The organism is Pilosibacter sp. NGB245 (assembly GCF_057397225.1).
Window position 1 is genome coordinate 1,464,981 of the sequence record NZ_CM171584.1, and the last position, 57,671, is coordinate 1,522,651.

Annotated in this window: 49 protein-coding genes and 1 other RNA gene (2 of these 50 cut by a window edge); 47 read left to right on the forward strand and 3 right to left on the reverse strand. The window is 50.6% G+C overall.

The features are described from left to right. The 13 genes from ACXMYH_RS06680 to ACXMYH_RS06740 all read left to right on the forward strand — a co-directional run. Positions 1-1,455, forward strand: the 3' portion of a protein-coding gene (locus ACXMYH_RS06680; RefSeq protein ID WP_329752044.1) for an NAD(+) synthase. The gene continues 477 nt to the left of window position 1, outside the view; the window shows 1,455 of its 1,932 coding nt (coding positions 478-1,932); the start codon falls outside the window, past its left edge; it ends in the stop codon at positions 1,453-1,455. Beyond that, the gene (locus tag ACXMYH_RS06685) at positions 1,452-2,234 is read left to right on the forward strand and encodes a TrmH family RNA methyltransferase (RefSeq protein ID WP_486555755.1); all 783 of its coding nucleotides are present in this window, start codon (positions 1,452-1,454) and stop codon (positions 2,232-2,234) included. The genes ACXMYH_RS06680 and ACXMYH_RS06685 overlap by 4 nt, the downstream gene beginning before the upstream one ends. A 12-nt stretch (positions 2,235-2,246) precedes the next feature. Then, positions 2,247-2,699, forward strand: a complete 453-nt coding sequence (locus tag ACXMYH_RS06690; RefSeq protein WP_118531828.1) for an NfeD family protein — start codon at positions 2,247-2,249, stop codon at positions 2,697-2,699. A 35-nt stretch (positions 2,700-2,734) separates the two neighbouring features. Next, a complete protein-coding gene (locus tag ACXMYH_RS06695; protein ID WP_118531826.1) occupies positions 2,735-3,670 on the forward strand; it encodes an SPFH domain-containing protein in 936 nt (311 codons plus the stop codon). Further along, positions 3,654-4,799: a patatin-like phospholipase family protein gene (locus ACXMYH_RS06700; protein WP_329752043.1), complete on the forward strand. Its 1,146-nt coding sequence runs from the start codon at positions 3,654-3,656 to the stop codon at positions 4,797-4,799. The genes ACXMYH_RS06695 and ACXMYH_RS06700 overlap by 17 nt, the downstream gene beginning before the upstream one ends. A gap of 23 nt (positions 4,800-4,822) precedes the next feature. After that, positions 4,823-5,125 (forward strand): DUF6637 family protein, encoded by a 303-nt coding sequence (locus tag ACXMYH_RS06705; RefSeq protein ID WP_486555756.1) that lies wholly within the window; start codon positions 4,823-4,825, stop codon positions 5,123-5,125. A gap of 20 nt (positions 5,126-5,145) precedes the next feature. Then, positions 5,146-6,126: a biotin--[acetyl-CoA-carboxylase] ligase gene (locus tag ACXMYH_RS06710; RefSeq protein ID WP_118531824.1), complete on the forward strand. Its 981-nt coding sequence runs from the start codon at positions 5,146-5,148 to the stop codon at positions 6,124-6,126. Continuing rightward, on the forward strand, positions 6,119-7,273 hold the full coding sequence (gene mutY, locus ACXMYH_RS06715) for an A/G-specific adenine glycosylase (protein WP_252197407.1): 1,155 nt from the start codon (positions 6,119-6,121) through the stop codon (positions 7,271-7,273). Before ACXMYH_RS06710 ends, mutY begins: the two co-directional genes overlap by 8 nt. A 21-nt stretch (positions 7,274-7,294) precedes the next feature. Continuing rightward, complete coding sequence (locus tag ACXMYH_RS06720; protein WP_346011239.1) at positions 7,295-8,224, forward strand: diacylglycerol/lipid kinase family protein; 930 nt, start codon at positions 7,295-7,297, stop codon at positions 8,222-8,224. A 144-nt stretch (positions 8,225-8,368) separates the two neighbouring features. Next, positions 8,369-9,493 (forward strand): RNA polymerase sigma factor RpoD, encoded by a 1,125-nt coding sequence (rpoD, locus tag ACXMYH_RS06725; protein WP_118297844.1) that lies wholly within the window; start codon positions 8,369-8,371, stop codon positions 9,491-9,493. Positions 9,494-9,643: 150 nt separating this feature from the next. Next, entirely contained in the window at positions 9,644-9,997 is a 354-nt protein-coding gene (locus ACXMYH_RS06730; RefSeq protein ID WP_118655571.1) for a helix-turn-helix domain-containing protein, read from the forward strand. Beyond that, positions 9,991-10,836, forward strand: a complete 846-nt coding sequence (locus ACXMYH_RS06735) for an IS3 family transposase (protein ID WP_118655573.1) — start codon at positions 9,991-9,993, stop codon at positions 10,834-10,836. Before ACXMYH_RS06730 ends, ACXMYH_RS06735 begins: the two co-directional genes overlap by 7 nt. Positions 10,837-11,021: 185 nt before the next feature. Further along, complete coding sequence (locus tag ACXMYH_RS06740) at positions 11,022-11,681, forward strand: epoxyqueuosine reductase QueH (protein WP_118531820.1); 660 nt, start codon at positions 11,022-11,024, stop codon at positions 11,679-11,681. Positions 11,682-11,684: 3 nt separating this feature from the next. On the opposite strand, the gene ACXMYH_RS06745 is transcribed toward ACXMYH_RS06740, so the two are convergent. Beyond that, entirely contained in the window at positions 11,685-12,689 is a 1,005-nt protein-coding gene (locus ACXMYH_RS06745; RefSeq protein ID WP_215702846.1) for an MBL fold metallo-hydrolase, read from the reverse strand. Between the two features lie 285 nt (positions 12,690-12,974). Here ACXMYH_RS06745 and ACXMYH_RS06750 point away from each other — a divergent pair, with 285 nt between their 5' ends. From ACXMYH_RS06750 to ACXMYH_RS06815, 14 genes are all read left to right on the forward strand, one after another. Next, positions 12,975-13,238, forward strand: coding sequence for an HPr family phosphocarrier protein (locus tag ACXMYH_RS06750; protein ID WP_118297848.1), 264 nt, complete (start codon positions 12,975-12,977; stop codon positions 13,236-13,238). Positions 13,239-13,475: 237 nt separating this feature from the next. Next, positions 13,476-14,321 (forward strand): P-loop NTPase, encoded by an 846-nt coding sequence (locus ACXMYH_RS06755; RefSeq protein ID WP_486555757.1) that lies wholly within the window; start codon positions 13,476-13,478, stop codon positions 14,319-14,321. A gap of 223 nt (positions 14,322-14,544) precedes the next feature. Continuing rightward, positions 14,545-15,579, forward strand: a complete 1,035-nt coding sequence (locus ACXMYH_RS06760; protein WP_118531814.1) for a methionine ABC transporter ATP-binding protein — start codon at positions 14,545-14,547, stop codon at positions 15,577-15,579. Then, entirely contained in the window at positions 15,572-16,252 is a 681-nt protein-coding gene (locus ACXMYH_RS06765; protein ID WP_215702845.1) for a methionine ABC transporter permease, read from the forward strand. The genes ACXMYH_RS06760 and ACXMYH_RS06765 overlap by 8 nt, the downstream gene beginning before the upstream one ends. Positions 16,253-16,392: 140 nt before the next feature. Next, complete coding sequence (locus ACXMYH_RS06770) at positions 16,393-17,283, forward strand: MetQ/NlpA family ABC transporter substrate-binding protein (RefSeq protein ID WP_118320850.1); 891 nt, start codon at positions 16,393-16,395, stop codon at positions 17,281-17,283. Between the two features lie 315 nt (positions 17,284-17,598). Further along, positions 17,599-18,966 (forward strand): MATE family efflux transporter, encoded by a 1,368-nt coding sequence (locus tag ACXMYH_RS06775; protein WP_486555758.1) that lies wholly within the window; start codon positions 17,599-17,601, stop codon positions 18,964-18,966. Between the two features lie 395 nt (positions 18,967-19,361). Further along, positions 19,362-20,084 carry a DUF554 domain-containing protein gene (locus tag ACXMYH_RS06780; protein WP_486555759.1) on the forward strand — a complete coding sequence of 241 codons (723 nt, stop codon included), beginning with the start codon at positions 19,362-19,364 and terminating at the stop codon, positions 20,082-20,084. 206 nt (positions 20,085-20,290) lie between these two features. Continuing rightward, positions 20,291-22,273 (forward strand): ribosomal protection-like ABC-F family protein, encoded by a 1,983-nt coding sequence (gene abc-f / locus ACXMYH_RS06785; RefSeq protein WP_215702843.1) that lies wholly within the window; start codon positions 20,291-20,293, stop codon positions 22,271-22,273. A 261-nt stretch (positions 22,274-22,534) separates the two neighbouring features. Next, on the forward strand, positions 22,535-23,227 hold the full coding sequence (locus ACXMYH_RS06790) for a redox-sensing transcriptional repressor Rex (RefSeq protein WP_118531806.1): 693 nt from the start codon (positions 22,535-22,537) through the stop codon (positions 23,225-23,227). 17 nt (positions 23,228-23,244) lie between these two features. Next, entirely contained in the window at positions 23,245-23,589 is a 345-nt protein-coding gene (gene acpS, locus ACXMYH_RS06795) for a holo-ACP synthase (RefSeq protein WP_486555760.1), read from the forward strand. After that, on the forward strand, positions 23,586-25,169 hold the full coding sequence (locus ACXMYH_RS06800) for an NAD(P)H-hydrate dehydratase (protein WP_486555761.1): 1,584 nt from the start codon (positions 23,586-23,588) through the stop codon (positions 25,167-25,169). Before acpS ends, ACXMYH_RS06800 begins: the two co-directional genes overlap by 4 nt. Next, the gene (gene alr, locus ACXMYH_RS06805) at positions 25,159-26,334 is read left to right on the forward strand and encodes an alanine racemase (RefSeq protein ID WP_118531800.1); all 1,176 of its coding nucleotides are present in this window, start codon (positions 25,159-25,161) and stop codon (positions 26,332-26,334) included. The genes ACXMYH_RS06800 and alr overlap by 11 nt, the downstream gene beginning before the upstream one ends. Positions 26,335-26,485: 151 nt before the next feature. Then, positions 26,486-26,836, forward strand: a complete 351-nt coding sequence (locus tag ACXMYH_RS06810; RefSeq protein WP_118531922.1) for a type II toxin-antitoxin system PemK/MazF family toxin — start codon at positions 26,486-26,488, stop codon at positions 26,834-26,836. Positions 26,837-27,049: 213 nt separating this feature from the next. Continuing rightward, entirely contained in the window at positions 27,050-28,447 is a 1,398-nt protein-coding gene (locus ACXMYH_RS06815) for a hemolysin family protein (RefSeq protein WP_215702839.1), read from the forward strand. A gap of 189 nt (positions 28,448-28,636) precedes the next feature. On the opposite strand, the gene ACXMYH_RS06820 is transcribed toward ACXMYH_RS06815, so the two are convergent. Then, a complete protein-coding gene (locus tag ACXMYH_RS06820) occupies positions 28,637-29,221 on the reverse strand; it encodes a xanthine phosphoribosyltransferase (RefSeq protein ID WP_118531796.1) in 585 nt (194 codons plus the stop codon). Positions 29,222-29,710: 489 nt separating this feature from the next. Here ACXMYH_RS06820 and recQ point away from each other — a divergent pair, with 489 nt between their 5' ends. From recQ to ACXMYH_RS06870, 10 genes are all read left to right on the forward strand, one after another. Then, complete coding sequence (gene recQ, locus ACXMYH_RS06825) at positions 29,711-31,576, forward strand: DNA helicase RecQ (RefSeq protein WP_118531794.1); 1,866 nt, start codon at positions 29,711-29,713, stop codon at positions 31,574-31,576. A gap of 403 nt (positions 31,577-31,979) precedes the next feature. Continuing rightward, positions 31,980-33,014 (forward strand): ABC transporter substrate-binding protein, encoded by a 1,035-nt coding sequence (locus ACXMYH_RS06830; RefSeq protein ID WP_118531792.1) that lies wholly within the window; start codon positions 31,980-31,982, stop codon positions 33,012-33,014. Between the two features lie 158 nt (positions 33,015-33,172). Then, positions 33,173-34,036: an ABC transporter permease gene (locus ACXMYH_RS06835; protein WP_486555854.1), complete on the forward strand. Its 864-nt coding sequence runs from the start codon at positions 33,173-33,175 to the stop codon at positions 34,034-34,036. Continuing rightward, on the forward strand, positions 34,029-34,823 hold the full coding sequence (locus ACXMYH_RS06840; protein ID WP_405580914.1) for an ABC transporter ATP-binding protein: 795 nt from the start codon (positions 34,029-34,031) through the stop codon (positions 34,821-34,823). Before ACXMYH_RS06835 ends, ACXMYH_RS06840 begins: the two co-directional genes overlap by 8 nt. Before the next feature lie 343 nt (positions 34,824-35,166). Next, positions 35,167-35,664, forward strand: coding sequence for a Cys-tRNA(Pro) deacylase (gene ybaK / locus ACXMYH_RS06845; protein ID WP_118531786.1), 498 nt, complete (start codon positions 35,167-35,169; stop codon positions 35,662-35,664). A gap of 303 nt (positions 35,665-35,967) precedes the next feature. Then, positions 35,968-36,909: a cell wall hydrolase gene (locus tag ACXMYH_RS06850; protein ID WP_142411216.1), complete on the forward strand. Its 942-nt coding sequence runs from the start codon at positions 35,968-35,970 to the stop codon at positions 36,907-36,909. 251 nt (positions 36,910-37,160) lie between these two features. Continuing rightward, positions 37,161-37,847, forward strand: a complete 687-nt coding sequence (locus ACXMYH_RS06855) for an HAD family hydrolase (protein ID WP_486555762.1) — start codon at positions 37,161-37,163, stop codon at positions 37,845-37,847. A gap of 186 nt (positions 37,848-38,033) precedes the next feature. Further along, positions 38,034-38,212, forward strand: a non-coding RNA gene (gene ssrS, locus ACXMYH_RS06860) — 6S RNA. Positions 38,213-38,408: 196 nt separating this feature from the next. Next, positions 38,409-39,698: an AI-2E family transporter gene (locus ACXMYH_RS06865; RefSeq protein ID WP_118531782.1), complete on the forward strand. Its 1,290-nt coding sequence runs from the start codon at positions 38,409-38,411 to the stop codon at positions 39,696-39,698. Positions 39,699-39,785: 87 nt separating this feature from the next. Further along, positions 39,786-42,068 (forward strand): SpoIID/LytB domain-containing protein, encoded by a 2,283-nt coding sequence (locus ACXMYH_RS06870; protein WP_486555763.1) that lies wholly within the window; start codon positions 39,786-39,788, stop codon positions 42,066-42,068. A 141-nt stretch (positions 42,069-42,209) separates the two neighbouring features. Here the strand turns inward: ACXMYH_RS06870 and ACXMYH_RS06875 are convergent, their stop codons facing one another. Then, the gene (locus ACXMYH_RS06875; protein ID WP_118296881.1) at positions 42,210-43,424 is read right to left on the reverse strand and encodes a 6-phosphofructokinase; all 1,215 of its coding nucleotides are present in this window, start codon (positions 43,422-43,424) and stop codon (positions 42,210-42,212) included. A 513-nt stretch (positions 43,425-43,937) separates the two neighbouring features. On the opposite strand from ACXMYH_RS06875, the gene ACXMYH_RS06880 reads away from it, so the two are divergent. The 10 genes from ACXMYH_RS06880 to ACXMYH_RS06925 all read left to right on the forward strand — a co-directional run. After that, the gene (locus ACXMYH_RS06880) at positions 43,938-45,911 is read left to right on the forward strand and encodes an oleate hydratase (RefSeq protein WP_142411219.1); all 1,974 of its coding nucleotides are present in this window, start codon (positions 43,938-43,940) and stop codon (positions 45,909-45,911) included. A gap of 335 nt (positions 45,912-46,246) precedes the next feature. Further along, positions 46,247-47,878, forward strand: a complete 1,632-nt coding sequence (locus ACXMYH_RS06885; RefSeq protein WP_486555764.1) for an RsiV family protein — start codon at positions 46,247-46,249, stop codon at positions 47,876-47,878. Positions 47,879-47,994: 116 nt separating this feature from the next. Further along, entirely contained in the window at positions 47,995-48,648 is a 654-nt protein-coding gene (gene fsa, locus ACXMYH_RS06890; RefSeq protein WP_118320870.1) for a fructose-6-phosphate aldolase, read from the forward strand. Between the two features lie 262 nt (positions 48,649-48,910). Next, a complete protein-coding gene (locus ACXMYH_RS06895) occupies positions 48,911-49,813 on the forward strand; it encodes a YitT family protein (RefSeq protein ID WP_486555765.1) in 903 nt (300 codons plus the stop codon). A gap of 175 nt (positions 49,814-49,988) precedes the next feature. Then, complete coding sequence (locus ACXMYH_RS06900; protein ID WP_486555766.1) at positions 49,989-51,419, forward strand: acyl-CoA carboxylase subunit beta; 1,431 nt, start codon at positions 49,989-49,991, stop codon at positions 51,417-51,419. 17 nt (positions 51,420-51,436) lie between these two features. Beyond that, entirely contained in the window at positions 51,437-52,228 is a 792-nt protein-coding gene (locus ACXMYH_RS06905) for an OadG family transporter subunit (RefSeq protein ID WP_486555767.1), read from the forward strand. A 21-nt stretch (positions 52,229-52,249) separates the two neighbouring features. After that, the gene (locus ACXMYH_RS06910) at positions 52,250-52,642 is read left to right on the forward strand and encodes a biotin/lipoyl-containing protein (protein ID WP_215702830.1); all 393 of its coding nucleotides are present in this window, start codon (positions 52,250-52,252) and stop codon (positions 52,640-52,642) included. 38 nt (positions 52,643-52,680) lie between these two features. After that, positions 52,681-53,829, forward strand: coding sequence for a sodium ion-translocating decarboxylase subunit beta (locus tag ACXMYH_RS06915; RefSeq protein WP_015554843.1), 1,149 nt, complete (start codon positions 52,681-52,683; stop codon positions 53,827-53,829). Positions 53,830-53,896: 67 nt separating this feature from the next. Then, complete coding sequence (locus tag ACXMYH_RS06920) at positions 53,897-55,309, forward strand: oxaloacetate decarboxylase subunit alpha (protein ID WP_118320878.1); 1,413 nt, start codon at positions 53,897-53,899, stop codon at positions 55,307-55,309. Positions 55,310-55,678: 369 nt separating this feature from the next. Then, a protein-coding gene (locus ACXMYH_RS06925; RefSeq protein ID WP_215702829.1) for an N-acetylglucosaminidase crosses the window boundary here: on the forward strand, positions 55,679-57,671 show its 5' portion. Its footprint extends 236 nt past the window's final position; only the first 1,993 of its 2,229 coding nucleotides appear in the window; the start codon lies at positions 55,679-55,681; its stop codon lies off the right edge, out of view.

Sequence of the window (57,671 nt, forward strand, 5' to 3'; positions counted from 1 at the left end):
ATCCCGGAACTTGTAGTTGCCGCGGAGCTCTGTGAGGATGTCTGGACGATGGATCCGCCCAGTGTATCCCACGCGAAGGCCGGAGCTACCGTGATCGCAAACTGCTCCGCCAGCGATGAGACCACAGGAAAAGCGGGATACCGTGAGACACTGATCGCCGGACAGTCTGCCCGCCTCGTATGTGCGTACATCTATGCCAATGCCGGAGAGGGCGAGTCCACCCAGGACCTCGTCTTCGGCGGACATGATATCATTGCCGAGAACGGAAATATCCTTGCGGAATCCGAGCGTTTCAAAAACGGCATGATCACGGCGGACATCGATCTTTACAGACTTAAAAACGAGAGAAGAAGAATGACCACATGTCAGCCGGGTGCGGAGACTGAGGACTATGATTACATGGACTTCACCTTAAATAAAACGGAGCTCACATTAAAACGCTATGTCGATCCGGCACCTTTCGTTCCGTCAAACGAGAAAGAGAGAACCGCACGCTGTGAGGAGATCTTAACGATCCAGGCGATGGGCTTAAAGAAACGTCTCGCCCACACCGGTGCCAAGAGCGCGGTTGTAGGAATCTCCGGCGGACTCGACTCCACCCTGGCACTTCTCATCACAGCGAGAGCCTTCGATATGCTGGGCATTTCGAGAGAAAATATCCTCTCCGTCACGATGCCGTGCTTCGGAACTACGGACAGAACCTACAACAACGCAGTCACGCTCACAAAGAAGCTGGGTGCGACATTAAGAGAGGTAAATATCAGAAAAGCAGTTTCCACCCACTTCGAGGATATCGGACATGATCCGGCGATCCATGATGTGACTTACGAGAACTCTCAGGCGAGATACCGCACATTGATCCTTATGGATCTTGCGAACAAGACAAACGGTATGGTCATCGGAACCGGAGATATGTCCGAGCTGGCTCTCGGCTGGGCTACTTACAACGGTGACCACATGTCCATGTATGGCGTGAACGCTTCTGTTCCGAAGACACTGGTCCGCCATCTTGTCCGTTACTACGCGGATACCTGCGGTGACAAGGCCCTTGCGGATGTTCTTTACGATGTTCTCGATACCCCGGTGAGCCCGGAGCTTCTGCCGCCGGAGGACGGAAAGATTTCCCAGAAGACGGAGGACCTGGTCGGACCTTACGAGCTTCACGATTTCTTCCTCTATTATATTCTCCGTTACGGTTATCATCCGGCGAAGATCTACCGCCTGGCGAAGATCGCTTTCGCGGGAGTTTACGAGGACAAGGTGATCTACAAGTGGTTAAATACCTTCTACCGCCGGTTCTTCGCACAGCAATTCAAGCGTTCCTGCCTGCCGGACGGCCCGAAGGTCGGATCTGTTGCGGTTTCTCCGAGAGGAGATTTGAGAATGCCGAGTGACGCGGCGAGACGGATCTGGATGGATGAAGTGGAGAAACTTGACCCGGAGGCAGATCGATGATCACGAGTACAAAAAATGATCAGGTAAAAGCGGTCATCGAGTTAAAGAAGAAAGCGAGAGCGAGAAACGAACAGGGACTTTTCGTTGTCGAGGGAGTGCGGATGGCCGCTGAGCTCCCGAAGGATCAGGTTAAAAGTATCTATGTTTCTGAAACCTTCGCGAAAAATCCGGAGAATGCCGCAATTCTTGCGGAGTACCCGGGATACGAACTTGTCAGCGACTCTGTGTTTGCGGTGATGTCCGACACGCAGACGCCCCAGGGTGTGCTGGCACTTGTCAGACAGTTTTCCTACGGAATGGACGAGCTCTTAAAGAGTGACCGTCCAGCTCATCTGATGGTGCTGGAAAATCTTCAGGATCCAGGAAACCTGGGAACGATCCTGAGGGCCGGAGAGGGCGCGGGGATCACGGGACTCATTATGAGCCGTGATACTGTGGATATCTACAACCCGAAGGTGATCCGTTCCACCATGGGATCCGTATTCCGTGTCCCGTTCTTCTACACGGACGATCTGGAGCAGACCGTTCTGGATCTGAAGGCGCGGGGAATCCGTGTTTTTGCGGCCCATCTTGCAGGAAAGAATAATTACGAACAGGAAGATTATACTGGTAATACAGCATTCCTGATCGGAAATGAGGGAAACGGGCTGACAGAAAAGCTTTCCAACCTGGCAGATACCTGGGTGAAGATCCCCATGGCGGGAAAGGTGGAGTCCTTAAATGCCGCCATCGCTGCATCGATCCTGATGTTCGAGACGGCGAGACAGCGGCGCGCGTAAAGGAGTGATTTTATGGATATGATCGGATGGCTGGTAGCCTTTGTAATTCTGATCGGAATCGAGGCGGCGACTATGGCGCTCACGACGATCTGGTTTGCAGGCGGCGCGTTGTTTGCGTTTTTCGTTGCAATCTTTGGCTTTTCTGTCAAAATGCAGCTTGTAGTATTTCTGGTCGTATCGTTTCTCATGCTGCTCTTTACGAGACCGCTCGCAGCACGGTTCATCAACCGGGAAACCGTGAAGACGAATGTGGACGGACTGATCGGAAGAAAGGCGAAAGTGATCACAAAGATCGACAACAATGAGCCGTCCGGAGTTGCAGTCGTCAATGGGCAGGAGTGGACGGCGAGATCTGCGGATGACGCAGTGACGATCCCTGTGGGGACCCATGTGCTCATAAAGGAAGTCCGGGGCGTGAAGCTTATTGTGGAACCGGTTTCCGAAACCTCTGAAAGCCAGAAATAAAATTTTTCCCAAAACTCATAAAGGAGGATTTAAATATGCCAGCAATTTTAGTATTAGTACTGATCTTTATCATTCTGCTGATCCTTGTTTCCTGCATCCGTATCGTGCCTCAGGCACAGGCGATGGTCGTGGAGAGGCTTGGCGCATACCTGGAAACCTGGAACGTGGGAATCCACTTTAAGGTTCCGTTTATCGACCGTGTTGCAAAGCGCGTTCTCTTAAAAGAACAGGTCGTTGACTTCGCCCCGCAGCCGGTGATCACAAAGGATAACGTAACCATGAAGATCGATACGGTCGTGTTCTTCCAGATCACGGACCCGAAGCTCTACGCATACGGCGTTGAGAATCCGATTATGGCGATCGAGAACCTGACAGCAACCACACTCCGGAACATCATCGGTGACCTGGAACTCGATCAGACCCTGACTTCCCGTGAGACGATCAACACAAAGATGCGTTCGGCACTGGACGTTGCGACGGACCCGTGGGGCATCAAGGTCAACCGTGTGGAGTTAAAGAACATTATCCCTCCGGCAGCGATCCAGGATGCGATGGAGAAACAGATGAAGGCGGAGCGTGAGCGCCGTGAGGCGATCCTCCGTGCGGAAGGTGAGAAGAAGTCCACGATCCTCGTTGCGGAAGGTAAGAAACAGTCCGCGATCCTCGATGCGGAGGCGGATAAGCAGGCAGCGATCCTTCACGCGGAGGCGGAGAAGGAGAAGCGGATCCGCGAGGCGGAAGGACAGGCTGAAGCGATCTTAAAGATCCAGCAGGCAAATGCTGATGGTATCCGGATGATCAAGGAGGCAGGTGCTGATCAGGCAGTTTTACAGTTAAAGAGTCTTGAGGCATTCGCGAAGGCGGCAGACGGTAAGGCAACAAAGATCATCATTCCGTCTGAGATCCAGTCTCTCGCAGGTCTTGTGACAAGCGTAACGGAGATTGCAAAGAAGAGTGAAACTGAGAATTGATCTTGAAAAAGAATATGGGATCGTTTTAGAGGGTGGAGGAGCCCGGGGTGCATATCAGATCGGTGTCTGGAAAGCACTCCGGGAAGCCGGAGTGAAGATCCGGGGAGTTGCCGGAACGTCCGTAGGGGCGTTGAACGGCGCACTGATCTGTATGGATGACCTGGAAAAAGCGGAGGAGATCTGGGGGACTATGACCTACTCCACGGTATTCCGGGTGGATGATCCCATGATCGCAAAACTAAAGAAATTCGGCGTTCGATCCATGAAAATGACCGACGCGGCGGCAGAATTCAAACGGCTGTTTTCAGACAGGGGGCTTGATATCGCCCCACTCAAAAAACTTCTGGAAGAGACGGTGGATGAGGAGCGGATCAGGCGCTCACCACGTGATTTCTGTGCCGCGTCATTTTCAGTCACGGACCGGAAGGAAGAGGACTTTGATGTGAAGGAAGCGCCGCCGGGAACCATGAAGGACATGATGATGGCCAGCGCTTACTTTCCGGGCTTTAAGCAGGAAAAAATCGGTGGAAAGACGTATCTGGACGGCGGCAGCGTCAACAATGTCCCGGTCGATCTTCTGACGGACCGGGGATATAAAGATATCATCGTGATCCGCCTTTACGGGATCGGCGTGGACCGGAGAAAGTTTATGGAGATTCCGGCGGACGTGACGATCCATGAGATCGCACCGGGGAGAAATCTTGGCGGGATCCTGGAGTTTGACAGCGCAAGGACGAAGAAAAACATGAAGCTCGGCTATTTCGACGGGCTGAGATTTCTTTACGGACTCTGTGGGCGGAAATATTATCTTGACATGCCATATTCCGAGGCGTATTATTTTGGCAGGATCATGTCGGAGCTTGACCTCTTTAAGATCTGGCTGAAACCGTATGTGAAAGAGGACGAATTCGCGAAGCTCACGGGTTACCGTGTCTACACGGAAAAGATCTTTCCGTTTCTCGCAAAGAAGCTGAGGCTTTGCAGCGAGTGGGACTACAGGGATCTTTACGGTGCGGTCCTTGAGCTGTTTGCAAAAAAGATGCAGTTGGAAGTCTACCGTGTATACACGCCGGATGAGATCGTTGGGAAGATCCATGAACTGCTTTCGGATAAGCTGACGGTAGGATAGAGATATGAGGAGAACGCTGAAATATGGCGGAAAACAATAAAAGAAGAAAGGTCAGGAGCGAATCCATGGCGCTTGATGCCATGCATATCATCATCGGGATCGCCGTGGTGGTCATGTCCGTCATTTCGTTTCTTGACACGGAGAGGTACATGTTCCTCTTTCCGGTGATCTTTTTCCTGGCGGCGGTTTTAAATCTCGCCACAGGAAAATACTGGCTCTCCCGGACAAAGCGGGAGCGGCGGAGAAGAACTGCGGCGGTGTTCCAGATGGGATTCGGAACGGTCCTGCTGATCTTCATGATCTTAAGCGCGGTTAGCATTTGGTAGGAACTGTTGGAGGTAATGAGATGAAGGGAGAAATCCTGAAATTATTAAAAGAGACAGACGGCTATATTTCCGGACAGGAGCTCTGTGAGAAGTTCGGTGTATCGAGGACAGCAATCTGGAAGGTGATCAATCAGCTGAAAGAAGAGGGCTATGAGATCGAAGCGGTCCGGAATAAAGGATATATTCTGAAAGGATCTGCGGATGTGCTCTCGAAGGAAGAGTTGGAAAGTACGATCCATACGAAGTGGGCAGGAGAGAATGTCGTATTCTTTGAGGAGACAGTCTCCACAAACAACGAGATCCGGAGCCTTGCGGAACAGGGCGCGCCCCACGGGACTCTGGCAGTTGCGGAACAGCAGCTTGGAGGAAAGGGAAGACGGGGCCGTGTCTGGACATCCCCTGCGGGAGTCGGGATCTGGATGAGCATGCTGTTGAGACCTCAGATCGATCCGCTGGCTGCGTCGATGCTGACGCTGGTCATGGCTCTTGCGGCGAAAAAGGGAATTGAAATATCGACGGGACTGAAATCGGAGATCAAATGGCCGAACGATCTTGTATTGAATAAGAAGAAGATCTGCGGGATCCTGACGGAGATGAGCACGGAACTCATGGAGATCCAGTATGTGATCCCGGGAATCGGCATTAACGTAAACCAGAAGGATTTCCCGGACGACATTAAGGCTACCGCAACTTCCCTCTACATAGAGAGCGGAAAGATCCAGAAGAGAAGCGAGATCATCGCAGCGATCATGGAGGCCTTTGAGGGATACTATGACACGTTTATCAAGACTCAGGATATGTCGGGACTCATCGAGGAGTACAATGCGAATCTCGTAAATCTCGGCAATGAGGTGTGTGTCCTGGACCCGGCGGGCGAGTTCCGCGGCGTTTCCGAGGGGATCAACAAGGAAGGCGCATTGCTTGTACGTCTCGCTGACGGCACGTTAAAGGAGATTATCTCCGGGGAAGTTTCAGTCCGCGGAGTCTATGGATATGTATAAGGAAGAAATGAATGTTTCGGGGGCGGATCTCTATTCCGGCCTCCAGAAAATCTTTCCGGATGAGAAGAACCTCACCCTGACGGAGCGTCTGGATGCCGCGAGAGGACCGCTCCTTTCGTGGTATCGGGAAAACAGGAGAGATCTCCCGTGGCGTGAGAACCGGGATGCCTACCGGATCTGGATCTCGGAGATTATGCTGCAGCAGACGAGAGTCGAGGCAGTAAAACCGTACTTTGCCCGCTTCATGGAACACTTTCCGACCGTGCAGGCGCTGGCGGATTGTGAGGAAGAGGAACTTTTCAAGTGCTGGGAAGGTCTTGGCTATTACAGCAGAGCGAGAAATCTGAAAAAAGCGGCAGAGATCATCGTCTCCGAATACGGAGGAGCGCTTCCGGCAGACCACGCGGCGCTTCTCTTACTTCCCGGGATCGGAAGTTACACGGCGGGAGCGATCGGCTCCATCGCGTTTGGTCTTCCTGTCCCTGCAGTTGACGGAAATGTTATGCGGGTCCTGTCAAGAGTGGCGGGAAGTTATGAGGATATCTTAAAGCAGGCAGTGAAAAAGAAGATGGAACTGGCGGTGGAGGAGACCCTGAAAACTTTAAAAGAAGGAGAAGCCGGGGACTTCAACCAGGCTCTCATCGAGACGGGAGCGATCGTCTGTGTGCCGAACGGAGCGCCGCTCTGCGGAGCACCGTGCCCGTTCTATACCGTCTGTGAGGCGAGAAAAAAGGCTCTGACCGCAGAGATCCCGGTGAAAACACCGAAAAAGAAAAGGAAAATAGAGGAAAAGACCGTATTATTAGTGGAATACGGGGATAAAATAGCCATTAGAAAGCGGGATGACACAGGGCTTCTGGCATCCCTCTATGAGTTCCCGAACCTGGAGGGAAAACTTTCCGGGAAAGAAGTGCTGGAACAGATGAAATGCAGAGCTGTGATCGAGAAAGAACTCCCGACGGCAAAGCATATTTTCAGCCATGTGGAATGGCATATGAGCGGATATCTGATCCGTGTAACAGAAGAAATTCCGGGACTGCTGTTTGCAGATCGGGAAGAGCTGAAGGAAAAGTATCCGATCCCGAATGCGTTTGCGGCTTATAGAAAGATTGCAGCTGCGCAGACAATGGACAGCTGCGAGAGCTAGTTGAAAGTATGGAGCGTGATCATGATGAAAAAAATGATATTTCTTTTTAATCCCCGTTCAGGGAAGGAAGCCATTAAAAATCAGTTATCCGATATCCTCGGGATCTTCTGCAGGGCAGGTTATCTGCCGTCCGTCTATGTGACCCAGGAGCCGGGAGATGCGGCAAAGATCGCTGAGGAGTATGGCAGTGAGGTAGAGCTTTTTGTCTGCAGCGGCGGGGACGGCACATTAAACAGCGTGATCTCCGGCATCATGAAGTTAAAAAAACGACCGGAGATCGGGTATCTTCCGTCCGGTTCCACGAACGATTTTGCAAGAAGTTTAAAGATCCCTGCAAACCTCACGGAGGCAGCGCGGGATGTGGTGAGCGGTAAATCCTACGGTGTCGATATCGGAAAATTCGGGGATCAGAGGTATTTTGTGTATATCGCAGCGTTCGGAGCGTTTACAGAGGTTTCCTACAGTACGCCGCAGGATGTCAAAAATGTTCTCGGACATCAGGCGTATATCCTGGAATCAATCAAGGCGCTGGGAAAGCTGAAGTCTTATAAAATGCATATTGCATGGGATGACGGCGAGGCAGACGGGGAATTTATCTTCGGAATGGTGACAAATACCACGAGTGTCGGCGGATTCAGCGGACTGGCTCCGAAGGATGTTTCGTTCCATGACGGTCTGTTTGAGGGCTTGTTTATCCGGACACCGAAATCACCGGTGGACCTTCCAAACATCTTAAGCGGACTCCTCCTGTTCCCGGAACAGGAAAATAAGGATATGATCCGGTTCAAGTCATCAAAATTCACGGTGACTGCAGATGAGGATGTCCCGTGGGTCCTCGACGGTGAGTTCGGCGGGGCGGTAAAAGAGGCGAAGATCGAGAATGTAAAGGAAGCAGTTACTCTGAGCTGCAGCCCGGAACCGGAAAAAAAGGAAGAGAAGACGGAAAACTGATCGCAAAGCGGCATGAGATATTTCGAATATGCTAAAAATCAGTGAAAAATTCAAGGAAAAAAGTTGAAAAATGTCGCTGGATGGTATATAATGAACTATCGTGGAGCAGTTTGAGCAAGCCCCAACCTGAAAGGACGTTATTCAGTGGAAAAAGAAGTATTTTTAGACAAACTTAAGAAACTTGTCGCACTCGGCAAGTCAAAACAGAATGCCCTTGACGCGACGGAGATCAACGACTTTTTTGCCGGAGATAACCTCGGACCGGAGCAGATGGACGAAATTTATAATTACCTGGAGCATAACAATATTGATGTTGTGCCGGTAATCGATGACGCAATGCTTGCGGATGATTCCATGCTTCTGGACGATCTGGATGATGACTACCGTGAAGACAAGGACGGAGAGGACATTGACTTAGACGCCATCGACCTTCTGGAAGGTATCGGAACAGAAGATCCGGTCCGCATGTATTTAAAGGAGATCGGTACTGTGCCGCTTCTTTCCGCGGATGAGGAGCTTCGTCTCGCGAAGAGAAAGGCAGAGGGAGATGAGTCTGCGAAAGAGCGCCTGATCGAGGCAAACCTGCGTCTTGTTGTAAGTATCGCAAAGCGTTATACAGGACGTGGAATGAGTTTCCTGGATCTTGTTCAGGAAGGAAACCTTGGTCTTATTAAGGGCGTTGAGAAGTTCGACTATACAAAAGGATATAAGTTAAGTACATATGCAACCTGGTGGATCCGTCAGTCCGTGACGAGAGCGCTTGCAGATCAGGCGAGAACGATCCGTGTTCCGGTTCATATGGTAGAGACGATCAACAAGATGTCAAAGATGCAGAGAAAGCTGACCCTGGAACTTGGCTATGAGCCGTCCGTGACAGAGCTTGCGGAAGCGCTTGATATGTCAGAGGACAAGGTCATGGAGATCATGCAGATCGCAAGAGAACCTGCATCCTTGGAGACTCCGATCGGTGAGGAGGATGACTCCAACCTGGGCGATTTTGTTGCGGACAGTAACGCGGTTACCCCGGAGGGAAATGTAGAGTCTGTAATGCTGAGAGAGCACATCGATGCATTATTAGGCGATCTCAAAGAGAGAGAGCGTCAGGTCATCGTGCTTCGATTTGGTCTTGAGGACGGACATCCGAGAACACTTGAAGAGGTAGGAAAAGAGTTCAACGTAACGAGAGAACGTATTCGCCAGATCGAGGCGAAGGCGCTCCGGAAACTCAGAAATCCGGTCCGCAGCAAACGGATCAGGGATTTCCTGTAGAAACTCGTTTCAAAAAAGATGAAAGCGGATCGCAGGTGCGGATGTGTCTGGTGGATCCGAAAAAGAGATACAGGCAGCAGGAGAAGATCTGAACTGCACCCCATTTGTTAGACAGTATGGTATACTATCTAACAAGTGGGGTGTTTTGTTATGCCAAAAGGAGTACCAAACAAACGATATACGCCGGAATTCAAAAAACTGGTGATTGAAACTATGCAGGAAGAGAAATTAAGTTACAGCGAAACCTGTCGTAGATTTGAGGTAAACAGCAGAGATCGAATCAAATCATGGGAGCGAATCTATCTGGAGGAAGGGCCGGAAGGCTTTGCCGTCGAACGGCGTGGCCGCAGCAGTAAGGGTCGTCCGCCAAAGCAGCTGCCGAAGCAGGTAGAAGAAGATCTGCTGGCCGAAGTGCAGCGACTGCGTGCGGAGAACGATTACCTAAAAAATTTGCAAGCCTTGGTTTTGGAAGACGAGCGACACCAGCACAAAAAACGCTGGTAGTTCAGAAGCTAAGGCAAAAACACGCACTCAGTATTCTGCTCTCAATCGCTCAACTGCCCCGTGCAACTTTCTACTATCATTTGAAGCAGATGCAGAAAGAAGACAAATATGCATCTGTTAAGGAAGAAATCACAACGATTTACCATGAAAACAGGGGTCGATACGGCTATCGCCGGATCACGGCAGAACTTCGCAAGCGTACATTCTCTGTGAACCACAAGACTGTCCAGCGGCTTATGAAAGAGTTGGGCTTAGTTTGCCGTGTCAGGATGAAGAAGTATCGCTCTTATAAGGGAGAAGTGGGCAAAATCGCACCAAATCTGCTAAATCGGGATTTCCATGCCGAAAAGCCGAATCAGAAATGGGTCACGGATGTGACGGAGTTCAGCCTGTTTGGAGAGAAGCTCTACCTGTCCCCGATTCTCGATCTGCACAGCAGCGATCTGGTCAGTTACACCATATCGGATCATCCTGTACTCAGCATGGTAACCACCATGCTGGACGAGGCGTTTGCAAAGATCCCGGCCGGAACACGCCTGATTCTCCACTCTGATCAGGGTTGGCAATATCAACACAAGCAGTACCAGCGGATGCTTCGCGAGAAGGGGATCCGACAGAGCATGAGCCGCAAGGGAAACTGTCTGGACAATGCTGTGATAGAAAATTTCTTCGGACTGCTCAAAAGTGAACTGTTATATCTGCAAGAATTTCAATCCATGGAACACTTCAAACAGGAACTGATCGAATATCTGGATTACTACAACAACCGCAGGATCAAGGCAAAGCTAAAGGGCTTGCCGCCTGCAATTCACAGACAGCAAGCCCTTTCGGCTGCTTGAACAATTTTTACTTCAAAATATTGTCTAACTTTTGGGGGTCACTTCAATCCGGCTGCCTTTTTTCTCTTCCTTTATTTACGCGAACAACGAGCCAAAGTCTGCGCTTGCGCAAGACTTTGGCGACTGTCACGATAACAAGGGGAAACTCGCGAAGCGTGTTTTCGATTGTTATCATTGGAGAATTTATGAATAAACGAAATTATCAGAAAGAATTAGAAAAAAAACTGGAGGAACTTCAGAGCGGGGGAGGGGTGCCGACGCTGTTTCTCCATAGCTGCTGTGCACCTTGCAGCAGTTATGTCCTGGAATACCTCTCCCGGTATTTTGAGATCACGGTCTTTTATTATAATCCGAATATCTATCCTCCTTCTGAGTACGAGGAACGGACTTCGGAGCAGGAGCGCCTGATCCGGGAATTCAACGGAGAGTGGGAAAACGAGGCGAACCGCCATCCGATCCATTTCGTGGCGGGAACGTATGTGCCGGACGATTTCTACACGGCGGCAAAAGGCCTGGAACAGGAGCCGGAAGGCGGCGCACGGTGTACGGAATGCTTTAAACTCCGCCTTTCCGAGGCTGCGAGGGAGGCAAAAGCCGGCGGGTTCGATTTCTTTACAACGACCCTCACGATCAGCCCGTTAAAAGATGCGGAGCGGCTGAACCGGATCGGGGAAGAGATGGGAAAAGAGTACGGCATCGAATTTCTGCCGTCGGATTTCAAGAAGAAAAACGGATATAAGCGATCCACGGAGCTCTCCAGAGAACACGCGCTGTACCGGCAGAATTACTGCGGGTGCGTGTTCTCGAAGAGAGAGGCGGAGGAGAGGACCGGGCGCAGCGAATAGGCGTCACCGGAGAGACCAGTACAAAACTCCGTCCTTTTCCGTGCGGTCGATCACACCGGTCTCGAAAAGCCAGTCGAGGCAGGAAAAGAGCTTTGGCCAGGTGTGGAGATAGGAGAACAGGAAGGAGTAGCGGTAAGTCTGCATGCGCTGGATGTAGAGCGCCTGGTCGAGTTCCAGGAGAGTCATCGGGCGATTACTTTCTGCCAGTACCTGACGGAGCTGTGTGCAGCGCTCCCCATATCCGGCGATGATCCGGTCGGTCTCTTCTTTGATCTCTGTGAATTCACCGTAGTGCCCCGGGAGAAAACGGTATCCGCTGTAATCAGATGCGAGTTCCCTGAGGGAAGCGAAGTATTCGGTGAGGAGATGCTGATCCTTTCCTGAGGTGATGACAATGGGAACAAGGCCGAGGATCACCTGGTCGGCGCAGAAGAATAACTTTGCATTTCGTTCAACAAGTCCGCACTGACCGGAGGTGTGTCCGGCAAGGGAGACGACTTCGAAGTCGTAACCGCCGTAAGAAAGACGGTCTCCGGGGGCGATGGGCGTGAATGGAAAGTCGAAATTCACGTTGTTATCCCTGGCGAGCTGGTCGGCGCCTGCCTTGATCTCCTGCCATGCGTCCGGAGTCCGTTCTTTTGTGACTCCGACTTCACTTGTGTAGGAGCGGCGCATATCATTGTCCTCATAAAAACGATGGTAGCGGTCGGAAGAGGCTGCGATCTCTACCGGATTCATGAACGCCCGGGCGCCGCGGTCGGTGAAAAAGGAGACATAGCCGCTGTGGTCTACATGATTGTGGGTCACGAAGATGTCGAGATTCCTGCAGTCGATGGAGAGCTCGTTCAGGGCTTGTTCCATCTCCGACAGACACTCCGGCACGTTCCAGGAGGTGTCGATCATGAGGCTTCGTTCGCTGCCTTTTATAATATAGAGGTTTCTGGATGAAGTCCTCATGTTTTTGTTCGTCAGGATGATCTTATATAAGTTTGGGGCAAGTATTTTCATTGGGGAAAACTCCTCGTTGGATATTTGGACGTGCCGGCATTCCAGTCGGGACAGGATCGTGAAGGCTGGCCGGACACGTTGCTTGTGCACGATATTGTTTTGATTGTAGCCCGGTGAGGGGAAAATGTCAAACGATTCCGGGGGATGCTCCGTTGACATTAGGGGAATTGTAGTATACAATGAAACTGCCTGGTCATGAATAAAAACGTCGTAAATGAGGAATGGTCATTTGGGGCGGTTTTTACTTGTTTATGAACTTACAATCAGAATAGGAGGAATTAGGTAATGGTAGAAAGAAAAGTTACAGTCGTAAACCCGACCGGTCTTCATCTTCGCCCGGCGGGACTGCTCTGCCAGACATCCATGAAGTTCGATTCTAAAGTGATGATTTTTTATAAAGAAAAGGAAATCAACGCGAAGAGCGTATTAAACGTAATGGCATCCGGGATCCGCTGCGGCGATGAGATCACCGTCCACTGTGACGGACCGGACGAGAAAGAGGCCATTGAAGCAGTCTGCAATCTGATCGAGACAGGACTCAAGGAATAAGATCCGGAGAGCAGTACAGGACGATCAGGTTATGCTCTGTACATAAAATGCAAGGCAGAATGTATGCTTGAATGTAACTATTCAGTAGGTCTGCGCACTTGCTGCGCTGACCGTAATAAAGCACAGGTCTGGAGGCAAAAATCCCATCGGCGAAGCCGATCTGGAATGGATTTTTGCTCGTAACTGTGAGGGTACTGAACAGTTACGCCTGAATAACAGTTAGAAAGTGAGATAGTAATGAGCGAAACAGCAGAAAATTGTACCCATAACTGCGGAACCTGCTCCGCAAACTGCGGAAGCAGAACGAGCGAGCCGCAGAGCTTCCTTGAGAAGTTAAATCCGGCGAGTTCCGTAAAGAAAGTGATCGGCGTAGTCAGCGGTAAAGGCGGCGTCGGAAAGTCTTTAGTTACATCCTTAATGGCATGCCGGATGCGCGCGACAGGTGCGAAAGTCGGAATCCTTGATGCCGATATCACAGGACCGTCGATCCCGAATGCATTTGGGATCCATGACGGCGTGACCGTGACACCGGACGGAAAACTCCTTGTTCCGGCGACATCCTCCACCGGGATCGATGTGATCTCCTCCAACATGCTTCTGGAGAACGAGACAGATCCGGTGATCTGGCGTGGTCCGGTGATCGCCGGTGCGGTAAAACAGTTCTGGAGTGAGACACTCTGGCAGGATATCGACTACATGTTCGTTGATATGCCTCCGGGAACCGGCGATGTGCCGCTGACCGTATTCCAGTCTCTTCCGGTCAACGGGATCATCATCGTGACATCCCCGCAGGAGCTTGTCTCCATGATCGTTGAGAAGGCCGTCAACATGGCGAAAAAGATGAACGTTCCGATCCTCGGACTTGTTGAAAATATGAGCTATCTCGAATGTCCGGACTGCGGAAAGAAGATCGCAGTATTCGGAGAGAGCCGTATCGAGGAAGTTGCGAAAGAATACGGAATTCCGGTTCTCGCGCAGATCCCGATCCGTCCGGAGATCGCAAAGTCTGTTGATGAGGGAACGGTCGAGTATGTGAAGGCGGATTTCCTTGATCAGGCTGTGAAGGCTGTGGAAGAAGCGTAAGAAAAGAGAAATAGATCAGAACACGAAGTACAGGGCGGCGAACATGGTTGCTGCCCCGTACTTTTTTGCGTGGCGGGAATTGATAAAAAACGCTTTGCTATAGAAAAAACCTATAATAACTTATTTCTTATCTATATTGGACGAATAGGTTAAAACGTGGTATCTTATTAGCACACACAGATATTAGAAAATGTACGGCTGACACGTACATGGGAGGATAAAATTGATTCAGTTAGACCATATTACAAAGACGTTTGATACCGGTGCGGAAAAAGTCCATGCGGTCTCTGATGTCACACTTCATATCAGGAGTGGTGAGATCTTCGGTATCATCGGATTCTCCGGTGCCGGAAAATCCACACTGGTGCGATGTATCAACTTACTGGAACGACCGACGAGCGGAACCGTCACGGTTGACGGAAAAGTTCTCACGGATCTTCCGGCGAAAGAACTCAGGGAAGCGAGAAAGAAGATCGGAATGATCTTCCAGCATTTCAACCTGATGAGATCCAGAACAGTCGGAGAGAATGTCGCTTACCCGTTAAAGGGAAGCGGACTTTCCAAAGCACAGATCAAGGCGAAAGTGCGGGAGCTTTTAGAGCTTGTCGATATCGCAGAAAAAGAGAATGCGTATCCGAGTCAGCTTTCCGGCGGACAGAAACAGAGAGTTGCGATCGCGAGAGCGCTTGCGAATGATCCGAAAGTTCTCCTCTGCGATGAGGCGACGAGCGCCCTGGATCCGCAGACGACGGGGGCGATCTTACAGCTCTTAAAACACTTAAATGAAAAGCTCGGCATTACCATCGTGATCATCACCCATGAGATGGCGGTCGTCAAAGAGATCTGTGACCGTGTAGCCGTCATGGAACACGGTAATGTCGTGGAGGAAGGCGATGTCTACTCGATCTTCGCAGCACCGAAGGCGGGGATCACGAGAGACTTCATCCGCACGACATCCAACCTTCAGAAGATCGAAAAGCTGGTCGAGGAGAAGTCACCGCTTGTCGCATTAAAGCCGGGTGAAAAGATCCTGCGGCTGAATTACATTAAGAAGAATACGTCGGAGGCACTGATCTCCGAAGCTTCCAGAAGATTCAGCGTGGATCTGAATATCATCTTTGCAGATATTGAGATCGTTCAGGACGCCCCGATCGGCGGAACTGTGGCGATCGCAAGCGGAACGAAGGAGAATATCGAAGCCGCGATCGAATATCTGAAGGAGAAGAATGTTGGAGTGGAGGTGATCGAGAATGCTTGATTTCTTAAATGCGATTATCCCGAATGTCATGTCAAAGCCGGATGAGCTTTTCGAAAGCTTCGGTCAGACGATCTACATGGTCATCGTGTCAGGTGCGATCTCCATGGTGTTCGGTCTTTTCTTTGGGATCATCCTCACTGCGACAGCTCCGAAGGGTGTCCTGAAAAACAAGGTGATCTTCAATATTTTAGATAAGCTGGTCAACATTTTCCGTTCGATCCCGTTCGTAATCCTTCTGACAGCGCTGATCCCGCTGACCCGTATGGTCGTCGGAACAGCGATCGGTACAAAGGGTGCGATCTTACCGCTTATTTTCGGAACGGTCCCGTTCTTTACGAGACAGATCGAGAGTGCGCTCGCTGAAGTTGACTACGGTCTGATCGAAGCTGCGGAGAGCATGGGAAACAGCCCGTGGGAGATCATCCTCCGCGTATACTTAAAGGAGAGTGTCCCGGGGATCGTCCGTGCAATGCAGATCACATTTATCAGCCTGGTCGGTCTTACCGCGATGGCCGGTGCGGTCGGCGGCGGCGGACTCGGCGATTTCGCGATCCGTTATGGTCACTCCAGAGGGCAGACCGATGTCACCTATGTAACCGTCATCATCATTCTGATCATGGTAAGCCTGATCCAGAGTACCGGTTCCTATGTGATCAAAAAGACGACTCACTAGAACGGTGGTTTCAGATTAAAATTGCTTGAAACGGAGAGGAACTATTTCCGGGCCGTATCAATAAAAGGAACTGTCCGGTCCGCACAGCGAATGCGAATGAAAACGGGCAGTGACAAAGAAAGTTCAGGAGGAGAAAAATTATGAAGAAAAGAGTTTTAGCACTTGGCGCAGCAGCAGTTTTAGCATTATCCTTAACCGCATGCGGCAGCAGCCAGAAGACAGAGACAACAGCGGCAGCAGCCGATACAACCGCAGCCGGTTCTGAGGCAGCAGCTGATACAACCGCAGCCTCCGGCGAGAAGACAGTCATCAAACTCGGTGTTGTAGGTGAGAACAACGAGCAGTGGCAGCCGGTCATCGACAAGCTTGCTGAGGAGAACATCGACCTTGAGCTTGTAAAATTTGCAGATTATCCGCTTCCGAACCGTGCATTAAATGACGGTGAGATCGATCTGAACTCTTTCCAGCACATCGCTTACTTTGAGGATGACTGCAAGAACAACGGTTATGATCTTTCTATCATCGGTGAGACCATCATGGCTCCGTTAGGCCTCTACTCCAACAAGATCAAGGATGTATCCGAGATCAAGGACGGTGATATCATCGCGATCCCGAATGACGCTACAAACGGCGGCCGTGCATTAAAACTTCTTGAGTCCGCAGGTCTGATCAAGGTTGATCCGGCAGCAGGCTACACACCGACAAAGAAAGACATCACAGAGAACCCGTTAAACCTTGACATCAAAGAGGTTGAGGCAGCAAATACAGCAAGCCTTCTTCCGGACGTTGCAGCAGCAGTCATCAACGGCGGTCACGCAGTTGACAACGGTTTAAACCCGAAGGAAGATGCGATCTTCCTTGAGAGCGTGGAAGAGGGATCTGACAACCCGTACGTCAACATCATCGTTGCAAGAACAGCTGATAAGGACAACGAGCTTTACAAGAAAGTAGTCGATTATTTCCGTACACCGGAAGTTGCAAAAGTGATCGAGGACACTTACAAGGGAGCTTACATCCCGACATGGGAGTAACTCCTGAAATCACGGCCATAAAATAAAAAGATGGGAAAGACAGGACAGGGCACCGAAAAGGGATCCTGTCCTTTTCTTGTGAACGAGAGAGAAAAAGCCGGAGAAAGCTTCTGAAGGCGAAAAGAATGCCCGGGCAGACCAGAAGAACGGGGTACAAAAAAATCATGTGCCGGATACAAAAATTTCCTGTGGGATCAACAAAAGAGAACCGCTTGCTTTTTAACGGAAAATCCCGTATGATTTACATAGATATTACAGAATGACGGCAGATTTTACATATTTCGTACACATGCGATCGCAGAAAGGGACAAAAGAATGTCAAAAATTACATCCGGCAGAAAAGGCAATATCGATATGACACAGGGCGTGATCTGGAAACAGCTGGTTCTTTTTGCAATCCCGCTGATCATGGGAAATATCTTCCAGCAGCTCTACAACACAGTGGACAGCATTGTCGTGGGAAACTATCTCGGAACATCGGCGCTGGCTGCGGTCGGCGCGACGACGGCGATCTGCAATACGCTGGTAAACTTCTTTAATGGGATCTCGATCGGTGCCGGAGTTGTGATCAGCACGTGTTTCGGTTCCCGGAATCATGAAAAGCTCCACGAGGCGGTCGAGACGACGATCCTGTTTGCAGTGATCGTCGGATGCTTTGTCTCTCTGATCTCGGTCTGGGTTGTCCCGCTGATGTTAAAATGGATGTCAACGCCGGATGATGTGATCGGACCGGCGGGAGAGTATTTAAAGATCTATTTTGCCGGAGTTCCGGTCCTCTTTCTTTACAATATGAGCAGTGCGATCTTAAGGGCTGTGGGCGACACGAAGCGCCCGTTAAATTTCCTGATCATCAGCAGCTGTTTAAATATCGCTCTGGATATTCTCTTTGTTGCGAAATTTGGCTGGGGGATCAGCGGTGTCGCGATCGCTACGGTGATCGCCGAGGCAGTTTCCGCTGCTCTTGCGTGCTCGACTCTTATGAGGACGAAGGAAGCACATCACCTTGTTCTTCGGGACCTTCACATCAATAAATCCTGCCTCGGCGAGATCTTCCGGATCGGTCTTCCGGCGGGAGTCCAGCAGGGACTCACTGCGTTTTCCAACGCGCTTGTGCAGTCGTATGTAAATGGACTTGGCTCTTCTGTCATCATGGCGGGCTGGAGCTGCCACTCAAAGATCGACCAGTTCGCAATCCTGCCTGCCCAGAGTATGGGACAGGCCGCGACAACGTTCGTGGGACAGAATCTCGGAGCAAAGAATGTGAAGCGTGCGAGAGACGGCGTCAAACAGGCAGTGTTCATGGGTGTGGGCGTGCTGATCTGCATCTCCGGCGCGATGGCAATTTCCGCAAGATCCCTGGTATCCCTTTTCAACCAGGATCCGGATGTGCTGCACTATGGAACCTTATTTATCCTGATGACGGTCCCGTTCCGCTTCTGCAGTTCCTTCAACCAGATCCTTGCGGGTTCCTTGAGAGGATCCGGGGATGCAAAGGGACCGATGTGCATCATGCTCTTCAGCTTCGTTGTCTGCAGACAGATCTATCTCTTCTTCGTGACAAAGATCGCATTCAACGAGTATACGGTCGGAATGGGATATCCGGTCGGCTGGATCGTATGCGCGATCCTTTCCTTCCTGTATTACAGAAGGAGCAGATGGGAAGAAAAGGTAAAAGAAGATTAAAAAATCAGTACAAACGCAGAAAACGACCTCTGTGTCAGGATCCTGATGAAAATCATAAGGGCTTGACCTGAGGTCGTTTTAAATAATGGGTGGAATTTCCAGTTGTTTTGCTATGAACAGGCAGGGAAAGTGGGACGAATCGCCTTTCCATTGCCGGTGTCATTCGTCTGGCAGAATGTCGGGGAATGCCGAGACCGGAAAACTTGGAGATAGACGAAAATATGATTTTGTGCTATACTTCAATTTGCATGTATACAGGCGATCACGAGCGCAGGAGAGGGAAAAAGCCTGCAGATTGCCGGAAAACAGCAAATGCAGATTACGATCACCGGATAAGCAGCCAAAAGTGTGAAAACTTCGGATCGTGATATCATGACAGAAGAAAAGAGACAACTATGTTCGGACTTGGAACGATCATCAACGTCACTGCGATCGTCGCGGGCGGCGTGATGGGGTTATTATTTGGAAAGAAACTGACGGAGCGTTATCAGAGCAACCTGATGATGGCGTCGGCGCTCTGCGTATTGTTTATCGGAGTCTCCGGCTGTATGGAGCAGATGTTAAAACTGACGGAAAACGGGCTTTCTTCATCGGGATCCATGATGATGATCGCCTGTTTTGCTGTCGGGGCTCTTCTCGGCGAGTGGATCGATCTCGACACGAAGATGGAACGGTTCGGGGAATGGCTGAAGGAGAAGACGAAAAGTGACGGCGACAATGCGTTCGTGGATGCATTTGTGACGGCTTCCCTGACCGTCTGTATCGGAGCGATGGCGGTCGTCGGATCGATCCGGGACGGAATTTACGGCGACTATTCGATTCTCACGGCAAAAGCTGTTCTCGACATGATCATCGTCGCGATCATGACGGCGTCCATGGGAAAAGGCTGTATTTTCTCGGCGATCCCGGTCGGGATGTTCCAGGGGGCGATGACGCTCCTTGCGAAGGTGATCGAGCCGTTCCTGACGGATGAGGGACTGGCGGACATGTCCCTGACAGGATCGGTCCTGATCTTCTGCGTCGGAGTGAACCTGATCTGGGGAAAAAAGATCAAGGTGGCGAACCTGCTGCCGGTCATGTTTCTTGCGGCGGTGTGGCCGTATTTCCCGTGGGCGTAACGCAGAAGTTGAGAAAAGGCAGAAATTCTGTGAAAAAGAGTAATCCTTTTTTCAGGACAACAATGAAAAGATTAACGACGGATTTTTATGCATGACGGTGCAGGAACGGAACCGTTGTGCGAGGAAGAAAAACGTCGTCTGGAAAAATACAGAAGCCGTATGAACGAAGGAAATAGCGGCTGTACAACAAGAAACAGGAGGATTTTATGATATTATCCTGCAGCAATATCTGCAAATCGTTCGGAAGCGACGATATTATCAAGAACGCTTCCTTTCATATTGAAGATCATGAAAAAGCGGCGATCGTCGGCATCAACGGCGCCGGAAAATCAACATTGTTAAAGATCATCGTGGGTGAGCTGGCACCGGATTCCGGCGAGGTCGTGCTGGGAAGCGGAAAGACACTTGGATATCTCGCACAGAATCAGGATCTTTTAAGCCACCGGACGATCTATGAGGAGATGCTCGATGCGAAAAAGTCGGTCATCGAGATGGAAAACCGGCTGAGAGATCTGGAAAATTCGATGAAAACGGCCTCCGGGGAAGCGCTGGAGACCATGATGAACCAGTACAGCCGCTTGAGCCACGAATTTGAGCTCATCAACGGCTATGCCTGGAAGAGTGAGATCGTCGGAGTCTTAAAGGGACTCGGATTTACGGAGGAAGAGTTTTCCAAACAGATCTCCACACTGTCCGGCGGACAGAAGACAAGAGTTTCTCTGGGTAAACTTCTTCTCACAAATCCGGACATCATTCTCCTCGATGAGCCGACGAACCACCTGGATATGTCCTCCATCGCATGGCTGGAGACATATCTCTTAAATTACCGCGGTGCGGTCCTGATCGTTGCCCATGACCGGTATTTCCTCGATAAGATCGTAACAAAGGTCATCGAGCTGGACAACGGACATGCGATCGTGTACTCCGGAAACTATACGGCCTACAGTGAGAAGCGGGCGCAGATGCGCGCGATCCAGATGAAGGCGTACTTAAACCAGCAGCAGGAGATCAAACATCAGGAAGCGGTCATCGAGAAATTGAAGTCCTTCAATCGGGAAAAGTCCATCAAGCGGGCGGAGAGCCGCGAAAAGATGCTCGATAAGATCGAGGTCCTGGAAAAGCCGTCGGAGGTCAACGATGCAATGGACATCCGCCTGGAGCCGAATATCCTGAGCGGAAATGATGTACTGACGGTCAACGGACTTGCGAAGTCCTTTGGCTCCCAGACCTTGTTTACGGACCTCAGCTTTGATGTCAAGCGCGGCGAGCGCGTGGCGATTATCGGGGATAACGGAACGGGAAAGACGACGATCTTAAAGATTATCAATGGTCTTGTCGAGCCGGATGCCGGTGAGATCATTCTGGGTTCCAGAGTCCACATCGGCTATTATGATCAGGATCATCAGGTCCTGCACATGGAAAAGACGCTGTTTGAGGAGATCTCCGACGCATATCCGGGAATGTCCAACACACAGATCAGAAGTACGCTGGCGGCGTTCCTGTTCACCGGGGATGACGTGTTTAAACGGATCGGGGATCTGAGCGGCGGTGAGAGAGGACGTGTGTCGCTTGCAAAGCTCATGCTCTCCGAGGCGAACTTCCTGATCCTCGATGAGCCGACAAACCATCTGGATATCACATCGAAGGAGATTCTGGAGAACGCGCTGAGCCACTACGGCGGAACTGTGCTCTATGTCTCCCATGACCGTTATTTTATCAACAAGACCGCGACGAGGATCCTGGATCTCACCGGAAAGCGGATGATGAATTATATCGGAAATTACGATTATTATCTGGAAAAACATGACGCGATGATGACGGCCCATTTCGGAAACGAGGCGCCGGAGAGTGCCGGCGGGATCGTCGGATTCGGCGCGTCGAAGACAGGAGCGGCGGCGGAGACTGCCGGAAAGGCTGTGGAGAATCCGGCAGCGGATGCCGGCGGAAAGCTCGACTGGAAGGCTCAGAAGGAAGAACAGGCCCGCCAGAGAAAACGCCAGAACGATTTAAAGAAGGTCGAGGATGAGATCCACAAGCTGGAGACAAGAGACGGGGAGATCGACGGCCTCCTCTGCGATGAGAGCGTATTCTCCGACGTTGCGAAACTCATGGAGTTAAACAAGGAAAAAGAGGAGATCGCAGGAAAACTGGAAGTTCTCTATGAAAAGTGGGAAGAACTTGCAGAATGATCATGACTGTCTAACAGCCCGCGCTGCAAAAGGGGCAGGCTTTTATACAGAGTGAGCTCTCGGCCCTGTGGGAATGCAGGATTGAATGCTTACGAATACAGACATACTCAAAGGAAAATGCTTCGTCCGGTCTGGGGAGATTTCGGGCGGGGCATTTTTCCGTCTGGGCAGTTTGCGCATTTTACTGACAAAGATTTGACAAATAATATAGATATAGGTATAATAAAAGACAGCGTTATACTGAGAAGGTGGAACTAGAAAATGACAGACGAGAGACAGATCTCAAAGGCGGTAATCTCAAGACTTCCGCGTTATTACAGATATCTGGGCGAACTGATGGAGGAGGGGATCGAGAGGATCTCTTCCAACGAACTGAGTGCCAGAATGAAGGTGACAGCGTCCCAGATCCGTCAGGATCTTAACAATTTCGGCGGCTTTGGACAGCAGGGATACGGATACAATGTGAAATATCTCTACACCGAGATCGCGAGGATCCTGGGGATCGACAGACAGCACAACCTCATTATCATCGGTGCCGGAAACTTAGGTCAGGCGATCGCCAACTATACAAATTTTGAGAAGCGCGGCTTTATGATCAAGGGAATGTTCGATATCAACCCGCGCCTGATCGGTCTTGTGGTCCGCGGAGTCGAGATCCGCGGGATCGATGACCTGGAGCAGTTTATTGTCGACAATGAAGTACAGATCGCGGCTCTCACGATCCCGAAGTCCAAAGCACCGGAGATCGCGGAGCGCCTGGTAAAAGCCGGGATCAAGGCGATCTGGAATTTTGCCCATACAGACTTAAATGTGCCGGATGATGTAGTCGTTGAGAATGTACATCTTTCCGAGAGCCTAATGCGTCTTTCCTACCGTGTCTGCAGCATGCAGGATGAGCGGGAGCGGAAAGCAAAGGAAAAAGCAGAACAGACGGGAACCAATGAGACATGTTGATTGGAGTTGGCTGTGATTTGATCGAAATTGAGCGTGTGAAAAAAGCCTGTGAAAAAGAGGCTTTTTTGACGCGTATCTATACCGAGCGCGAGCGCCGGCAGGCAAAGGGTGATCCCCGGGTCCTTGCCGGCACTTTTGCGGTTAAAGAAGCAGTAGCGAAGGTGTTTGGAACGGGATTCCGGGACTTTATGCCGGTCCATGTGGAGGTCTTAAGGGACCCGCTTGGAAAGCCGTATGTCGAACTTCATGCGGGAGCAGAGATGAAGGCGGAGGAGCTCGGGATCAGGACGATTCAAGTGTCGATCTCTGACACGAAGGACCATGCGATGGCGTTTGCCGTCGGAGAGGGGGATGCCGGATGAAAGCAGTTCTGAGCGGAAAAGAAATGAAAGCGTTTGACACCAGGTCCATCAGGGGGTACGGGATCCCGTCCCTGGTGCTGATGGAGCGGGCGGCTCTTGCCGTTGCGGAGAAAGCGGAAGAGATCCTTAAGAGAGAACAGGCAGAGACAGTCTGGTCCGTCTGCGGTTTTGGAAATAACGGGGCAGACGGAGTGGCCGCCGCCAGGATGCTGTTCTTAAAGGGATATGATGTGAAGATCCTGTTCCCGGGACGGGACGGAAAAGGGAGCGAAGAGCTGGAAGCCCAGTTAAATATCGTGAAAAGGCTGGGGATCCCGGTGATGACGGCGGAAGAACTGCCGGATGCAGAAGAAAAACGATCCCCGGCGCATCCGTTTGCAAAGACGGTGACAAAGGCGAACGCATGCCGCGGCGTGATCCTCGATGCGGTCTTCGGGATCGGTCTTTCGAGAAATGTGGAAGGTGCATACAAAAAGCTCATTGACTGGATCAACCGCAATGAGGATATGAAGACGATCGCTGTGGACATTCCCTCCGGCATCAGCTCCGACACAGGAGAAGTCATGGGGGACGCGGTCCGCGCGGATGTGACGGTCACTTTCGGAATGAAAAAGCTCGGACAGGTTCTGTTCCCGGGAAGAGAATACTGCGGAGAGCTTCTGGTCAGGGACGTCGGTTTTGTGCCGGAGAGCAGCGCGGAGCAGGAAAAACACGTGCAGATGCTGGATCGGGAAGATCTTTTGAGGATCCCGGAAAGGACGCCGGATTCCAACAAGGGAACATACGGAAAAGTCCTCGTGATGGCGGGGGCAAAGAACATGGCGGGAGCAGCCTGCCTCTCCGCGAGAGCGGCATACCGGATGGGAGCCGGACTCGTGAAGATCTTTACACCGGAGGAAAACAGGATCATCGTCCAGGAAAAACTCCCGGAGGCGATCCTTTCCAGTTACGATGCGAGAGAAGCCGGAAAAGATCCGGAGAGCTTTGCGAGAAAGATCGCAAGGGAGACGGAATGGGCGGATGTGATCGTTCTGGGGCCGGGGATCGGCATGGAGGATCATGCGCGGCTCATGGTGGAAAACGTCTTAAAGGACGCGTATGTGCCGATCATTCTTGACGCGGACGCGCTGAATCTCGCCGCGGAGTACCGGGAACTCACCGGTTATTTTACAGAAAATATCATCGTGACGCCGCATATGAAGGAAATGTCGCGGCTCACAGGAATTCAGATAGAGGAGATCAAGGAAAATCCGATCCGTGCAGCGAGAGAGTTTGCAGATCAGTACGGAGTGGTCTGCGTCTTAAAGGACGCGGCGACCGTGATCGCGGGAAGAGACGGAAAGACCTTTGTCAATGGAAGTGGGACGTCCGCTATGGCAAAGGGAGGTTCCGGGGATGTTCTGACCGGTGTGATTGCGGGACTGATCGCGCTGGGGCTTGAGGAGAGCGATGCGGCTTCCCTCGGAGTCTATGTGCACGGTCTGGCAGGGGAAAAGGCGGCGAAGCGCTTCGGCGTTCACGCAGTCCTTGCCGGGGAGATCGCGGATTGCCTTTCGGAGGATAGAGAAAATGAAATTTGACAGAATTTATACAGAGATCGATCTGGGTCATATAGAGGAAAACATGGAGGCGATGGAGAAAAATCTCCGCCCGGGGACAAAGATGTACGGAGTCGTGAAAACGGATGCTTACGGACACGGCGCCGTTCCGGTCGCGAAGACGATTGACCGCTTTGTATGCGGATATGCGGTCGCGACCGTTGAGGAAGGTGTGCAGCTGCGGAAACACGGGATCACGAAGGAGATCCTGATCCTCGGTCCGGTCGCTGCTCCGAGATACGAGGAGTGCATCCGGCAGGAGCTCTGCATGCCGGTCTTTGAACTGGATAAGGCAGAGGGAATGTCAGAAGCTGCAGAAAAGCTGGAAAAGACAGCCCACGTCCATATCGCGGTGGATACCGGAATGAGCCGGATCGGACTCAGACCGGACACGGCGTCCGTGGAGATGGTAAAAAAGATCGCGGCGCTTCCGGGAGTGAAGATCGACGGCATGTTCACGCATTTTGCGAGAGCGGATGAGGCGGATAAGACTGGTGCGAGACAGCAGTATGATCGGTTTAAGAACTTCTGCGATGCTGTGAAGGCAGCAGGCGTGGAGGTTCCGGTCTGCCATTGCTCCAACAGCGCCGGGATCGTGGAGATGCAGGAGATGAACATGGATGCAGTCCGCGCCGGGATCACGATCTACGGTCTGTACCCGTCGGATGAGGTGAGAAAGGATATCCTCACGATGAAGCCGGCGATGGCACTGAAGAGCTTTATCACGTATATCAAGGAGATCGGGCCTGGAACTGAAGTCAGCTACGGAGGAACGTTCAAGGCAGACCGGACGATGCGGATTGCGACAGTCTCCGCCGGTTACGGGGACGGATATCCGAGAAACCTGTCCGGCCGCGGGGAAGTGCTGATCCACGGAAAGCGCGCGAAGATCCTCGGCCGCGTCTGCATGGACCAGTTCATGGTGGATCTTACCGGGATTCCGGAGGCCAAAGAGGGAGATCTTGTGACCCTGATCGGAAGAGACGGGGAGGAAGAGATCACGATGGAGGAGATCGCAGAGGTTTCCGGCGGCTTCCATTACGAGATCCCGTGTCTGATCGGAAAGCGGGTTCCGCGTGTGTATGTGAAGAACGGAAAGGTCCTCGGGATCATGAACTGCCCGGATGAGGAGTATGTCGGATTCTGACCGGCACGCCGCCGCGATTTCTGAATAAAATATCATAAGTGGGGAACAATCTGAATACGGAAATGTCAGGGAAGCTGTCAAAAAAGATATCGTTATGGCTTTGACAGCAGCCCCGGACTCTCCGCAGAAATTCAGACGGAGCGTGAGACTTGTGATCATCAGACGGGGCGATATTTATTATGCGGATCTAAGACCGGTGGTAGGTTCTGAGCAGGGAGGTGTGCGCCCTGTGCTCATCATCCAGAACGATGTGGGAAACAAACACAGTCCGACTGTGATCTGTGCGGCGATCACATCGAGGATGAATAAGGCGAAACTTCCAACTCATGTGGAGTTATCCGCGAGGGACTGCGACATGATGAAGGATTCGGTGATCCTCCTGGAACAGTTGAGGACCATCGACAAGCAGCGATTAAGGGAAAAGATCTGCCATCTTGACGGGGACCTGCTGGACCAGGTAAATGACGCATTGAAGGTCAGTCTGGAACTTGGCGGTTTTTGAGGACCGTGCGGGGAGAAAAAACTGCTACATAATCGCAGTTTGGCGCTGCAGTGCGCGGGCATGGAGGACCCGTGTACTGTAACGTGAAAAGTGATACGGCGGAATGATTCCTTGACGGGCATGGAAATAGATGTTATAGTGGACGAAATACGGAAAAAAGTAACTGAAAAAATAGGATAGTTATGGAAAGATAAAGGAGTGTTGGAAAATCTCATGGACGATGGCAATTCATGGATAGGAATTGTTCTGTTTGCCGCATCAGTGATCCTGTTTGCGGTGATGTACGGATTCGGTGCGGCCGTTCAGGCCCTGAACACCAGTGCGCTGGAGGATGAGCGCGACGAAGGAAACAAGCGGGCGGAAAAACTTTTAAAGATACAAGAAGACCCGTATCTCTTCATCCGCACGAACCAGCTCGCGACGAGTATCCTGACGCTTGCGATGGGCGCGTCCTCGCTGGCGTTTGTGGTAAAAAAACTCACGGCTTTAATCGGGACGCATACACAGATCCCGCATCCGGCAGCGGTGGGGATCGCCTACATTGCGGGACTCGTCGGGATCGCATTTCTGCTCACGGGGCTCGGGATCGTGATCCCGAAGCGCATCGCGGCAAAGAGCCCGATCCGCTTCTGTTATAAAGTTCTGCCGCTCGTGGAACTTGTGACAAAATGTCTCTTTCCGTTTGCGTGGCTGATGGACCAGTTTGCCTATATTTCCTTAAAGACGGTTGGGATCGATATCCGCGAGAAGGATGACAACGTGACTGAGGAAGATATCATGTACATGGTCAATGAAGGCCATGAACAGGGCGTTCTGGAGGCCAGCGAGGCGGAGATGATCACGAACATCTTTGAGTTTGACGATAAGGTGGCGGCGGATATCATGACACACAGGACCGCGGTCATCGCACTCGACGGGGAGATGACTCTGAAGGAAGCGCTCGATTTCGTTGTGAAGGAAGCAAATTATTCGAGATTTCCTGTTTATTCCGAAGATATCGACAATATCATCGGCATCCTTCACATGCGCGACATGCTCCACTATACGGATTCCAAGGACCATCTGAACACGCCGATCGCAAAGATCAAGGGCCTTTTGAGAAGTCCTCATTTCATCCCGGAGACGAAAAATATCAACGCTCTTTTTAAGGAGATGCAGTCCCAGAAGATCCACATCGAACTTGTGGTGGATGAGTATGGTCAGCTTGCCGGCATCGTCACGATGGAGGACATTCTCGAGGAGATCGTCGGAAATATCCTCGACGAGTACGATAAGGAAGAGCCGGATATCGTATCCCGGAAAAACGGTACATATGAGCTCACGGGTCTCACCCTTCTGGACGACGTGGAAGAGACGCTCGGAGTGGAATTTGATAAGGAAGATAAGGACAATTTTGATACCCTGAACGGTTTTATGGTATCGAGGATCGGACATATCCCGAAGGTTGGAGAGAAGGGAAGTGTCAGGATCGGGGATTACCTCTTAAAGATCATGAAGGTGGAGAACAAGGTGATCCAGACCGTTCTCGCGATCCCGCTTCCGAAGGAGAAGAGCGGAACAGAAGCGAAAAACGGGAACGAGATGAATGAGAAAACTGACAGGAAAAAATAAAAAAACATCCTGCGGCCGGTACATTGGGTACTGACTGCAGGATGTTCTTTTTTATTCAACAGGAAATTCCGATGGAACTTCCTGTTAAATAAAAAGGCACTGCGTGCCTAAGATGCGCACTCGCGCGAAGATGATGGTTGTCGCAAGCGACCGCGCTCGGCGCGAGAATGTGCCGAGGCACATTCTTTTCTATTCCTGGCTTCGGAAGTTAACGGTTCCGGTGGCCGGATCCATGGAATCTACGATCGCCAGGGACTCTAAGTGGTAGCCGAGATTTCGGATGACCTGTCCGCCGATCTGGAATCCTTTCTCGATCGCGATGCCGATTCCCTCAACGGTAGCGCCTGCGTCATGGACGATCGAGATCAGTCCCTGAAGCGCGTAGCCGTTCGCAAGGAAGTCGTCGATGATCAGAACGTGATCGTCCGGGGAAAGGAACTTTTTGGAGACGATAACCTGGTTCTTGCATTTATGGGTGAAGGATTCAACTTCCGCCACATACATTTCGCCGTCGAGGTTGATGCTCTGGGATTTCTTTGCAAATACGACCGGCACATGGAAGTGCATTGCCACGATACAGGCGATACCGATACCGGATGCCTCGATCGTCAGGATCTTGTTGATATTTTCATTGGCAAAACGGCGCTTGAATTCCGCACCCATCTCGTCAAAAAGCTCGATATCCATCTGATGGTTTAAAAAGCTGTCAACCTTTAATACGTTTCCTTCTTTTACCACACCGTCTTTTGCGATGCGCTCTTCTAAAAAGTTCATGTTTTCTCCTCCGTCAATCACTCTTTTTGAGTATCTTTGTATTGTATCCAATTATAGCAATATCGGGGAGAGATTACAAGATAAAAAGCGCGGGCCGTGGATGAGATAAAAAGTTATTTTTCGCAGGCAGGAATTTTCTGAATTGAAAATGCTGTATCATACAGTAGTGGTTGTCGGTTACTTTTCACGGGTAGGAATTTTCTGAACTGAAAATTCCGTATGATACAGTTGTGGTCGCAGATTTTGCCGATTCGGAATGCGGAGCATCGGCAAAATCCTGTTACAGTGCGCGGGCATAGAGTGCCCGTGTACTGTAACGGTTGCCGATTTGTTTATGAAATTTTAATGGCGGTCATACTTGCGGGGGCGGCGGGAGAGTGATATCATGGACAGACAACTGGAAAGCGGTTCACCAGCTGCAGCCAACAGATCAACGATAAAAAGGTTCCCGGCAGCAATTGGCGGGTGTGGAAAGGGATCATTACTTTTATGGATAAATATGAGGTTCTCAAACAATATTTCGGTTATGACACGTTCCGGGACGGGCAGGAGAAGATGATCGATGCGATCACTTCCGGCAGGGATGTGCTGGGGATCATGCCGACGGGCGCAGGAAAGTCCCTGTGTTATCAGATCCCGGCTCTGATGGCGGGGGCAAACGGGGGGATCACGCTGGTGATCTCGCCCCTGATCTCACTTATGAAAGACCAGGTCAGCGCCCTGAACCAGGCGGGCGTTCATGCTGCGTACCTGAACAGTTCCCTGACGGCGGGACAGTATTATAAGGCGCTCGGATATGCGAGAGAGGGACGGTATCCGATCATCTACGTCGCTCCTGAGCGGCTTCTGACTCCGGAATTTCTTGATTTTGCCGTCCATGCGAAGATCGCCATGGTGGCGGTCGATGAGGCGCACTGCGTCTCCCAGTGGGGCCAGGATTTCCGGCCAGGATACTTAAAGATCGAGGAATTCCTGCGGGCACTTCCGGAGCGCCCGGTCGTCAGCGCCTTTACGGCGACCGCGACTGCGGAAGTCCGGGATGACATTATCGATCTCTTAAAGCTGCAGGATCCGGTCGTGACGACGACGGGATTTGACCGCCCGAATCTCTACTTTGAGGTTCAGAGCCCGAAAGATAAATATGCGGCAGTAAAAACATATATCGAAGAACATGCAGGACAGTGCGGCATCGTCTACTGCCTGACGAGAAAACTCGTGGAGGAAGTGACGGAGAAGCTGATGAAGGACGGATTCTCCGTGACGAGATACCATGCGGGACTTTCCGACAGCGAGAGAAAGCAGAATCAGGAAGATTTTATCTTCGACCGCGCCCAGATCATGGTGGCGACAAACGCGTTTGGAATGGGGATCGACAAATCGAATGTCCGCTTTGTGATCCACTACAACATGCCGAAAAATATGGAGAGTTACTATCAGGAAGCCGGGCGCGCAGGGCGTGACGGGGAACCGGCGGACTGTCTGCTCCTGTACGGCGGGCGGGATGTCGTGACGAACCAGATGTTTATCGACAACAACCGTGACAACGAAGAGCTCGACGATGTGACAAGGCAGATCGTTGCGGAGCGCGACCGGGAACGGTTAAAAAAGATGACATTCTACTGCTTTACGAATGACTGCCTCAGGGAATATATTCTCCGGTATTTCGGGGAGTACGGAAGCGGATACTGCGGAAACTGTTCTAATTGTAAGACACAGTTTGAGGAGACGGATGTGACGGAGATCGCGAGAGCCATCGTCGGCTGCGTCGCGGAGTGCCGCGGGCGGTACGGGACAACGGTGATCCTCGACACGGTGCACGGAGCTTCGACGGCGAAGATCAGGAATTATCACATGGATGAAAATTCCTTTTACGGAAAGCTGGCAAAAGTCCCGGTCTACAGGTTAAGACAGGTTTTAAATTTTCTGCAGATAAAAGAATATCTGGTGGTGACCTCTGACGAGTACGCGATCGTGAAGCCGGGAAAGAATGCGGAAGCGCTTTTAAACGACGGTGAAACGGTCATGATGAAGCTTCCGAAGGAGCAGGAGAGAGTGAAGACGGGGAAGATCTCCGGCACGAAGAAGCCGAAGATGGCAGCCGGTACCGAGTCGTTTACGGAGGTGGAGACGACACTGTTTGACCGGTTAAAAGAACTGCGCCGTGAGATCGCGCGGGAGGAGAAGGTTCCACCGTATATCGTATTTTCCGATAAGACTCTGGTGCATATGTGTCTGATCAGACCGAAGAATAAGGAAGAAATGCTGACGGTCTCCGGAGTCGGGGAATTTAAGTATGCGAAGTATGGGGAGAGATTCCTGAAAGTTTTTGCGGATAAAACGGATTCCGTTTCCTGACAAAAATCGTCTGACAAATTGTGGAAAACCTACAATTATTGTGGGATATTGAGAAAAGGTTACTTTTCACGGATAGGAATTTTCTGAACTGAAAATTCCGTATGATAACGTTGTGGTCGTGGATTTTGCCGATTCGGAATGCGAAGCATCGGCAAAATCCTGCTACAGTGCGCGGGCATAGAGTGCCCGTGTACTGTAACAAGAAAAGGTAAAAACAGGAAAATCAAGCTTGACGAATCCGGCGTATAGGTGTATGATAAGGACAGTTTCACTTACATGCGTTAAAGCGTAACGCAACAACGCATTTGAGAATGTGAGATCCCGTCTGAAGGGGAGGATCTATAGATCCTGAAAATGACAGCGGGATGTTACAAAAAAGAAAAACTGAGGGGAGATCGATATTATGAAAAAAGTAACAGCACTTGCAATGGCGGCCGTTGTAGCGGCTTCCGCATTAACCGGATGTGGATCCAGTTCCACAGCAGAGACAACAGCAGCTGCAGCAGAGACAACGACAGCAGCAGCGGCCGATTCCACAGAAGCAGCAAAAGAAGACGGAAAGACCTACAATGTGGGAATCTGCCAGTTAGTACAGCACCCGGCACTTGATGCGGCGACAGAAGGCTTCGAGGCTGCATTAAAAGATAAACTCGGTGACAATGTTAAATTTGATCTTCAGAACGCATCCGGCGATTCCGCTACCTGCGCAACGATCATCAACCAGTTCGTTTCCAACGATGTGGACCTGATCCTTGCAAATGCGACTGCAGCACTTCAGGCAGCGGCAGCAGGAACCAGCGAGATTCCGATTCTCGGAACTTCCATCACAGATTACGCGACAGCGCTTGATATCGACAACTGGACAGGTACGACAGGTCTCAACATCTCTGGTACCTCCGACCTTGCTCCGCTCGACCAGCAGGCAGCAATGTTAAATGAGCTGTTCCCGGATGCAAAGAATGTCGGCTTATTATACTGCTCCGCAGAGCCGAACTCCAAATACCAGGCAACAACCGTAAAAGGATATCTTGAGGATCTCGGATATACCTGTAAGGAATACACCTTCGCAGACTCCAACGATATCGCTTCCGTAACAACAACAGCAGCAGGCGAGAACGATGTTCTCTATGTTCCGACTGACAATACAGCTGCTTCCAATGCAGAGATCATAAACAATATCTGCCTTCCGGCGAAAGTTCCGGTAATTGCAGGTGAAGAAGGAATCTGCTCCGGATGCGGCGTTGCAACTCTTTCCATCGACTACTACGATATCGGATACAAAGCCGGTGAGATGGGCGCAGAGATCCTGATGGACGGCAAAGATGTAAAGGAAATGCCGATCGAGTTTGCACCGGAGGTAACAAAGAAATACAATAAGGCAAACTGTGAGGCACTTGGAATCACGGTTCCGGATGACTACGTTGTGATCGAAGAATAATAACGACTTGAAATTATGAGGACATCAGGGTGGCAAACAGCAAAAACTTTTGTCACCCTGTTTGTTATCATTAGCCATAGGAGGAAAGAAACGTGAATTTTGCAACATTGTTTAATGCATTGCCGGGTGCCTGTGCACAGGGACTCATCTGGGGCATCATGGCGATCGGCGTTTATATTACATATAAGATCCTCGATCTTGCAGACCTTACCGTGGACGGAACCATGTGTACGGGAGGTGCTGTCTGCATCATTTTCATGTTAAACGGACATTCTGTGGGAGTGTCCCTGTTTGCGGCGTTTATCGCGGGAATGATCGCGGGCCTTGTGACCGGAATCTTTCACACGGCGATGGGGATCCCGGCGATCCTTGCGGGAATCCTGACCCAGCTTGGTCTCTACTCCATCAACCTCCGCATTATGGGCGGTAAGGCAAATCAGGCCATCAGTGTGGATAAGTATGATCTTTTAGTGTCTCTCCGTTATGTAAAGGGAGTCGCATTTTACAGGAACACGATCTTCGTGACGGCATTGATCATTGTGATCTTGATCGCGGTCCTCTACTGGTTCTTCGGAACAGAGATCGGATGCTCCATCCGTGCCACAGGTTCCAATCAGAACATGTCACGTGCCCAGGGCATCAATACCGATTTCACAAAGATCTTAGGTCTTATGATCTCTAACGGGATCGTTGCCTTTGCGAGCGGCTTATATGCCCAGTATCAGGGCTTTGCGGATGTCAACGCAGGCCGTGGCGCCATCGTGATCGGTCTCGCAGCCGTTATCATCGGTGAGGTCGTATTCGGAAAGATCAGCCAGAACTTCGGTTTCAAGTTGTTCTCCGTTGCCTTCGGCGCAATCATTTATTATCTGGTCCTTCAGGTCGTACTCTGGATGGGATTAAATTCCAACGATTTAAAACTCCTGTCTGCCCTTGTCGTTGCGGTATTCCTTGCGATCCCGTACATGAAAGGCAAATATTTCTCTAAACCGGTAAAAAGAGGAGGTGCACCTCGTGCTTGATCTTCACAGTATTTATAAAACCTTCAACGCGGGAACCGTCAATGAAAAGACTGCGTTAAACGGATTAAATCTTCATTTAAACGAAGGCGATTTTGTCACCGTCATCGGTGGAAACGGAGCCGGAAAATCTACCATGTTAAATGCAGTTGCAGGAACGTGGTTTGTGGATGAGGGAAAGATCACCATCGATGATATCGACGTGACAAAGCTCCCGGAGCATAAGCGTGCAAAGTATCTCGGACGTGTATTCCAGGATCCGATGACAGGAACGGCTGCCACCATGCAGATCGAGGAGAACATGGCCCTGGCGGCGAGAAGAGGAATGACGCGCTCCCTGAGACCGGGGATCACCGCGAAAGAGAGAGAATTCTACAGAGAACAGTTAAAGATTCTGGGACTTGGCCTGGAGGACCGCCTTACATCGAAGGTCGGTCTTCTCTCCGGCGGACAGAGACAGGCGCTGACACTTCTCATGGCAACCTTAAAAAAGCCGAGACTTCTTCTCTTAGATGAGCACACGGCGGCCCTCGACCCGAAGACGGCGGCGAAAGTCCTCGAGACGACGGATAAGATCGTAAACAGTGAACATCTGACCACTCTGATGATCACTCACAACATGCGTGACGCCATCGCACATGGAAACCGCCTGATCATGATGAACGCGGGCCATGTGATCTACGATGTGGCAGGTGAGGAGAAGAAGCACCTGACGGTTCAGGATCTTCTCGCGAAGTTTGAGGAAGCCGCGGGCGGCGCGCTCGCGAACGACCGGATGATCCTCTCATAGGCTTTTGAGATGCGGAATCAGAAGCGATATATTATATAGAAGAAACAGATCAGAAGATGGAAAGAGGCAGTCGATTTTGCGAAAATGCGGGACCGGCTGTCTTTTTTTATGCGGCAGTAAATGCAGCGAAAAATGGTAACTGTTCAGCAGGTCTGCACACTTGCTGCGTTGACTGTAATAAAATACAGGCTTAAAGGTACAAATATGTGGGCATACATTCTTTTATAGAAAAGACTGGATTTTTTTACAAAGACGTTGTATAAAGAAGATGCGGTCGAGAGGATGTGCAGCCGGCTGCAGTCAAAGGTGGCAGAGAGAATGTCGCTTTCAGGAGGAAAAATTTATGAGCAAATCTGCAAAAAATGATAAAACAAAGACAAATGTGATGCGGCTTTTAGATGCCGCAAAGATCTCGTATGAGTCAAAGGAGTACCCGGTGGATGAACATGACCTCTCCGGGAGCCATGCGGCTGACATGCTGGGAGTGGACCACGGGAGTGTGTTTAAGACTCTCGTGCTGAAAGGAGAGCGCACAGGTTTTCTCGTCTGCTGTATCCCGGTGGATGGCGAGGTGGACTTAAAAAAGGCAGCAAAAGCGGCAGGAGATAAGAAGGTGGAGATGCTTCCGATGAAGGATCTTTTGGCCACAACAGGCTATATCCGCGGCGGCTGTTCCCCGATCGGCATGAAGAAAAAGTTCCCGACATTTATCGATGAAGCGGCTTTAAATTATGAAACGATCGCGGTCAGCGCCGGCCAGAGAGGCTTTCAGGTCCTGCTTTCCCCGCAGGCTCTTGCGGACTATGTCGGGGCAAAACTTCTGGATCTTCAGCAAAATTAGTTGACATAACTGAAAACGTTATGGGAAACCACTCAAAAATGGGAGCTCAATATTTAACAAAATTGTAATATTTGCAATATTTTATACTTGCCAATACTACCAAAAATCCAGATTTTGTGCGGATTATATTTGGAAAAACTATTAAAAAAATGTAACAATCTTTAAAAAACAGGCTGTAAAATGTAACAAAGTTGTGCAGGACTTATTGACATTCGCCCCCTCATTCTCCTATAATCACAGACACCGGCCGGAAAACGGTCGGAATGAACAACCGGCGACAGGACGGAGAAAGAGGGTATTCAAATGAATCCATGGAACTCATTTCTTCAGACAGTCTTTCAGTTTGTGAAATCACTCTTCGGCGGTGTGACAAAGAAGATGCACCGGAATGCGGCAGTCCTCACGATGGGCGCAACACTGATCGCAGTGATTCCATTTACAGCGGTGGACTTCCAGGGCGGAGGCAAAAACGCGATCGTCGCGTATGCCGAGACGCAGGGAGGTTCGGATGAAGACAGTCTGGAGGAGACAGAAGATACTGCTCTTCCGGAAACAGACGGAAATGTTTTAGAGGATGAGACGACAGCGGATGAAGCATCATCCGCAGAGACGGAAGCAGATATCAGGACAGAAACAGAAAATACAGAGACGAAAGAGGAGAGCATCACAGAGCCTGCTGCAGGATCGGAAAATGCGGACACGGATCATGGTCCGGAAGAAGCTGTAGAAACAGAAACTGCGGCTGCGGCGGATGAAGTGAGCGGGATCACGCAGGCAGAGCCGGAAACAGAGGTGTCCGGGGAAGCCAGGGTACAGGCGGCAGCAGAAGAGACCGTCGTGGCAGAGGAACCTGCAAGAGAAGCGTTCACGGGGTATTCCGAAAGCGACTACAATGTTCTTCTCCGGATCGTTCAGGCGGAAGCCGGAAACTGCGACATCGAAGGACGTGTCATGGTGGCAAACGTGATCTTAAACCGTGTGGAGGACGATGCATTCCCGAACACGATCACGAAAGTCGTTTACCAGAAGCACCAGTTTTCCCCTGTGGGAAACGGATCCATCAAGCGTTGCAAGGTCACGGCCGAGACCGTAGAGGCAGTCGAGAGGGCACTTTCGGGTGAAGATCTGACAGACGGCGCCCTGTATTTCATGAACCGGCGGGCATCCTCCAGGAAGAACGCGAGCTGGTTTGACAGACATCTGGAATTCCTGTTTAAACATGGAAATCACGAGTTTTTCCGGTAAAAACTCCGGGTCAGATAAAAGGATTAGAATAAAAAAGGATAAGGGAAAAGCGGCATGCGACAGGCGGTGAAGATCGTTTTGGGGCATGCCGCTTTTTACAATTGACATTTATACTCCGCCATGGGATAATAAGACACTGGTATCGCAGAAATACCTGTGAAATTGAAATATGGAAAAACGGTTTCGCCGTGAGCAGGAGAAAATATATGCGGCGGAACGATGATATTGGAATACATGAAAGAGGAAACAGAATGAAGTTAAAAAAAGTTTTTTTCGACCTTGACGGGACACTGACGGATTCCATGCCGGGGATCACGAAAGGCGTTCAGTATGCATTGAAGCATTATGGGATCCAGGTGGATGACCTGAATGTTTTAAAACCGTTTGTCGGTCCACCGCTCTCCGACAGTTTTAAGGAGTATTACAATTTCTCCGAGAAGGACGCGGAGGATGCGATCTACGTGTTCCGGGAATATTACGATGTGGAAGGATGGAAGGACAACGCACCGTTTGCCGGAGTTGAGGAGATGTTAAAGTCCTTAAAGGACGCAGGACTCGAACTCTATGTGGCAACTTCCAAGCCGGAGGTGACCGCAAAGCGCGTGCTGGAATATTTTCATCTGACAAACTACTTTAAATTCATCGGCGGCGCGTCCCTGGATGAAAAGCGCGTGAACAAGGATGACGTGATCCGGTATGTGCTGGAAGAAAACGGGATCGGCGAGGAAGAAAAGAAATCCGTGATCATGGTGGGCGACCGGAAACATGACGTGGAAGGCGCGAAGAAGACGGGACTTTCCGTGGTAGGCGTGCTTTACGGATACGGCAGCAGGGAAGAGCTTCAGGATGCCGGGGCAGATTATCTCTGTGAAACTTCAAGAGAGGTTGCAGAGCTGTTAAGATCGCTGGCTTTTGCAGATGGAAATTCCCTGAACTGAAAATTCTGTATGATACCGTTAAGGCCGCGGATTTTGCCGATCTGGAATGCGAAGCATCGGCAAAATCCTGTTACAGTGCGCGGGCATGGAGTGCCCGTGTACTGTAACAAAATTGTACGGTACCATGAAATGGAACTTGAAAAATGATCGATGATGCGCTATAATAGTTGTCAGTGAAAGGGAATGTGATTCCTGGGATGTTCGACACTCCTGTCTATTTTGAACCTACATTTTGACATACGGGATTCCTACATCCTTGAACGGATGCCAGGCCTCCATCGAGTGGAAGGCAGATGTTTAAGTGCGGATGCCCACCTAGCACTGCTAGGCGTCAATTATTCAGGAAACGGCATTTTGGGATTGCGAAAGATAAAAAAGCAGCGAGAGATCGCTGCTTCTTTTCGTTTAACAGGAAATTTGCCGATGCTCTGCATTCGTTCAGATTTTGCTAAGGCTCTTTTCTAAATATGAGAAGTATGGTATGATGATGCCATGGTCGACGGTACAAAATGGTTTCGATAGACGGAAAAAGAGAAGTAACTGCAAAGGAGAAACTTTTATATGAAAAATGAACGGTTTGAACGGTACATTTATACAGGTGTGACGGCGATCCTGGTATTGATCGCGGCGGTGTTCGTCGTGTTTCTGTTTCTGGAAAGGTCGGCGGTGTTTGCCTTTCTGGGAAAGGTTCGTTTTGTGCTTGCACCAGTGATCTATGGAGCGGTTCTGGCATTTTTAATGTCCCCGGTCTACAACTGGTGCTACCGGCTGACTGTGTATACAGGAAAGTCCGGGGAGCCAAAGGCAAGATTTAAAAATGAAAAACTGGGTGCTTTTTTCGGAAGAAGCGTGGGAACAGCTGTCAGCCTTGTATTTCTTTTGGCGGTGATCGTCAGTCTTTCCAGTATGATCATTCCGCAGCTGTATTCCAGTATCGTAGGGATCATCAATATGATGCCGGAATATTTCCAGAATGTGTATGACTGGCTGACGGATTTCTTCGTGAACAATCCTCCGGTGGAGCAGGCGATCTTAAATATTTATGAGCAGTCAGCCCAGTATTTCCAGAACTGGATGGAGACAGACCTGATGTCGAATCTCTCGAACTTCCAGAATTTCCAGAATATCGAGAAGATCCTCGGCGGTGTTTCCAGCGGTGTCATGAATCTGATCACCCTGACAAAAAATCTGCTGATCGGGCTGATCGTCATGATCTACCTGTTAAACATCAAGGAATCGCTCTCGGCTCAGGGAAAGAAATTTATCTATTCGATCCTGCCTTTGAAGGCGGCGAACATTGTAGTCGGAGAGTTCCGTTTTATCAAAAAAGCGTTTTCCGGCTTTATCATCGGAAAGCTGATCGATTCCCTGATCATCGGAATCCTCTGCTTTATCCTGATGAACCTGTTCAAACTCCCGTATGAGCTGCTGATCAGCGTGATCATCGGAGTGACGAACATTATCCCGTTTTTTGGACCTTTTATCGGGGCTGTACCGTGTGCGATCCTCGTATTCCTCATCAGTCCGAAACAGTGCCTTTACTTTATCGGTCTGATCCTGGTACTCCAGCAGTTTGACGGAAATATTTTAGGACCGAAGATCCTCGGAAACTCCACAGGCGTTTCCAGCTTCGGAGTCCTGTTCTCGATCCTGCTGTTTGGCGGACTGTTCGGATTTGTGGGAATGATCATTGCAGTTCCGCTGATGGCGGTCATCATCCACGTTTACAGACAGATCCAGGATCATTTTCTTGCGAAAAAGAATCTGAGTCAGGAAGAAAACGACTATGTAAAACTGGACCGCATTGACGAGAAGAGCGGTGAGTATATCAGGCGCACGGACAAACAGTAAGTCCGGATGTTTTCACGCGGGAAGAACCCGTGTACAGTGACCGGGCCGGGTTTGCCCGGGAAAGGAATTATGAACGAGAGTAGGAAAATGATAAACTGGATGGCAGGGGTCACGACATTTGTCGTGGCACTGCTCATCGTGATCGTACTTCTGGACACGGAACAGGATGGAGTTTCTCTGGCGGCAGCGTCCAGAACGGTCGCTCTGACGCTGGAGTCGGAGAGCGGGATCCTGGAAAATGCGCCGGAGACATCGAACTTTGACGAAAAACTTTCTGATCAGTGGTATGTAAAATATATGGATTACCTGTATGGGCAGGGATATCTTGACAGCGGGGTGATCCAGGCGGATGAGAGGAGCGCGACATCCGCAGTTACATACGCAGTCCTTTCGGACTGGGCGAAAAAGGCATCAGAGGAGGGAAACGGGGAAACCGATGCACTCCTTTCCTATGTGGATGCCGGGGACCGCGCAAAAAAAGCAGTTTCCAGCGAAAATTTCTGGAAATTTTATGATGCGTTCCGTGCAGCCGCAGATCCGGAAAGGGCGGTTGCCGAGGTCGAGACGGATCTTTACGGGACTCCGGACAATGTGGACGGAGCTCCGGCATGGACGGCATACACAAGGGACGGGACCTTCCAGTTTGAGGGACTTTATCTGGATAACTATATTGACCGGAAGATCCGGTTCCTGGCGAGAGACGATGAGATCTTAAAGGTGGAGACGATGGTCTCTGACGAGATCGTCTACGAGAACGCCTGGATCTCTGGATTTTCCGGGCGGACTGTGACCGTCTTTATCGGAAATATCCAGAGGGAATTTCCGGTAAAGGGAGTATTAAAGGATGAGAGTGAGATCTCTGGCCAGATCGGGGATCTGTATTTAAAGGGCGGTCAGCCAAAGCGGCTGGTGCTGAAAAAAGAAAAGATCACCGGAACCGTTCTTGCGGTCCGAGATACGGAGATCGAGATCGATGGCTACGGCAGTGTGCCGCTGGCGGATCAGTTTAAGATCTACCGCACATACGGGGTCCTGAGGGAGCAGCAGAAAAAGGACATTCTTGTCGGTTACCACATGCAGGAGTTTGTGGTCGCAGACGGGGAGATCTGTGCGGCACTCACGACGGAGAAACCGGATATCGACGCGATCCGTGTCCTGATCATGACAAATGGTTTTAAGTCTCTGTTCCACGACTCGATCACGCTTTCCTGTGATTCGATGGCGGTCCTGGAATACGGGGATGAGAAGGATGCGAAGACAGAATCCATCGCGGCAGGAGAGACGGTGACGATCAAGCCGGGCGACTCCAGACTGGCAAGCGGACGTCTTACCTTCAAATCTGCCAACGATGGCGGGATGATCACGGTGCACAGCTTAGAGCGTGCCCAGGGAACTCCGGTCTATCCGGGACATATGGAGATCACGGAGGAGCGCGACGGACTGCTGCTCTTAAACGAGGTGGATCTCGAGGAATACTTAAAACGGGTAACGCCGAGCGAGATGCCGCCGACTTATGAGCTGGAGGCACTGAAGGCTCAGGCGATCTGTGCGAGAACTTACGCATGGCGCCAGATCCAGGGCAACGCCTATTCCACTTACGGCGCCCATGTGGATGACAGCACGAATTTCCAGGTATACAACAATACATTGACGTATGATTCCACGGATGCTGCTGTGAATGAGACGTTCGGGCAGCTTCTGGAATACAACGGGGACCCGATCGAGGCGTTCTATTACTCCACATCCGACGGACATGGAACCGACGGAAGTGTGTGGGGAGCGGATGCGTCCAACACGCCGTATCTCAGAGCAGTGACGATCAACGACAAGGCGAAAAAGCTGGATCTGACTTCGAATGAAGCGTTTGAGAACTTTATCAAAGATGAGAATACAGATGCTTACGATTCCGATTTCCCGATGTTCCGCTGGAACACAAAGACGACCAGCACGATCCTGGATGAGAAGATCGGCGGTGTCGGCCGGATCACAGGACTTACGATCACGTCGAGAGGGGCCGGCGGATACGCGAAGACCCTGAAGGTCGTGGGAACGGAAGGTTCCAAGACATTCTCCGGACAGAGCAAGATCCGCAGCGTTCTTGGAAATTCATCGCTTGTATACAACAGAAAAGACGGATCAACATCCACGGGATGGGATACACTTCCGAGCGGCTTTATTTACATCGAGAATAACGGCACCGATGAAAACCAGGTGACGACGTTTACGATCTATGGAGGCGGTTTCGGGCATGGCGTCGGCATGAGCCAGAATGGCGCCCAGGGCATGGCAAAGCAGGGAAAGACCTGCCAGGAGATCCTGAAGTTCTTCTATGATGGATGCGGGCTGATGGATATCAGTGAAGTGAATTGATCGAATTGAATATCGAAAAAAGGTCCATGAAAAGTAACGAATGATCACTTTCATGGACCTTTTTTGTCTGACAGGAAATTCAGATGGAACTTCCTGCTAAACAAACTTTTTTTATTAACAAAGAAGAATGGTGCTGTAAAACTATTTCCGGTACAGATATTTCGGCACGCCGTTTTCCATCACGCGCTTCGGCTCGCCCTGGATCAGCGGGAGAGCGTAAGCGAGGAAATCATCGGTGATATCGTTTCCTGCTGCGGAGATCCATTCCTTCGGGAATTTTTTCTCCTGGTTGCAGATCAGGCTCACATCCTCCGCTGCACAGTGCATTGTGTACGGAACATCGGAGTCACGCTTGAAGGCGATCATCTTTTTTGTCTCTCCGGCGAGGACAGCCTTCACACCGGCAGCACCGGCCATGGCAGCTTCCTCGATATCAGTCTCGGATACCATCATTCCGCTGCAGCGCTGGTTGACGTTCAGCTCGATCGAGCGGACTTTGACGCCGAATTTGTCACGCACAAAGCTCTCTAAGACTTCGCCGCATCCGGTGAGCATCTTGTGACCGAAGGAGTCGAGTTTTGCGGCGTCGGAGTATTCACAGATGAATGTGCCGCCCTCATCGGCGATTCCCTCAGAGACGCATACGACGAGGTTCGGAGACTTTTTGAACGCTTCCTCCAGGTCTTTATAGAACTGCTCTAAGGAGAACGGAGCCTCCGGAAGGTAGATCAGATATGGATTGTCGCCTTCGTATTTTCTTGCCAGTCTGGAAGCCGCGGTGAGCCAGCCTGCGTGGCGTCCCATGATCTCGACGATCGTGACGGATTTCTGCTGGTAGACAGAGGCGTCGAGGACGATCTCGCGGACCGTGGAAGCGACATATTTTGCAGCACTTCCGAATCCCGGTGTATGGTCGGTGAGGACCAGATCGTTGTCGATCGTCTTCGGAATTCCGATGAATTTCACGTCACTGCCGATCTTCTCCGCGTAGCGGGAGAGCTTGTCGACGGTATCCATGGAGTCGTTTCCGCCGACATAGAGGAAGTAACCGATGTTCATCTCACGGAAATTGTCAAAGATCGCCGGATAGACTTCACTCTCGAGGTCTGCCGGAAGCTTATAGCGGCAGGAGCCGAGGTATGCGGCCGGAGTCAGCTTTAAGAGCTCCAGTTCTTCATCGGAAAGATCTGTGGAAAGATCCATCACATGGTCTGCGAGGAAACCTTCGATCCCGTTGATCATTCCAAGTACATGTCCGTCCGTACCGGATTCCTTAAATGCTTTGACTGCTCCGTAAAGACTTGCATTGATGACGGCGGTCGGTCCGCCGGACTGTCCGATTACAAGGTTTTTCATAAGATTCTCCAATCTGAGTAAATTTGCAGCGATCCGTCTGAGAACTGACCGGTCTCGCAGCAGATGAACTTCCTCCCGGATCTTTCGGGATGGAAGTTCAGGATTCGTTTCTGTATTTATTATAGAAAAAGGTGAATGGAAAATCAATCATCTTTTGAGCTGGTTCGATAAAGTTCGTATGATACAACTGCGGTCGCAGATTTTGCTGCGGAGAAATTTTTTTAGAGGTGTATAAAACAGGAAAAACAGGCAATCCTATGATCAGTACCAAAGAAAAAGATTAATACTTATCCTCCCCTTTTTAATACCTTGCCCGTTTGCCTGGTGCAGCGGGTGAGGTATTTTTTGAAAAATGAGGAGGAATACAACGTAAAAAGTTATATTCAAAATATTTGAATGGAAAAGCTTGACAAAGCATATACAAAGGATTACTATCAGAATTAATAATATGGTTATAAAAACTACATCATATAGGATATAAAACAAAATCAATGGGAAAGGAATGCAAAAACGATGAGCAAAAAAGGATGGAAAGCCGGCGCAGTCCTGGCAGCGGGAGCAGGGATCACAGCGGTACTTGCGGCGAAGAAACGGGGAAACAGAAATGCAGAAAAGACAGACAGGTCTTTTGCGGGAAGCAGGTCTGACTACCGCAACACGGAACTCGGAAAGCATGATAAGAACAGCAAGGGGATCTACTACACAAACGGAAACTATGAGGCATTCGCCCGCCCGGAAAAACCGGCGGGGATCGAGGAGAAGTCGGCGTACCTTGTGGGAAGCGGCCTTGCGTCCCTGGCGGCGGCCTGCTTCCTTGTCCGTGATGCGCAGATGCCGGGAAAGAACATCCACATTTTAGAGGCGATGGACATTGCCGGCGGTGCCTGCGACGGGATCGACGATCCGACGAGAGGATATGTCATGCGCGGCGGCCGTGAGATGGAAGACCATTTCGAGTGCCTCTGGGATCTGTTCCACAGTATCCCGTCCCTGGAGATCCCGGGTGCGTCCGTTCTCGACGAATATTACTGGTTAAATAAACATGATCCGAACTATTCCCTCTGCCGGGCGACGGAACACCGCGGGGAAGATGCCCACACAGACGGGAAATTCCGGCTGAGCCAGAAAGGCAGCATGGAGATCATGAAGCTCTTCTTCACAAAGGATGAGGATCTCTACGACAAGACGATCGAAGACGTGTTTGACGATGAGGTGTTCCGTTCCGATTTCTGGCTTTACTGGCGGACCATGTTTGCCTTTGAAAACTGGCACAGCGCCCTGGAGATGAAGCGGTACTTCCAGAGATTCATCCATCATATCGGAGGACTCCCGGACTTCTCCGCACTGAAATTCACCCGATACAACCAGTATGAATCCCTGATCCTGCCGATGCAGAAATATCTGGAGGCAGCAGGCGTGGAATTCCGGTTCGGCACGGAAGTCACAAACGTCCGCTTTGAGATCAAAGACGGAAAGAAGACGGCCCGTGCCATCGAGTGCCGCACAAAGAACGGGGAGATGGAGATCCCGCTGACGGAGAAAGACCTGGTATTCATCACAAACGGAAGCTGCACGGAAGGAACGATCTACGGGGATCAGGATCATGCACCGTTAGGAGATGCGGAAGTCCGCAGCAGCGGCTGCTGGAGCCTCTGGAAAAAGATCGCGGCCCAGGATCCGGCTTTTGGACATCCGGAAAAATTCTGCTCCGATATCGAGAAGACAAACTGGGAGTCCGCGACTGTCACAACCTCGAATGAGGAGATCATCGACCAGATCAAAAAGATCTGCAGACGTGATCCGAGAACAGGAAAGGTCGTCACCGGAGGCATCGTGAGCTGCCGGGATTCCAGCTGGCTCTTAAGCTGGACGATCAACCGTCAGGGACAGTTTAAAAACCAGAAAAAGGATGAGGTTTGCGTCTGGGTATACAGCCTGTTCACCGATGTTCCGGGAGATCATGTGAAGAAACCGATGAAAGAGTGCACCGGTAAGGAGATCACAGCTGAGTGGCTGTACCATCTCGGAATCCCGGTGGAGGACATCGACCGGCTTGCCGGGGAAGCATGCAACTGCACACCGACGATGATGCCGTATATCACAGCATTCTTCATGCCGAGAAGAGCCGGCGACCGCCCGGATGTGATTCCGGACGGATCTGTGAACGCGGCCTTCCTTGGACAGTTCGCAGAGACACCGAGAGATACGATCTTCACGACCGAATATTCTGTCCGCACGGCCATGGAAGCTGTTTACGGACTTTGCGGCGTGGACCGCGGTGTGCCGGAGGTCTGGGGCAGCGTTTACGATGTGAGAGAACTTCTGGACAGCACCGTGAAGCTGATGGACGGAAAGTCTCCGCTCGAGATGAAACTTCCGATGCCGTTTGAGATGATGAAGAAACCACTTCTTAAGAAAATCGACAGGACGATCGTAGGAAAGCTTCTGAGAGATCATGATGTTCTGAAGGACTGGATGTTAAAATAAGAAAAACACGGGCAGCGCACGGACTGGAGAAGTCCGTGCGCTGCTGTACGCAGTAGGAATTTTCTAAACTGAAAATTCCGTACAATACAGTTGTGGCAGCAGATTTTGTCGATTCGGAATGCGAAGCATCGGCAAAATCCTGTTACAGTACGCGGGCATGGAGTGCCCGTGTACTGTGCGCTGTTTTTAAGAATTCGTAAGGGAAAATGAATGGATTCCGGGGAAGATCTGCGGTAGGATATAGAAAACGGAACGATCCGGAAAACGCGGATCCCGATCTGCGTCGGCGTTCCGGCGGATAACGACGAATAAAACAGGATTTGGAGAAGAAAAGTATGAGAAAGTATGGATTATATCTTTTGATCGCGGTTGGTCTTCTTGCGGGCTGCCAGAAAAAATATACGGCGATGGATACGACGACTGCACAGACTTCTGCGGAAGAGACAAAGACAACAGAAAGTGCAAAAGTGACGGTATCGGAAGAATCAAAAACATCCGGTGAGACAGATGCAAAGGAGCCGGAAAGCACAGGAAAGCTGGATCCGATCCCGATCGCGGTGACAGGCGAGTACGATGGGGAGTGGGACGACAGCCAGACTCCGATCATCACGTCCCGGTGTGACAGGGTCTTTGTCCAGGGAGACGGATATGAGGCGTTAAAGAGTGCACTCTCGGCAAAAAATGATGAGATGGCGGCTGCGCACAAAAAGGAATACGAGGAGTATAAAGTGGAAGCGATAGACATGCGGAAAGAGTTTACAGACGCAAAGTTCACGTATGCCTGCAATTATGAATTCCAGCCGATCCGTTTTGACGGGGCGGTTGCCAGCATGTCCTGGCTGAAGTATTATGATATGGGCGGTGCGCATCCGACCGCCTACAACGATTATTACAATTTTGATACACAGACCGGAAAACAGCTGGAGCTTTCTGATATGGTGAAAGATATGGACGGATTCCGGAGCTATGTAAAGGAAGAACTTGCGGGACGCGCGGCGGACGGAGAGCTGTTCGATGGCTATGAAGATACGGTGGACACGCTGTTTGATGGAACGAACGCAGATTCCAGCCTGGAGTGGGCCATCACGGAAAATGGGGTGAGCGTTTACTTTGCTCCATACGAGATCGGACCGTATGCGGCGGGCGAGATCGAGATCGCTGTCCCGTTTAAGGACCATGAGTTGATGTTTGAGGAAGCCTACATGGGTGCTTCCACGGATGGATGGGCAAAAAAAGTGGATCCGTGGGATACCGTGACTTATCGTTCAGGGGATGTGGACGCAAGCGTCTGCTATACATATGAAGAGCCGGAGACGGAAGATGACTTTACAAGAAAACTCACGATCGAGCGGGAACAGAACGGGAAAAAGGATACGTTTACCGAAGATGTTTACGGAAAGATCGGGGATACCTGGCTTGTCATGACGGATGACGGACGTTCCTATCTCTACATGGAGCTTTCCAGTGAAAATGACTGGAAGACCATGGAGGTGTATGATCTGAACGGTGAGAAGGTGGCGAAAGCCGGCAGTTCCACAGACAGCGTAAACGGCGCGCCGATCCAGACTCCGGATGCTTTTTATCTCACAAGACGGATCGATGCGCTCGGAACATACAGTGCGTACCGGAAATTCCATGTGGGAGCGGACGGTATGCCGGAGGCGGACGGAAATGTGTATACAAAGATCCGCACTGCCGATTCCCATGAAGACGAAATGCCGCTCGTATCGACGAGAGCGCTGCCGGTAACACTTTTCAGAGCTGACGGAAGCGAGACGGAGGCAACTATGCCGGTCGGGACTAAATTCTATGTGAGAGCGACGGATGAAGAGACGTTTGTGGACATGGAACTGGAAGACGGAAGAAAATGCCGGATCGCGGTCAGACAGTCCGGCGATGGCTGGGGATTCCTGATCGATGGTGTCTCCGAGGAGGAGTGCTTCGAGTTTGTTCCGTATGCGGGATGATGATTTGCTTGACAAACCATATCCTCATGCTAAAATGGACTTATACAGAGTTGGCGCCCGCATGCGCGGAGACGGCAGCAGAACATGATTATGAGAGATAACAGGAGGGGGAACCAATGAAATTTTTCATTGACACAGCCAATGTGGAGGAGATCCGCAAAGCAAACGATATGGGAGTGATCTGCGGAGTTACGACAAATCCGTCCCTGATCGCAAAAGAGGGAAAAGATTATGTTGAGACCCTGAAAGAGATCGCGTCGATCGTAGACGGACCGATCAGCGGCGAGGTAAAGGCAACGACAACGGACGCGGAAGGAATGATCGCAGAGGGACGTGAGATCGCGAAGATCCATCCGAATATGGTCGTAAAGATCCCGATGACCGTTGAGGGATTAAAAGCAACAAAGGTCCTTGCATCGGAAGGAATCAAAGTAAATGTTACCCTGATCTTTTCTGCAAACCAGGCACTTCTCGCAGCGAGAGCAGGTGCAGCTTATGTATCTCCGTTCGTAGGCCGTCTTGATGATATCTCCCAGCCGGGTATCGACCTCATCGAAACTGTTGCCGAGATCTTCGCACTTCATGATATCGAGACAGAGATCATCGCAGCAAGTGTCCGCCACACGATGCATGTGACAGAGTGTGCACTCGCAGGTGCTGATATCGCAACGGTTCCGTACAAAGTGATCGAGCAGATGACACATCATCCGCTGACAGATCAGGGAATCGAGAAATTCCGCAAAGACTATGAAGCAGTTTTCGGCAAATAAGAAAAATTCATGAGGACGCCTCCGGGCGTCCTTTTTTTGCGCGCTTTTTTGTGATAAAGAGGTAGAGGGAAGAACAGTAAAGACACAGAAAAGCAGATTTTGAATGATAAGAGAGAGCAGGACATTGGGAGATGTGCACTGTGTTAACCGGTAAAAGCTTTACCGGATCATAAAACAGATCAGAATAGTTTATAAAAACAAAAAAAGAACAAAGAATACATATAATATAGACAATTCAAAAAGAAAGGTGACAAAGAAAAACATGGAAACACCAGAAACAAAGAAAAATAAGGCGGCATCCGCCGTCATCCAGACCGCGATCATCCTGTTCTGCCTCACGGTCTATGCCGCAGGAGTCGTTCTCTTCATCCTTCCGTCGGACATGATCGCGGCGGGGGCCACGGGCCTGGGACTTTTTGCGGAACACTACTTCGGGATCCCGCTCTCCGGCTTTGTGGCGATCTTTAATATCGCCATGTTCGGACTCGGATGGCTGGAACTCGGAAAGAAATTTGCGGCGACAACACTGGTCGCGACTTTTTATTATCCATTTATCCTGAACAGGTTAAGCGCGCTGGCGGGAAACTTCGTTTTCACAAAAGATCCCATGCTCTGCGCGATCTTTGCAGGAGTGATGATCGGATTTTCGCTGGGGATCGTGATCCGCTCCGGAGCGTCCACCGGCGGCATGGATATTCCGCCGCTCGTGCTCCAGAAGCGGCTTAAGATCCCGGTTTCCGTGTCCATGTACGTGTTCGACGTGGCGATCTTACTGTCCCAGCTTCTTTTCCGTGACCGGGAAAAGATCCTTTACGGGATCATCATGGTCATGATCTACACGGTGATCCTGGACAAGATGCTCATGATGGGCAAAAAGCAGGTGCAGGCGAAGATCATCAGTGAAAAATATGAGGCGATCAACCTTGCAGTACAGCAGCAGCTTGACCGCGGGACGACCCTGTTCAAGGTCGAGGGCGGTCATCTGAGAAAGCCGTCCATGGCTGTTGTCACCGTTGTTTCCGGACGGGAGCTCCAGAAACTGAACCGGATCGTCATGGATATCGATCAGGAAGCATTCATGGTGGTCCATCAGGTCGGAGAAGTCCGTGGGCGGGGCTTTACGGAGATGAAACGCCATCTGGAAGCAGGAGGTTTAAAAAATTAACTGCATCACGAGACAGGCATTAGAAAAAAAGTTTCTTAAATTTTTCTGACGAAAAGGGATAAAAATGTTGCTAAAGCGGGGAAAAACTCCTTGAATTTTGCATCAAATCCGTTTATTATTACACTAGGCAGAAATTTGATTTTCGTCAATTTAAGGAATAATGGAGGAAAGCAAAATGACAAAAACGTCGGCAATCAACAGAATTCATGATTTGCTTGATGACAACAGCTTTGTTGAAGTTGGTGCTTATATTACTGCCAGAAGCACTGATTACAACATGCAGTCTCAGGAAACCCCTGCAGATGGTGTTGTTACCGGTTATGGCACGATCAATGGCGCTCTCGTCTATGTGTACAGCCAGGACGCGTCTGTTATGGGCGGATCCATCGGTGAAATGCACGCAAAAAAGATCGAGCAGCTCTATCATATGGCCATGAAAATGGGTGCTCCCATTATCGGGCTTGTTGACTGTGCAGGTTTAAGACTCCAGGAGAGCATGGATGCCCTGGACGGCTTCGGCAAACTTTATGTCTGCCAGGCAATGGCATCCGGTGTGATCCCGCAGATCCAGGCTGTGTTTGGAAACTGCGGCGGCGGAATGGCTGTGGCATCTGAAATGGCTGATTTTACATTTATGGAACAGGAAGCAAAAATGTTTGTGAATGCTCCGTTTGTAATCGCTGAGAACGATGCTGATAATTCCAGCGCTGAGTACCAGGCAAAAGAGACAGGAAACGTATGCGCGACTGGCTCCGAGAAAGAAATTTTCACCGAGATCAGAAACCTTGTTTCCATCCTTCCGGCTAATAACGAGGATGACATGTCTTACAGCGAATGTGAGGATGACTTAAACAGAATCTGCACAGATATAGAGAACTGCGCAGGCGATACATCTATCGCACTGTCCATGATCTCCGATGATAGCTTCTACATGGAAATGAAGAAGGACTACGCACCGGAGATGGTAACGGCATTTATCCGCTTAAACGGAGCTACCGTTGGCTGTGTTGCAAATCGCAGCGAAGTTTATACAGACGGCGAGAAGACTGCTACTTATGACGCAGCCCTTACCGCAGCAGGATGTGAGAAAGCAGCAGCATTTGTAAACTTCTGCAACGCTTTCGAGATCCCGGTACTTACACTCGTCAATGTAGATGGTTACAAGAACTGCAAATGCAACGAGAAGAAGATCGCGAAGGCGGCAGCACGCCTGACCTACGCGTTCGCAAACGCTGACGTTCCGAAGGTAACTGTCGTTGTCGGCAAGGCAAACGGAACAGCAGGTCTTACCATGAACAGCAAGTCCATCGGTTCTGACATTGTATACGCATGGAAGAACGCGAAGATCGGCGTTATGGAAGCAGCACCGGCTGTGAAGATCATGTATGCTGACGAGATCGCAAAGGCTGACAATGCGGCAGCCCTGATCAATGAAAAAGCAGCACAGTATAATGAGATGCAGGCAAGTGCACTTGCGGCAGCAAAGAGAGGATATGTAGACGATATCATCGAGGCTTCCGAGACAAGACAGCGTGTAGTTGCTGCATTTGAGATGCTGTTCACAAAAAGAGAGGATCGTCCGTCCAAAAAGCACGGAACGATCTAATATGAGGTGGCTGAAATATGAAACAGAGAATTAGAAGAATCTGGCTTGCACTCTGCATGGCAGTTTGCCTCTTCGCGCTTGCAGGATGCTCTGCAGCTGCTGACACCGCTGAAACAATCGATCCGCAGATCGAAATGGCGATGCAGTCCGGCTCCCAGCAGTACCTGGATCTGTTCAACCAGATGGATGATGCTTCCATCGAACAGGCCCTTGCAACAAGCGTAAAGAACAAAGATACTGTTATGGAGAATGCGTTAAAATCCTGGGATTCCATTAAGGATGACCTTGGCGCGTTCGTTTCCAGCGAGACAGCAGTCGTTACAAAAGGTGATGACGGCTATATCGCAAGAATGAACACCGTTTACGAGAAGAGAGCGATGGAATTCACTCTGATCGCGGACGAAGATCTCAGCAAAGTTGAGACAATTTCCTTCTCCCCGGTTTACACAACAGGCGAGAAGATGGCGAAAGCCGGAATGAATACCTTAATGGGTATGGGCGTTGTATTCGTAGTCCTGATCTTCATCAGCTGGCTGATCAGCATGTTCAAATACATCAGCGTATTTGAGGCAAAGATGAAAGCAAAGAAGAATGCGGCAGCGCCAGCACCGGCTCCGGCGGCAGCACCGGCTCCGGCGGCAGCACCGGCTCCGACAGCAGCACCGGCTGAGGAGGAGAACCTTACCGATGATACAGAACTCGTTTCCGTAATCACAGCAGCAATCGCAGCTTACGAGGGAAAAGAGACTGTTGACAACGGACTTGTAGTCCGCTCCATCAAACGTGTTTCTAACAGAAACTGGAATTAATATTATCAGGAGGAAATCACAATGAAAAATTATACAATCACAGTAAACGGTAATGTATATGAAGTAACAGTAGAAGAGGGCTTCACAGGCGCAGCTTCCGCACCGAAGGCAGCTCCGGCTCCGAAGGCAGCACCGGCAGCAGCACCGAAGGCAGCTCCGGCACCGGCAGCAGCTCCGGCAGCTCCGGCTGGCGCAGCAGGCGCAGTAGCAGTTACAGCTCCGATGCCGGGTAAGATCCTTGGCGTTAAGGCATCTGCAGGTCAGGCTGTTAAGAGAGGTCAGGTTCTCCTGATCCTTGAAGCTATGAAGATGGAGAACGAGATCGTTGCTCCGCAGGACGGCACTGTTGCAACAATCAACGTTGCTGTTGGTGATTCCGTAGAGCCGGGTGCTACACTCGCTACATTAAACTAATTTTCTGCTGACTGCAGATTCCACATGGAGGGATTAACATGGAATACATTCAAAATACACTTTTGAATCTTCTTCAGCAGACAGCATTCCTGAATTTAAGCGTAGGAAACCTGATCATGATCTTAGTTGCGTGTATCTTCCTTTACCTTGCGATCGGAAAAGGATTTGAGCCGCTTCTTCTTGTACCGATTTCCTTTGGTATGCTGCTTGTAAATATCTACCCGGATATTATGCTGAGCATTGAAGATTCTTCTAACGGCGTTGGAGGACTTCTTCACTACTTCTATTTACTGGATGAGTGGAGTATTCTTCCGTCCCTGATCTTCATGGGTGTAGGCGCGATGACAGACTTCGGTCCGCTGATCGCTAACCCGAAGAGCTTCCTTTTAGGCGCTGCCGCACAGTTCGGTATCTACGCCGCTTACTTTATGGCTATTTTCATGGGCTTCAACGACAAGGCAGCCGCAGCGATCTCCATCATCGGTGGTGCTGATGGCCCGACATCCATCTTCCTTGCAGGTAAGCTTGGACAGACAGAGTTCATGGGACCGATCGCCGTAGCAGCTTACTCCTACATGGCCCTCGTTCCGATCATTCAGCCGCCGATCATGAAACTCTTAACAACGGAAGAAGAGAGAAAGATCAAGATGGAACAGCTTCGTCCGGTATCCAAACTTGAGAAGATCCTCTTCCCGGTTATCGTTACGATCGTTGTTTGTATGATCCTTCCGACAACAGCTCCGCTCGTTGGTATGCTTATGGTTGGTAACCTCTTCCGTGAGTCCGGCGTTGTTAAACAGTTACAGGAGACAGCTTCCAACGCTCTTATGTACATCGTTGTAATCGTTCTCGGTCTTTCCGTTGGCGCTACAACAAGTGCTGAGAGATTCTTAAAAGTTACAACCATCAAGATCGTTATCCTTGGACTTATCGCGTTCGCGTTCGGTACAGCAGCCGGCGTTATCTTTGGTAAGCTCATGTGCAAGGTAACTGGTGGTAAGGTTAATCCGTTAATCGGTTCTGCCGGAGTATCCGCAGTTCCGATGGCAGCCCGTGTATCCCAGAAGGTTGGTTCTGAGGCAGATCCGACAAACTTCCTTCTGATGCATGCAATGGGTCCGAACGTAGCAGGTGTTATCGGTACAGCAGTTGCTGCCGGTACCTTCATGGCTATCTTCGGAGTTTAATTGAAACCGAAACTTTTGATATAGGGGAGGTCTGCTCAGGCAGATCTCCCGGTAGGAGGATAATAAAATGGCAGAAGTTCAGAAAAAGCCGGTTAAGATCGTTGAGACCGTTCTTCGTGATGCGCATCAGTCTCTCCTTGCAACAAGAATGACGACTGAGCAGATGCTTCCGATCGTTGACAAAATGGATAAAGTTGGCTACCACGCAGTAGAATGCTGGGGCGGCGCTACTTTTGATGCCTGCCTGCGTTTCCTGAAAGAAGATCCGTGGGAGAGACTCAGAAAGCTGAGAGCCGGTTTTAAGAACACAAAGCTCCAGATGCTGTTTCGTGGTCAGAACATCCTTGGATACAATCATTACGCGGACGATGTGGTTGAGTACTTCGTACAGAAATCCATCGCAAACGGAATTGATATTATCCGTATTTTCGACTGCCTGAATGATATCAGAAACCTTGAGACTGCCGTTAAGGCGACAAAGAAGGAAGGCGGACATGCCCAGATCGCCCTTTGCTACACATTAGGCGATGCGTATACACTTGATTACTGGAAGAATATCGCTTCCGAGATCGAGAGCATGGGCGCTGACTCCCTCTGCATCAAGGATATGGCTGGTCTTTTAACTCCGTATGCGGCTTCCGAGCTCGTTACGGCATTAAAGCAGGGCACTAAACTGCCGATCGACCTGCACACGCACTATACCTCCGGTGTTGCTTCCATGACATACTTAAAGGCTGTGGAAGCAGGCTGTGATATCATTGACTGTGCAATGTCTCCGCTGGCTCTCGGTACATCCCAGCCGGCAACAGAAGTTATGGTCGAGACATTCCGCGGAACCAAGTATGATACTGGTTACGACCAGAATCTGCTTGCAGAGATCACCGATTACTTCACTCCGATCCGTGAGGAAGCTTTAAAGAGCGGACTCCTGAATCCGAAGGTTCTCGGTGTCAACATCAAGACTCTCCAGTACCAGGTACCGGGCGGAATGCTTTCCAACCTTGTTTCCCAGTTAAAGGAAGCAGGACAGGAAGACAAGTACCGCGCAGTGCTTGAGGAAATCCCGAGAGTAAGAAAAGATTTCGGCGAACCGCCGCTTGTAACTCCGTCCTCCCAGATCGTTGGTACACAGGCTGTTATGAACGTTCTTTCCGGCGAGAGATACAAAATGGTTCCGAAGGAATCCAAGAAGATCATGATGGGCGAATTTGGTAAGACGGTGAAACCGTTCAACAAAGAAGTCCAGAAGAAGATCATCGGTGACGCGACTCCGATCACCTGTCGTCCAGCAGATCTGATCCCGCCGCAGTTACCGAAATTCGAGAAGGAGTGCGCACAGTGGAAGCAGCAGGATGAGGATGTTTTATCCTACGCTCTGTTCCCGGCTGTAGCGAAAGACTTCTTCGAGTACCGCGAAGCACAGCAGACGAAGGTTGACCAGAAGACTGCTGACAAAGCGAATAAAGCTTATCCGGTATAATTTTGCAGTAAATCTGAATATCAATTGACGAAAAAAGTGAGTCCGGCATTTCCGAGAGGAGGTGCCGGATTTTTTTAACAGGAAATTCCGATGGAACTTCCTGTTAAAAAAAGGCACTGCGTGCCTAAGATGCACACTCGCGCGAAGATGAAGATTGTCGCAAGCGACCGCGTGAGGCGCACGAATGTGCCGAGGCACATTCTATTTAACCAAACTTTTACAAAACCCTTAAGAAAATGCGGCAATATTTGGAATTTGTGTGAAGTTTTCCCTGCGCGGTTGACAGAAAAGTGCCTTTGTCATTATAATGGGTATGATGTCGGTTTTATGCAAAAAATCACGAAACCGGCAGTGGGAGAGAAGAAAAACATGACAAAAAAACAAAAAAGAATTCTGGCGCTGATGCTGGGAGCGGTCCTTTTGGGGGACTGCGCGGCTCGGACCGGAACGATGATATCCGGACTGTCTCTGGCGTATGCGGCGACAGGTTCGGCGACGGTAAATGCGACTACCCTGAATGTGAGAAGCACACCGGGGACGACGGGATCCGTCGTAAAAAAGCTGGCCTACGGGGCGGCCGTCACGGTGGTCTCCGAGACAGCCGGATCGGATGGAAAAACCTGGTATAAGATCCAGTTTTCTTCCGGATCCGGGACGCAGGAAGGCTACGTCCGGTCAGATTATATTAAATTCCCGGTGTCCTACAGCTATGACTCCACGTTTGAGAATTATCTGAACAGTCAGGGATTCCCGGAAAGCTATAAGGTGTCTCTGCGGACACTTCACACGGAGCATCCGACCTGGGTCTTTCAGGCTCAGAAGACGGGGCTGAACTGGAGCGACGTGATGGCGGCGGAGGGAGCTGTCGGAACGAATCTGGTATCAAAATCCAGCATTTCTTCCTGGAAATCCACAGAGTACGGTGCCTATGACTGGAATACCGGAATCTGGACAGGCTTTGACGGATCGTCCTGGGTGGCGGCATCAAAAGATATTGTCGCCTACTATATGGATCCGAGAAACTTTTTGAATGATACTTACGTGTTCCAGTTCCTGCATCATGCTTACGACAGCAATGCGCAGACGAGAGAGGGACTTACAAGCCTGATCACCGGAACATTCCTGGAAAAAACACCGGAGTCGACAACCGCGGCGACCCAGAGCGTGCAGGAGACCACCGGTTCCGGAAACTCTCCGGTCGTCAATAACAGCGGAAGCACAGGGACTTCCGGCTCGCTCCAGCAGGGAGAGAGCTATGGACCGGGAATGAGCACGGGCACATCCGGAGGAACTTCTTCGGGAAGCAGCTCCGGCAGTACCGGCAGTCAGGGCGTGAGTCTTGAGGGCCCTGGTTCCACAGTGAGCTCCACGATCAGCCAGAGAAAAGTGATTACGACGGCACTCCCGGAGGTCGAGTACGGCCCGGGAATGGATGCATCCTCGATCACCGATGACAATACCGGTGCGTCAAACACATCTCCGGTACCGACCGGGCAGACTTATGTGGATATCATCATGAAGGCGGCTGCGCAGACCGGTGTCAATCCTTACGTTCTCGGAGCGATGATCCTTCAGGAGCAGGGAACCGGAAAGTCGGGAAGTATTTCAGGAAAGACCGCAGGCTATGAAGGATATTATAACTTCTTTAATGTCGGCGCTTTTGCGTCGGGATCCATGTCTGCAATTACAAGAGGACTCTGGTATGCATCCCAGTCGGGAAGTTACGGCAGACCATGGAATTCCATTGAGAAGTCCATCATTGGCGGAGCGACCTACTACAGCGAGAATTTCCTGAAAAACGGACAGGATACCTTCTATTTAAAAAAGTTTAATGTGCAGGGCAGCAATCTGTACAAGCACCAGTATATGACCAACGTGGAGGGCGCGGCCGGAGAGGGCGCGAAGCTCGCAAGAGCATATACGGATGCGATGAAGAAACAGGCACTTGTCTTTAAGATCCCGGTGTTCAATAACATGCCGGAAACAGCGTGCGCGAAACCGACCGTGAACGGAAGCCCGAACAATAAGCTGTCCGGAATCACGATCGACGGATATTCCCTGACACCGACTTTCAGCAAGGATACGGAGAAATATGACCTTGTTGTTGATTCTTCCGTTTCCTCCGTCAATATCCGCGCGACGGCGATCGACTCCAAGGCAACTGTCAGCGGAGCCGGTACGATCAGTCTCGGCAGCGGAACGACAATCGTTAAGATCGTAGTGAAGGCAGAAAACGGTGATACGAGAACATACCAGGTTTCCATTGCAAAAGGAAACGGAAACGGCAGTACAACTGTTGTCTCCCCGTCAACGGGCAGCTCGGCGGGAAGTCAGTCCGGATCAACGGTGGGACCTGGCGGTT

Excerpts from the sequence above, each read along its gene's own strand:
- ACXMYH_RS06685 (WP_486555755.1), top strand. The coding sequence starts at position 1,452 with ATGATCACGAGTACAAAAAATGATCAGGTAAAAGCGGTCATCGAGTTA.
- ACXMYH_RS06690 (WP_118531828.1), top strand. The coding sequence starts at position 2,247 with ATGGATATGATCGGATGGCTGGTAGCCTTTGTAATTCTGATCGGAATC.
- ACXMYH_RS06695 (WP_118531826.1), top strand. The coding sequence starts at position 2,735 with ATGCCAGCAATTTTAGTATTAGTACTGATCTTTATCATTCTGCTGATC.
- ACXMYH_RS06705 (WP_486555756.1), top strand. The coding sequence starts at position 4,823 with ATGGCGGAAAACAATAAAAGAAGAAAGGTCAGGAGCGAATCCATGGCG.
- ACXMYH_RS06710 (WP_118531824.1), top strand. The coding sequence starts at position 5,146 with ATGAAGGGAGAAATCCTGAAATTATTAAAAGAGACAGACGGCTATATT.
- mutY (WP_252197407.1), top strand. The coding sequence starts at position 6,119 with ATGTATAAGGAAGAAATGAATGTTTCGGGGGCGGATCTCTATTCCGGC.
- ACXMYH_RS06720 (WP_346011239.1), top strand. The coding sequence starts at position 7,295 with ATGATGAAAAAAATGATATTTCTTTTTAATCCCCGTTCAGGGAAGGAA.
- ACXMYH_RS06730 (WP_118655571.1), top strand. The coding sequence starts at position 9,644 with ATGCCAAAAGGAGTACCAAACAAACGATATACGCCGGAATTCAAAAAA.
- ACXMYH_RS06740 (WP_118531820.1), top strand. The coding sequence starts at position 11,022 with ATGAATAAACGAAATTATCAGAAAGAATTAGAAAAAAAACTGGAGGAA.
- ACXMYH_RS06745 (WP_215702846.1), bottom strand. The coding sequence starts at position 12,689 with ATGAAAATACTTGCCCCAAACTTATATAAGATCATCCTGACGAACAAA.
- ACXMYH_RS06750 (WP_118297848.1), top strand. The coding sequence starts at position 12,975 with ATGGTAGAAAGAAAAGTTACAGTCGTAAACCCGACCGGTCTTCATCTT.
- ACXMYH_RS06755 (WP_486555757.1), top strand. The coding sequence starts at position 13,476 with ATGAGCGAAACAGCAGAAAATTGTACCCATAACTGCGGAACCTGCTCC.
- ACXMYH_RS06765 (WP_215702845.1), top strand. The coding sequence starts at position 15,572 with ATGCTTGATTTCTTAAATGCGATTATCCCGAATGTCATGTCAAAGCCG.
- ACXMYH_RS06770 (WP_118320850.1), top strand. The coding sequence starts at position 16,393 with ATGAAGAAAAGAGTTTTAGCACTTGGCGCAGCAGCAGTTTTAGCATTA.
- ACXMYH_RS06775 (WP_486555758.1), top strand. The coding sequence starts at position 17,599 with ATGTCAAAAATTACATCCGGCAGAAAAGGCAATATCGATATGACACAG.
- ACXMYH_RS06780 (WP_486555759.1), top strand. The coding sequence starts at position 19,362 with ATGTTCGGACTTGGAACGATCATCAACGTCACTGCGATCGTCGCGGGC.
- abc-f (WP_215702843.1), top strand. The coding sequence starts at position 20,291 with ATGATATTATCCTGCAGCAATATCTGCAAATCGTTCGGAAGCGACGAT.
- ACXMYH_RS06790 (WP_118531806.1), top strand. The coding sequence starts at position 22,535 with ATGACAGACGAGAGACAGATCTCAAAGGCGGTAATCTCAAGACTTCCG.
- ACXMYH_RS06800 (WP_486555761.1), top strand. The coding sequence starts at position 23,586 with ATGAAAGCAGTTCTGAGCGGAAAAGAAATGAAAGCGTTTGACACCAGG.
- alr (WP_118531800.1), top strand. The coding sequence starts at position 25,159 with ATGAAATTTGACAGAATTTATACAGAGATCGATCTGGGTCATATAGAG.
- ACXMYH_RS06815 (WP_215702839.1), top strand. The coding sequence starts at position 27,050 with ATGGACGATGGCAATTCATGGATAGGAATTGTTCTGTTTGCCGCATCA.
- ACXMYH_RS06820 (WP_118531796.1), bottom strand. The coding sequence starts at position 29,221 with ATGAACTTTTTAGAAGAGCGCATCGCAAAAGACGGTGTGGTAAAAGAA.
- recQ (WP_118531794.1), top strand. The coding sequence starts at position 29,711 with ATGGATAAATATGAGGTTCTCAAACAATATTTCGGTTATGACACGTTC.
- ACXMYH_RS06830 (WP_118531792.1), top strand. The coding sequence starts at position 31,980 with ATGAAAAAAGTAACAGCACTTGCAATGGCGGCCGTTGTAGCGGCTTCC.
- ACXMYH_RS06835 (WP_486555854.1), top strand. The coding sequence starts at position 33,173 with ATGGCGATCGGCGTTTATATTACATATAAGATCCTCGATCTTGCAGAC.
- ybaK (WP_118531786.1), top strand. The coding sequence starts at position 35,167 with ATGAGCAAATCTGCAAAAAATGATAAAACAAAGACAAATGTGATGCGG.
- ACXMYH_RS06850 (WP_142411216.1), top strand. The coding sequence starts at position 35,968 with ATGAATCCATGGAACTCATTTCTTCAGACAGTCTTTCAGTTTGTGAAA.
- ACXMYH_RS06855 (WP_486555762.1), top strand. The coding sequence starts at position 37,161 with ATGAAGTTAAAAAAAGTTTTTTTCGACCTTGACGGGACACTGACGGAT.
- ACXMYH_RS06865 (WP_118531782.1), top strand. The coding sequence starts at position 38,409 with ATGAAAAATGAACGGTTTGAACGGTACATTTATACAGGTGTGACGGCG.
- ACXMYH_RS06870 (WP_486555763.1), top strand. The coding sequence starts at position 39,786 with ATGATAAACTGGATGGCAGGGGTCACGACATTTGTCGTGGCACTGCTC.
- ACXMYH_RS06875 (WP_118296881.1), bottom strand. The coding sequence starts at position 43,424 with ATGAAAAACCTTGTAATCGGACAGTCCGGCGGACCGACCGCCGTCATC.
- ACXMYH_RS06880 (WP_142411219.1), top strand. The coding sequence starts at position 43,938 with ATGAGCAAAAAAGGATGGAAAGCCGGCGCAGTCCTGGCAGCGGGAGCA.
- ACXMYH_RS06885 (WP_486555764.1), top strand. The coding sequence starts at position 46,247 with ATGAGAAAGTATGGATTATATCTTTTGATCGCGGTTGGTCTTCTTGCG.
- fsa (WP_118320870.1), top strand. The coding sequence starts at position 47,995 with ATGAAATTTTTCATTGACACAGCCAATGTGGAGGAGATCCGCAAAGCA.
- ACXMYH_RS06895 (WP_486555765.1), top strand. The coding sequence starts at position 48,911 with ATGGAAACACCAGAAACAAAGAAAAATAAGGCGGCATCCGCCGTCATC.
- ACXMYH_RS06900 (WP_486555766.1), top strand. The coding sequence starts at position 49,989 with ATGACAAAAACGTCGGCAATCAACAGAATTCATGATTTGCTTGATGAC.
- ACXMYH_RS06905 (WP_486555767.1), top strand. The coding sequence starts at position 51,437 with ATGAAACAGAGAATTAGAAGAATCTGGCTTGCACTCTGCATGGCAGTT.
- ACXMYH_RS06910 (WP_215702830.1), top strand. The coding sequence starts at position 52,250 with ATGAAAAATTATACAATCACAGTAAACGGTAATGTATATGAAGTAACA.
- ACXMYH_RS06915 (WP_015554843.1), top strand. The coding sequence starts at position 52,681 with ATGGAATACATTCAAAATACACTTTTGAATCTTCTTCAGCAGACAGCA.
- ACXMYH_RS06920 (WP_118320878.1), top strand. The coding sequence starts at position 53,897 with ATGGCAGAAGTTCAGAAAAAGCCGGTTAAGATCGTTGAGACCGTTCTT.